The following is a 57343-nucleotide window of genomic DNA, read 5'->3' as shown; positions in this document are numbered from 1 at the left end:
CTGCGGCTGTACCTGACGCACCTGGATTCGGGCGGCGAGCGCCTGTGGGCAAGCCCGTTGTCGAATCTGCCTCCGAGTCGCGCGCCGTGATCTTCAGGCGTTGTGCGGTACGGCGAGTTCGGCCTGCAGCAGCGCTTGTCTTGCGTGTCCATACCCTGCCGAATCGACAAGCGCATTCCAGTCGGCCTGCGGCCCGCCCGGGAGCAGCGCCCGTCGCCGCGCTTCGCTCTGCGTATTCGGCTGCCAGCGCCCTGCCCTTGCCGCAACGCCGAAGCCGTCGAGCAACTCGTCGAGCGGCCGGCCATGGCCGATGCTCTGGTTGCACAACATCGCAAGATCGCACCCCGCATCGAGTGCAGCCAGAGCGGCATCGGTGTAGCTCAGCAATTCGCCATCGATATAGCGGCCTGCTTCCATGCTCAAGTCATCGCTGAAGATGGCACCATCGAATGCGAGTCGGTTGCGCAGGATGTCTCTCAACCACTTGGACGAAAAGCCCGCGGGCCGCTTGTCGACCTTCGGATAGATCACATGCGCCGGCATCACCGCCGTGAGCGTGCCTGCCAACCAGTCATAGGGCTGTGCATCGTCGGCCAGGATGGCCTTGAGGCCACGCCGGTCGATGGGAATTTCCACATGCGAATCGGCATTGACGAAACCATGTCCCGGAAAATGCTTGCCGCAATTGCGCATGCCCATTTGCAGCATGCCGTGCATCACGCTTTTTGCCAGCAAGGCCACCACGCGCGGGTCGCGGTGAAAACTGCGGTCGCCAATCACGCTGCTGCCGCCGTGGTCGAGATCGAGCACCGGTGCAAAGCTGAAGTCGACGCCGCAAGCACGCAGCTCGGCGGCAAGCACCTGGCCAGCGGCCGTGGCGGCCTTCGTGGCGCGCATCGCATCGCGCATCCACAACTCGCCCAGCGAGCGCATCGAGGGCAGGCGCGTGAAGCCGTCCGTGCGGAAGCGCTGCACGCGCCCGCCTTCGTGGTCGACGCAAATCAGCAAGTCGGGGCGGACCGCCTTGATCTCGGCATTGAGCGCGGTCATCTGCGCGCGGTCCTGCCAGTTGCGGGCGAAATGGATCACGCCGCCGACCAGGGGATTGGCGAGGCGCCTGCGGTCGGCATCGTTGAGTTCGGTGGCCGCCACGTCGATGATCAGCGGCGAATGGTTCGATTCGTTCATCTCAATCCGCCTGGGCGGTCATAGCTTCTCCACCACGACGAAGCTCGCGGCGTATTCGGTTTCATCGGTCACGGTCACGTGGGCGGTGAGGCCCTTGGCCTCGAACCAGTCCTTGAGCTCGCCATGCAACACGATCACGGGCTTGCCGCTGCGCAGGTTGGCGATCTCGCACGAACGCCAGGTCATCGGCATGCGCATGCCGAGGCCGATGGCCTTGCTGAAAGCCTCCTTGGCGGAGAAACGGGTGGCAAGGTAGCTCAGGCCGCGCTTGGGCCAGCGTTCGCTGCGCGTCTTCCAGACCGCGAACTCGGCGTCGCTCAGCACCTTGCGGGCGAAGCGTTCGCCCTGGCGCTCGAAGGTCGCGGCAATGCGACGCAAGTCGCAAATGTCGGTGCCGATGCCGTAGATCATGCAGGCAGTGCCTGTTGCGCCTCGGTGATGCAGCGCAGGTATTCCCGCGTGGTGGCGGCATAGCCCAACTCGAGCGCGTCGGCGACGAAGGCGTGGCCGATCGACACCTCGTGGACGCCGCGCACGGCGCTCAGGAACGCGGTCAGGTTGTCGCGGCTCAGGTCGTGCCCGGCGTTGACCCCGAGGCCTGCGGCCTGTGCCGCGCGCGCCGATGCCACATAGCGTGCGAGCACCGCCTGTTCGTCGGGAGTGCCGCGCGACGCGGCATAGCCTTCGGTATAGAGTTCGACGCGATCCGCCCCCGCGACTTTCACCGCGGCCATCATCTCCGGCACGGGGTCCATGAACAGGCTCACACGCACACCCAGGGCTCTGGTCTCGGCAATCAGCGGCCGCAGGCGCTCGGCATCTTCGGGAAAGCTCCAGCCGTGGTCGCTGGTCGACTGGGATTCGCTGTCGGGCACGAAGGTGGCCTGGTGCGGCCGCAACTCGCGGACGAAGTCCATCAGGTTGTGGAACGGATTGCCTTCGATGTTGAACTCGATGCCGGGCCAGTCCTTGGCGAGCAGCGCGGAAAGGTCGCTCACGTCGTGCGCACGGATGTGCCGCGCATCGGGCCGCGGATGCACGGTGATGCCCTGCGCGCCGGCAGCCAGGCATGCATTGGCCGCCGTCAGCACGCTCGGAATGCCCAGATGGCGGGTGTTGCGGACCAGGGCCACCTTGTTGAGGTTGACCGACAGCGAAGTGGCGATGCCGGTGTTGCCTGAAGTGCTCATAGTGCTTGCAGATCTCTCATCATTTGCCGCGTGCGCAGCGTGGACACGCCGCAATGGTAGTTGAGCAAGGCGCGCAGCTGGTTTCTCAGGGCGCTGTTGCTGCCGGCATTCAGGGTGGCGATCTCGCGGAGCGCCGCCGTGAAGGGGGCACGGTCATCGAGCACGGATTGCAGGGCCTGCCAGTCCGCGCCGGCCAGGCCGGCTTCTTCGTCGGTCGCCAGGCGCAAGCCGGCTTCCGGCACCAGGGTGTACCGCACGTCGGCGGCGAGCGGCTCCAGGGTGAGCGTCTGCCCGTCGAGCGAGGGCAACAGCCCGACCTCGCGCAGCAGGATCAGTTCGAATGCGCGCAACGCCGCAGCCTGGGTGGCCGCCTGGGCCCCGACGTGATCGCCCGCCAGCACCTGCACCACGCCGGCATAGGCGTCGAACAGGGCCTCGTGGGCGTCGTCCCGCGCCAGCAGGCGCAACAGCAATTCGTTGACGTAGTAGCCCGAGAGCAGGGCCTCGCCGGTCGGCATCACGTGGCCGCCCATCCACTCGGCGCCCTTCAGCGTGCGGATCTCGGCGTCGCCGCCATAGTTGAGCTGCAGCGGCTGCAGCGGCAGCAGCACGGGCCGGAAGTTGGAACTCGGCCGCTTCGCCCCCTTGGCCACCAGCGCGATGCGCCCGTGGTGGCGGGTGAAGACCTCGAGGATCAGGCTCGACTCGCTCCAGTCATAGCGATGKAGCACGTACGCCGGTTCGTGCGAAACGCGGTGGGCAGCGGCCACTTCATTCGTAGCCGAAGGAGCGCACGCGTGCTTCGTCGTCGGCCCAGCCCGAGCGCACCTTGACCCACAGTTCGAGGAATACCTTGGCGTCGGCCAGCTTCTCGAGTTCGACGCGCGTTTCCATGCCGATGCGCTTGATGCGCTCGCCCTTGTCGCCGATCACCATGGCCTTGTGGCCGTCGCGCTCGACCACGATGGTGGCGGCAATGCGCAGCAGGCGCTTCTGGCCCTTCTTCTGCGGCGGCTCTTCCTCGAACTTGTCGATGATCACGGTCGAGGTGTAGGGCAACTCGTCGCCAGTGAGGCGGAACAGCTTCTCGCGCACCAGTTCGCCGGCCAGGAATTTCTCGCTGCGGTCGGTCAGCTCGTCCTCGGCATAGAACCAGGGCTGTTCGGGCAGGTATTTCTCGCAGATGCCGAACAGGCGTTCGACATCCTTGGAATTCTTGGCCGACATCGGCACGAACTCGGCGAAGGCGTGCTTCTGCTGCATGGTCTGCAACCAGGGCGCGATGTCGCCGCGGCGGTGCACGTTGTCGAGCTTGTTGGCGAGCAGCACGGTCGGAATGCCCTTGCCCAGCAGCTTGAGCACCCGCTCGTCGGCTGGCGTGAAGCTGCCGGCCTCGACCACGAACAGGATCAGGTCCACGTCACCGACCGCGCCCTGCACGGTCTTGTTGAGCGACTTGTTCAGCGCGTTGGCGTGCAGGGTCTGGAAGCCCGGCGTATCGACGAACACGAACTGCGTCGCACCCAGCGTGCGCATGCCGGTGATGCGGTGCCGCGTGGTCTGCGCCTTGCGCGAGGTGATGCTGATCTTCTGGCCGACCAGCGCGTTGAGCAGTGTCGACTTGCCGACGTTGGGCTTGCCGACGATGGCGATGAGGCCGCAGTGTTGGGGTCCGCTTGGGCCCGTATCGCCTGCTGCGTCTTCGGGTTCCGCTACGGGATTGATAGCATCGTTCATTGTGATTTCACGCGGCGCCGCGTGCCTTGAGCCGGATCAACATGGCAGCCGCGGCAGCCTGCTCGCCGGCGCGGCGCGAGCCGCCGATGCCGCGTTCGCGAAGGCCCAACTCGGGCACCTCGCACTCGACATCGAAAGTCTGTTTGTGCGCTGCACCCAGCGTTGCCGCCACGCGGTACACGGGCAGCTTCATTTTGTGGCCCTGCAGCCATTCCTGCAATTCAGTCTTCGGGTCCTTGGCCGCCGCTTCCATGCGCGGGTTGATCTCGACCGATTCGTAGAGCCGGCGCACCAGCGCCTCGGCAGCCGTGAAGCCCGCGTCGAGATAGACCGCGCCGATCAGCGCTTCGAGCGCATCGGCCAGGATCGAAGGCCGGCTGGGCCCGCCCGACCGCGCCTCGCCTTCGCCAAGCCGCAGCAACGGTGACAGCTGCAATTCCAGCGCCAGACGATGCAGGGTGTCCTGCTTGACCAGGTTGGCCCGCACGCGCGACAGATCGCCTTCAGGCAGGGCCGAGAGACGGGTGTACAGCAGGTGCGATACCGCAAGGTTCAGCACCGAATCGCCGAGAAACTCGAGGCGTTCGTTGTGGTCGGCCGAGAAACTGCGGTGGGTGAGCGCAAGCTGGAGCAGCCGGGTGTCGGAGAACGAATGCTTGAGGCGCGCCTGCAGCGCGACGAGGCTGCCGTCCACCTTCTTGAGCGCCGCGTTCAGCGGGTCTCGCCCTTGTACTTGAGCGTCAGGTAGGCCGGCCCGAACAAGGGAATCTCGCGCTCGTAGGAATACGACACGACGACCTTCTCGCCGACCTTCCGGACCTCGAGGTCCCTGCCGCTGACCGACTTGAAATCGTCGATGGCCTGGGCGCGATCGAAGATGGCGCGCACTTCAGGCACGGTCGCGCCTTCCTTGGCCTTGTTGGCGGCTTTGTCGATGGCCTGGTATTCGATCAGCGTCGGGATGACCTGCGCGATGACCACGCCCAGCCCCCCCACCACGACTGCGACGAACAGCAGGCCGATGAACGAGATGCCGCGCTGGCGCGCGGCACTGCTGCGGACCGACCGATTATTTGCTCTCATGTCCTCTTACCCCTCGAACAGTGCTGACTGCTTATTGAAATGGACCGATACGACCAAAATCGCCGAAGTTCATCCAGACGAAGAATGCCCTGCCCACGATATTCTTGTCCGGCACGAAGCCCCAGAAGCGAGAGTCCGCCGAATTATCGCGGTTGTCGCCCATCATGAAATAGTTGCCAGCGGGCACCTTGCACACCACGCCTTCGACAGAGTAGCGGCAGTTCTCGCGAAACGGAAAGTCGCTGGCACCCGGCACGAAAGCGGGTGCACCGTCGTCGTTGAGGATCTTGTGCTGCTTGCCGGCGAGATTCTCGTCGAACTGCTTGAGCAGGCGCATCGATTCGCCGTCGAGGTAATCGGGCGCCGCGTCCTTGGACACCGGCTGGCCGTTGATCGTAAGCTTCTTGTTCAGGTAAGCCACTTCATCGCCCGGGATGCCGACCACGCGCTTGATGTAGTCCATGCTGGGCTTGGGCGGGTAGCGGAACACCACCACGTCGCCGCGCGCGAGCGGCGTGCCGTCGGTGATCTTGGTGTTGATGACCGGCAGGCGCAGGCCGTAGGTGAACTTGTTGACCAGGATCAGGTCGCCGGTTAGCAGCGTGGGCATCATCGAGCCCGACGGAATCTTGAAGGGCTCGTAGAGGAACGAGCGCAGCAGGAACACCACCAGGATCACCGGGAACAGGCCGGCCGTCCAGTCCAGCCACCAGGGCTGCATCAGCAGCCGGTCGCTCGCCTTGGCGTCGGCCGTGTCGACCTGCGTGATGCCCTGACCGGCCAGTCGCGCGTTGCGCTCGGCCAGCGAGGTTTCGAGCTTGGCGGCAGCTGCCTCGCGCCGCGGCAGGAAGTAGAACCGCTCGGCCAGCCAGTACAGGCCGGTGACGACCGTGGCCAGGAACAGCAGCAATGCGAAGTTGCCCTCGATCGTGCCGAAGTACCAGGCACCGACATAGCCGGCAAACGCCGCAAGGACCAGGGAAGTGATGAATGCCATTTTTTGATCAGTCTTCGACTTGCAGAATCGCGAGGAAGGCCTCTTGCGGGACCTCGACGGAGCCGATCTGCTTCATTCTTTTCTTGCCCGCCTTCTGCTTCTCGAGCAGCTTCTTCTTGCGGGTGATGTCGCCGCCGTAGCACTTGGCCAGCACGTTCTTGCGGAGGGCCTTGATTGTCTCACGCGCAATGATGTTGACCCCGATGGCGGCCTGGATCGCAACGTCGAACATCTGGCGCGAAATGATCTCGCGCATCTTCGACACCACCGCCCGGCCGCGGTACTGCGACTGGCTGCGGTGCACGATGATGGACAGCGCATCGACCTTCTCGCCGTTGAGCAGGATGTCGACCTTGACCACGTCCGAAGCGCGGTACTCCTTGAACTCGTAGTCCATGGAGGCATAGCCCCGGCTGACCGACTTCAGCTTGTCGAAGAAATCGAGCACGATCTCGCCCAGCGGCATCTCGTAGGTCAGCATGACCTGGCGGCCGTGGTAGGCCATGTTCATCTGCACGCCGCGCTTCTGGTTGGCCAGCGTCATGACGGCGCCGACGTACTCCTGCGGCATGTAGAGATGCACGGTAACGATCGGCTCGCGAATCTCGCTCATCTTGCCGACGTCGGGCATCTTGGACGGGTTCTCGACCATGATCACTTCGCCGTCGTTGCGCACCACCTGGTAGACCACGCTCGGCGCGGTCGTGATCAGGTCCTGGTCGAACTCGCGCTCCAGGCGCTCCTGCACGATCTCCATGTGCAGCAGGCCGAGGAAGCCGCAGCGGAAGCCGAAGCCGAGCGCCTGGCTCACTTCGGGTTCGTAGCGCAGCGACGAGTCGTTGAGCTTGAGCTTTTCCAGCGCATCGCGCAGCGAGTCGTACTCGCTGGCTTCGGTCGGGTACAGGCCGGCAAACACCTGCGGCTGGATTTCCTTGAAGCCCGGCAGCGCCTCGGTGGCGGTGGCGGCCGCGCCGCCCGTGCCCGGCTTGATCAGCGTCACGGTGTCGCCAACCTTGGCGGCCTGCAGTTCCTTGATGCCCGCGATGATGTAGCCCACCTCGCCCGCCTCGAGCGAAGCGCGCGGCTCGTTGGCCGGCGTGAAGACACCGACGTTGTCGGCGTTGTACATGGCGCCGGACGCCATCATCTTGATACGCTCGCCCTTCACCAGCCGGCCATCCACCACGCGCACCAGCATGACGACGCCGACGTAGGCGTCGAACCAGCTGTCGACGATCATCGCGCGCAGCGGGCCGTCGGGATTGCCGCGCGGCGCAGGCATCTTGTGAACGACGGCCTCGAGGATCTCGTCGATGCCCATGCCCGTCTTGGCGGAACACGGAATCGCGTCGGTCGCGTCGATGCCGATCACGTCTTCGATTTCTGTGCGTGCGTTGTCGGGATCCGCGTTCGGCAGATCCATCTTGTTGAGCACCGGCACCACTTCGACGCCGAGGTCGAGTGCGGTGTAGCAGTTGGCCACCGTCTGCGCTTCGACGCCCTGTGATGCATCGACGACGAGCAGCGCACCTTCGCACGCCGACAGCGAGCGACTCACTTCATAGGAGAAGTCGACGTGGCCCGGCGTGTCGATCAGATTGAGGTTGTAGACCTGTCCATCGAGTGCCTTGTAGTGCAGCGCGGCGGTCTGCGCCTTGATGGTTATCCCACGCTCTTTTTCGATGTCCATCGAGTCGAGCACCTGCGCTTCCATCTCGCGTTCTGCGAGGCCGCCGCAACGCTGGATCAAACGGTCTGCGAGCGTCGACTTGCCGTGATCGATGTGCGCAATGATCGAAAAATTTCTGATGTGATTCATCAACGGGAACGCTTAAGTACTTGAATTGGCTCGCGCGCAGAAGGCGACAGGCAAGAAAAAAGGGCGCGTCTTCTGGAGACGCGCCCTGAACCAACAAGCAATGGCAACTGCAGTAGTTGGAACTTCATTGTAGGCAAAAAGGGAAGCACGTACATCCGGGAACAGGGTCCAAAGGGCTCGTTGCGGGTCCACAACATCAAAGATATAAACAGGTTATCAACAGGATCGGTGGAGCAGTCAATGAACAACTTGTGGGCGATCTGTGGAGCACCGGTGGACTGCTGTCTGACATCTCGCATCGTGAAGGTCATTGCACTCCTTATGCGCTGACCGGCCGCCGAGAGTGTCCTATTCTACCGAAAACCGTCCTTAGCTCGTTAAAAAGTTAGTAACCACTGACAAGTTTCATCGTTTTCACGGCCCCGGATTTTTTTAGCGGCCGTCCCCCGAACGTCGTAAACACCTCAAAAAAACGGCCCCAAACCCGACTGCCGGGTGGGGCCACTTGACGGCAAGGCCAGATCAGCGTGCGGGACGGATCAGGGCGTATTGCGCCCAATCGCCGCGACGGAACAGCACGCTCAGCGCCTTGCTCTTGTCGGCCTTGCCGATCGCCGACTCGAATTCCCGGGTGTTGGCCACTTCGACATTGCCCACGGCCAGGATGATGTCCCCTTCGCGCAGGCCTGCGCGCTGAGCCGCATCGCTGGAGGTGTCGACCTTTACGCCGCCCTTGAGCTTGAGCTCCTTCTTCTGCGCATCGTTGAGGTCGCTGACAGCAAGACCGAGCGACTTGGCGGCGGCGGAAGCCGACGGCTTCGGCGCCGGCTCGTCACGATCGGTCGCGCGCTTGGCGGGCTTGTCGGGTTCGATCTCGGCGATGGTCACGCTCAGATCGCGCGAGCTGCCGCGACGGAACACCGTGAGCGTGCTCTTGGTGCCGGGCTTGGTGTTGCCCACGAGGCGCGGCAGGTCGCTCGGCTTCTCGATGGCCTTGCCGTCGAACTTGGTGATGACGTCGCCCGGCTCCACGCCGGCCTTTTCGCCCGGCGATCCGGCCTCGACACCGCGCACCAGCGCGCCCTGCGCCTTGCCGAGTCCGATCGCTTCGGCCACGTCCTTCGTGACCTGGTCGATCTGCACGCCGATGCGGCCGCGGGACACACGCCCCGAGGTGCGCAGCTGTTCGCTCACACGGATTGCCTCGTCGATCGGAATCGAAAACGAGATGCCCATGAAGCCGCCCGATCGCGAGTAGATCTGGCTGTTGATGCCCACCACTTCGCCCCGCATGTTGATCAGCGGGCCGCCCGAGTTGCCGGGGTTGATGGCCACGTCGGTCTGGATGAATGGCAGGTATTCGCCGGTGTCGCGCTGCTTGGCGCTCACGATGCCGGCCGTGACGGTGTTCTCGAGGCCGAAGGGCGAGCCGATGGCCATCACCCATTCGCCGACACGCAGCTTGGAGATGTCGCCCACTTTCACCGCAGGCAGGCCGGTGGCCTCGATCTTGACGACCGCGACGTCGGTGCGCTTGTCGGCTCCGATGATCTTGGCCTTGAACTCGCGCTTGTCGGTCAGCGTGACCAGCACCTCGGAGGCATCTTCCACCACGTGCGCATTGGTCATGACGTAGCCGTCGGCGGTCAGGATGAAGCCGGAGCCGACGCCGCGCGGACGCTCTCGTTCTTCCTCCTGCGGCTGCTGTGGACGGTTGGGACGCGGCCCCTGGCGCGGCACGCCCGGGGCCGGCTGGCCGAAGAAGCGGCGGAAGAACTCCTGCATCTCCTCGTCCATCTCGCCGCTGCCGCCGCGCTGCGCGACCTTCTCGACCGTACGGATGTTGACGACGGAGGGGCCGACCTGATCGACCAGGTCGGTGAAATCGGGCAGCGTGCGCGTCTGCGCATGGACGGGCTCGACAGGCAGGAAAGTGGCCCCGGCGGTCAGTGCCAGCGCGAAAGCCAGCACACCGGAACGAAGCTTGTGTCCCTCGACTTTGAACATCATCGGTTTTCTTTCAAAAGAACAGAGCGGCTAAAACAACAAGGGCTATGAGTCGGCGTTGCGTGCTTGGTTCAGCGCAACCTGCGCCTCGACGGCCAGTCAGCGTGTGCGTGCAAGGCTCTGGGCGAATGCGTTGAGCGTCTGCTGCGGCACCTCTCCGACCGCGGTCAGCCACCAGTCGCTCGCCGGTTCGGGCAACCGACGGCGAATGGCATTGGTGGCGCCGATGGTCAGCACGCCGTCTCGCGGCGCACGCGCGGCATCGTAGCGTTCAATGAAAAGCGACACGGACGCGAGGCCATCGGAGAAGGTCCACTGGACCGTCGTGGCGTCCTGCTTCGACTTCTCGCTGCTCGCAGTCGGGCGGCGAAAGAAGCTTCGGGGCTTGAAGCCGGCCACGGGCGCGCTGAGCGTCCAGCCTTCGTCCAGCGCCGTGGTTCGCTCGAGTTCGAGCTTCTCGATGCGATAGCCCGAGGTGTTGGCCATCATCTGCGCCAGGGCCTGCGCCTTCACCGGCGCATCGAGCTGCAGCTCGGAAAACGCCGACTGCTCCACCACGCGCGACTCGCTATCGACGGTCTGCAGCTTCACCACCAGGCCGGTGCGCCGCTCGCTCCAGATGCGATAGCCGAAGCGCAGGCCGTCGTGTGGCACCAGCTGCACCACGTCGGCATCGAAACCGGCCACGCGATCCTTGCCGATCGCACGCACGTCGTAGAAGTCGCCGATCGACGAATCGGTCTTGTCCGGAAGATTGGGAAAGAGATCGAGGTTCTCGCGCTTCTCGACCTTGACGACCTTCGCCTCGGGCAAGAAGGTCATGACGTTGCGATTGCGCCGGAAGGTCGAGCGCTGCGGCCCGGACAGGGCCTCGATGCGCTCGATCTGATGGTCGCCGTCGCGCACATGCCAGATGCGCGCGCTCGACAGGTCGCCGCCCGGTGCCGACACCACGAAAGTGCCGACGTAGTTGCGCTGCCGCGCGCCCGCGTGCATGCGCTGCAGCCAATCGGCCGCGCTCATTGCCGGCGGCTCGTCCGTCTGCGCCGAAGCCGCGCTTCGGGTGTTCGCCGGGCCCGACCGGTTTTGTGCGGTGGCAACCTGCACGAAGCAGAAGGCTGCAAACACAAGCACGAACGCGCGTGCGGAGATCGGCATCTGAACGGTCATTGCGAGCGGCTACGGACGCGCGATCAGCGCGTGGGTCCCTCGAAGGTGGCGTTGCGCAGGAAACTGGAAGGCATTTGCGACGCGCCGCCAGCCTGCTGGTGCGCTTCGAGCAGTTGATCGAGCCGCGGGTCGCGCAGCATGATTTGCGGATTGCCGTTGCCGACCGTCACGCGGGTCGGCGTCAGGGTGGCCCCGGCCGGCGGCGGGCTGTTGACGGCAGCTGCCGCCAGGACCGAATTCGCTGCGGGCTGCTGCTGCGCCGCGATCTGCGCCCCCGCCTGCGAACTGGACGTGCCGCTGCCGATCAGGGTCCAGCTGATGGCCGCCACGGCGACCATCGACGCGGCGCCGGCCACCAGTTTCCAACGGAAGACCGGCTCGTTGGCTGCGTCGGCCTTGCGCTGGACCTGAAGGGCAACCGGCGCGGCGACCGGTGTCAGGGCCGGCATTGCCACCACAGGCTCCKCGGCAAGCCGCTGCTGGAAGCGCGCCAGAAACGTCGAACTGTCGCTGCACGGCGCATGGGCGCCCGAACGCAGGACGTCGCCCACCACGTGGTAGGCATGCCAGGCCGCGCGCGAATCGTCCTCGGCGCAGACCGCGTCGATCGCCCGCGCGAACGCCTCGCCCTGCAAATGACCATCCGCAAGTGCGGACACCTGTTCTCGAACTGTCATCGTCTGATTCATTTCATTCACCTGCTTACTTACCAACGCTTGCCAGACTGGTTGTCCAGCAGCGGTTTGACCCTGGCCGAAATGGCCTCGCGCGCCCGGAAGATACGCGAGCGCACCGTGCCGATAGGGCAATCCATGACCTCGGCAATCTCTTCGTAACTCATCCCCTCGATCTCGCGCAGCGTGACAGCCTGGCGCAACTCGGCAGGGAGCGCTTCCATGGCTGCCTCGACGGCGCTGGCGATTTCATTCGCCGCCATGACCGATTCGGGGGTTTCGTCGCTGATTGGTTCGTTTCCTGGGCGGTAAGTTTCATCGTCCTCGTCAGAAGACGGCCGCAGGGCGCTTTCGGAGATGGTCGGATCGCGCTTCATGTCCACCAGCGCCTTCTTGGCGGTGTTGACCGCAATCCGGTAGAGCCAGGTGTAGAACTGGGCCTCGCCGCGAAACTGGTGCAGCGCGCGATAGGCCCGGATGAAGGTTTCCTGGGCAATGTCCTCGATCAGGTCGACATCGCGCACCATGCGGCCGATCAGTCGCTCGATGCGGCGCTGGTATTTGATGACCAGCAGCTCGAAAGCCTTCTGGTCGCCCGCGACCGTGCGCTGGACCAGCTGGAAATCGACCTCGCCCGGCCGCGGCGCCTCGGCCGGCGCGTCGGTCAGGCCGGAGTCCGGTGGCACAGGCGGGGGAGAAGTTGTCATCAGCGGGGATTCAGGGCGCGTCGGCGGGTGCCGTCGCGCGCCAGGGTTCGCCAGCGGGCTCTGCCGACGGTGCGCGCGAATAGACCGCCCGGCGCAGATCGCGCCAGCGCTCCGGCAGGGTCTGCTGCTCGAGCCAGATCCAGCGCTGGGGGCGACCCGGCTCGGCGAGCCTGACCAGCATCAGCGATTGGAAGTCGAGCGCCACAGTGACTCGGGCCGCACGGACGCCACGGCTTGGATCGGCCCCTGTGAGGGACCAGCAAAGGCCGTCGAAGTGCAGAACGGCCGCGCCATCGCGCCGCAAGCCGAAACCCGCGGCAACGCCCGAAAAAACGACACTGAGAACCAGCAGCAGCTGGCGCCATCCGGCGCTATCGAACAGATAGCAGGACGCGCCCGCGCAGCAGGCGCCCAGGGCCCACAGAACAACAAGAATCCGGGTTGCGCCACGTGAGCGCCCCACCGGATAGGTCACCGACGGCGCGCTGTGCATGAGAGAGCAATGCTCAAGCGCGCTTGAACACCAGCGTGCCGTTGGTGCCGCCGAAGCCGAAGTTGTTCTTGACCGCGACATCGATCTTGAGATCGCGCGCCTCGTTGGCGCAGTAGTCGAGATCGCACTCCGGATCCTGGTTGAAGATGTTGATGGTCGGCGGGCTCTTCTGCTCGTGCAGTGCGAGCACCGTGAACACCGATTCGATGCCGCCCGCGCCGCCCAGCAGGTGGCCGGTCATGGATTTGGTCGAATTCACGACGAGCTTCTTCGCGTGATCGCCGAAGGCGAGCTTGACCGCGTTGGTCTCGTTGACGTCGCCGATCTGCGTCGAGGTGCCGTGCGCGTTCAGGTACTGGACCTGGTCGGCATTGACACCGGCATTGGCCAGCGCCATGGCCATCGAGCGGCGGGGGCCGTCGACGTCGGGCGCCGTCATGTGATACGCGTCACCCGTGAGGCCGAAGCCCGCCACTTCCGCATAGATCTTGGCGCCGCGCGCCTTGGCGTGCTCGTACTCTTCGAGCACCAGCACGCCGGCGCCCTCGCCCAGCACGAAGCCGTCGCGATCCTTGTCCCACGGACGCGAGGCCGTTGCGGGATCGTCGTTGCGGGTGCTCAATGCGCGGGGCGCGGTGAAGCCACCGATGCCGAGCGGAGAAATGGTCGATTCAGCACCGCCCGCGATCATCACATCGGCATCGCCGTACTCGATCATGCGTGCCGACGTGCCGATGGCATGAAGGCCGGTGGTGCAGGCGGTCACGACGGCGATGTTCGGGCCCTTGAAGCCGTACTTGATCGACACATGGCCCGAGATCATGTTGATGATCGACGCCGGCACGAAGAACGGCGAAATGCGGCGCGGGCCGCGACTCGCGTATTCGCCATGCGTCTGTTCGATCATCGGCAGTCCGCCGATGCCCGAGCCGATGTTGCAGCCGATGCGCACGGCTTCTTCATAGGACAGCGCTTCGCCGGTCGGCAGTCCGCTGTCCTGCACCGCCTGGATGGCGGCGGCAAGCCCCAGATGAATGAAGCGGTCCATGTGGCGCGCTTCTTTCTCCGAGATGTATTGGGTGATGTCGAAACCCTTCACCTCACCGGCGAACTTGCAGGCAAAGGCGCTTGCATCGAACGCGGTGATGTTCGCAATACCCGACTTCCCGGCCAACAGGTTGGCCCAGGATTCGGCTGCGGTGTTTCCGACAGGAGCGATGCAACCGAGTCCGGTCACGACGACGCGGCGTTTGGTCATGCCGGCAAACCTTTCTGGAAGCGCTGAACAGTTGCTGGTCGGCGCGTGCGGTTCGAGAAAAAGCCGCCGGCCGCAGTCGCAGTGTCAGCTGGCCAATCAGGCCTTTTGATTCTTGGTGGCGTAGTCGACGGCGTTCTGCACCGTCGTGATCTTCTCGGCATCTTCATCGGGAATCTCGATGCCGAACTCGTCTTCGAGTGCCATCACGAGTTCGACCGTGTCGAGCGAGTCAGCGCCGAGGTCGGCCACGAAAGCCTTTTCGTTCGTCACTTGGGACTCTTCCACGCCGAGTTGCTCGGCGATGATTTTCTTGACACGTGCTTCGATATCGCTCATTTGGTTCCCTCTGAGGGTTGTAGGTAATCGGTGGATTTTAGCCGGGCGCATTGTGGCATTTGCCGTGCACCCGGTACGGGAAAAAGATTGCGCCTTGCGGCTACATGTGCATGCCGCCGTTGACGTGCAGCTCCTGCCCCGTCACGTAGGACGCCTGGGGCGATGCGAGGTAGGCCACCGCGTGCGCGATGTCGGCCGGCTTGCCGAGGTGGCCCAGCGGAATCTGCTGGAGCAGCGCCTGTTGCTGGGCTTCCGGCAGGCTGGCCGTCATGTCGGTTTCGATGAAACCGGGCGCGACGCAGTTGACCGTGATGTTGCGGCTGCCGAGTTCGCGGGCCAGCGCGCGAGTCATGCCCGCCACACCGGCCTTGGCAGCTGCATAGTTGGCCTGGCCGGCATTGCCGGAGGCGCCAACCACGCTCGTGATGCTGATGACGCGGCCATAGCGCTGCTTCATCATGGGCCGGATCACTGCACGCGACAGGCGGAAGACGGCCTTGAGATTGGTGTCGAGCACGGCATCCCAGTCGTCGTCCTTCATGCGCATGGCGAGCGTGTCGCGCGTGATGCCGGCGTTGTTGACCAGCACGTGGATCGCGCCGAAGGCCTTCACGATTTCATCGATCAGCGCTTCGACGGCAGCGCCGTCGTTCACATCGAGTGCGCGGCCGCGGCCGTCGAAGGCGCTGAGCGCCGAGGTGATCTTTGCGGCGCTGTCTTCGGTCGTACCGGTGCCGACCACCTTGAGGCCGCGCTGCGCCAGCTCGAGCGCAATCGCTGCGCCGATGCCGCGTGATGCGCCGGTGACCAGGGCGACTTGCCCTTCGAATTTGGGAATGCTCATAAAAGTATCGGGGCCTTGCGCCGTTCAGCCGGCGAGCGATTGTCGGATGTCCGCGAGCGTCGCCGGGTCGTACACCGACGCGGCTTCCAGCTCGGGGGCGATGCGCTTGACCATGCCGGCCAGCACCTTGCCCGGCCCGCACTCGATGATGGCGGCTACACCGCGCAGTTTCAAGGCCTGCACGCTCTCGACCCAGCGAACCGGACCGGCGGCCTGGCGCACCAGGGCGTCGCGGATGTGCTCGGGATCGGTTTCGACGGCCACGTCGATGTTGTTCAACACCGGAATCTGCGGCACGCCGAGCGTGATCGTGGCCAGCTTCTCGCGCAGCGCTTCAGCGGCGGGCTTCATCAGGCTCGAATGGAACGGAGCAGAAACAGGCAGCAGCAGCGCGCGCTTGGCACCGCCGGCCTTGAGCAGCTCGCAGGCCTTGTCGACGGCCGCCTTGCTGCCGGCGATCACGGTCTGCATCGGGTCGTTGAAATTCACGGCCTCGACGATTTCGGTGCTGCCCGCACCAAAGGTGGCGGTGGCTTCCGCACAGCCCGCCACGACCTTGCCGGACTCCATGCCCAGAATGGCCGCCATGGCGCCGACGCCGACCGGCACAGCCTGCTGCATCGCCTGTGCACGAAAGCGCACCAGCGGCGCGGCTTGCGCCAGCGTGAGCACACCGGATGCCACCAACGCCGAGTACTCGCCCAGCGAATGACCGGCCACGACGGAAGGCGTTGCACCGCCTTCGGCCAACCATGCGCGCCAGGCGGCGACACCCGCCACCAGCATCACGGGCTGAGTGTTGGTGGTGAGCGCCAGCGCTTCCTTGGGGCCGTTCTTGATCAGCCCACCGACGTCTTCGCCCAGCGCTTCAGAGGCTTCGCGCAGGGTTTCGGCCACGGCCGGATGGTCGCCCCAGGCGTCGAGCATGCCGACCGCCTGCGAGCCCTGACCCGGAAAAACAAAAGCAAAGGATTTCATTGTTCTATGCGTCATGTCGCATTGCGGCCCGGCAAGAGAGCCTGCAACACGCTACAGATTCAATAGCACGGCGCCCCAGGTGAAACCACCGCCCACGCCTTCGAGCATGAGGGTTTCACCTTTCTTCACCTTGCCGGAGCGCACCGCTTCGTCGAGCGCCAGCGGAATCGAGGCGGCCGAAGTGTTGCCATGCTCGTTGACGGTGACGATCAGCTTTTCGCGCGGCAGCTTCAGCTTCTTGGCCGTGCCTTCCATGATGCGGATGTTGGCCTGATGCGGGATCAGCCAGTCGATGTCGGCTTCGGTCTTGCCTGCCTTGGCCAAAGCGGTGCGCGCCGCCTCTTCGAGCACCCGGACCGCCAGCTTGAACACAGCCTGACCGTCCATGTGCAGCAACGGCTTGCCCAGCACATTGCCGCCGGACACATGGCCCGGGACGCAAAGAATGCCGACGTGCTTGCCGTCCGCATGCAGGTCGCTCGCCAAAATACCGGGCTCGTCGCTGGCTTCGAGCACCACCGCACCCGCGCCGTCGCCGAACAGCACGCAGGTGGTGCGATCGTTGAAATCGAGAATGCGGGAGAAGACTTCGGAGCCGATCACCAGTGCGCATCGCGCGGTGCCGGTACGGATCATGGCGTCAGCCACGGTCAGCGCATAGATGAAGCCGCTGCAGACCGCCTGGACGTCGAAGGCCGGGCAGCCGGCAATGCCGAGCTTGTTCTGGAGAATGGCAGCCGACGACGGGAACACCATGTCGGGCGTCGACGTCGCGACGATGATCAGGTCGATATCGCCGGGCTTGCGGCCTGCCGCCTCCAAAGCATGCTTGGCAGCCTCGAGAGCGAGATCGCTGCTGCCGACTTCCGGCGCGGCAAAGTGACGCGCGTGGATGCCGGTGCGCTCGACGATCCACTGATCGGAGGTTTCGATGCCGCGCGACGCCAGTTCCTTGGCGAGATCGTCATTGGTCACGCGGCGTGGGGGCAGGTAACTGCCGGTGCCGGTGATACGTGAATAAGGGGTCATCAAACGTGAAGGGCCGTCGCGTCGACCGGCGCCGCCGGTTCCTGCCGCGCGAGCAAAGGCGCGGCGTGGGCGATGCGGGCCCGCACGCGATCGAGCAGGTTGTTGCGAGCGGCATCATAAGCGCGATCCAGCGCATGTCCGAAAGCCACTTCGTCAGCCGAGCCATGGCTCTTGAAAACCAGGCCACGAAGGCCCAACAGCGCTGCGCCGTTGTACCTACGGTGATCCAAGCGGCTTTTGAACGCTTTTAGGACCGGATAAGCAACAATTGCCGCCATTTTCGTGAAGATGCTTCGCGAAAACTCGACGCGAATGAACTCGCCGATCATCGACGCAACGCCTTCGCTGGCCTTCAGCGCCACATTGCCAACGAAACCGTCGCAGACAACGATATCGGTCGTGCCCTTGAAAATGTCGTTGCCCTCTACGTTGCCGTAGAAGTTCAGATCCTTGGAATTGGCAGCCGTACGCAACAGTTGACTTGCCTTTTTAATCGTTTCGCTGCCCTTGATGGCCTCTTCGCCGATATTGAGCAGGCCGACCGAAGGCGCCTCGTTGCCGGTCAAGGCCGAAACAAGCGCCGAGCCCAGTACAGCAAACTGAAGCAGATCCTCGGCATCGCAATCGACGTTGGCACCCAGGTCGAGCACGGTGGTCGCACCGCCCTTGGCATTGGGAAGCTGCGGCGCGATCGCGGGGCGATCGATGCCGTCGAGCGTCTTGAGCAGGTAACGCGCAATCGCCATCAGGGCACCGGTGTTGCCGGCGGAAATGGCCGCCTGGGCGGCGCCATCCTTGACCTGCTGGATCGCGACGCGCATCGAAGAATCTTTCTTCTTGCGCAGCGCGATCTCGATGGGATCGTCCATGCCCACCACTTCGCTGGCAGCGACGATGCGGGCGCGCGGATGTGCGGCGAAACCCGCCAATGCGGCTGGCGCACCGACCAGCAGCAACGAGGCTTCGCTGTGCCGCTCGAGAAACGCGCGGCAGGCCGCGAGCGTGACACGCGGCCCATGGTCGCCTCCCATGCAATCCACGGCGAGCGTGATTGCAGAAGGCGCAGCAGTGGATTCGGGGGAAGAAGGCGTAGCCATCAAAACAAAGGCCCGACGCTACGGCAAAAGTAGCTTCGGGCCTTGGCCTTGGGATGCGAGATCAGGCTTCAGACTTGTTCTTGAGCACCTGACGGCCACGGTAGAAACCGTTCGGGCTGATGTGGTGGCGCAAGTGCGTTTCGCCAGTGGTCGGCTCCACGGCGATGCCGGGCACGACCAGTGCGTTGTGTGAACGGTGCATGCCGCGCTTGGAAGGCGACTTCTTGTTTTGCTGGACGGCCATGATGGCTCCTGGACTGTTAGGTGGGTGACTGGATGCGCTCTCTTGCGGTGGCAATGTAGCGGCATGCATGGAATGCCCTTGTCTACATTGCTGCTCACGGCGGCGCGCGCGAAGCCCATGATTATAGCCCAGCTGGCGGGAAAGGGCTACTTGCCCTCTTCCGGCTTGCGCGAACGCAACGCTCCGAGCACCGCGAACGGGTTCGGCTTGGCCTCTTCGGCCGCGTTGAAATCCTCGTCGCTGGACGAGAGGCGAACCGGCACGGGGCAGACATCATGGACAGGCATGACGGGAATTTCCATCAGGAGTTCGTCCTCGATCAGGGCATGCAGGTCGAAATCCCGGCTGACAACGAGCAGGTCTTCCTCGGATTCCTCGTCTTCGGCCTCCGCCGTGGCCTCGTCGGCCACGAAACGGAACCAGCGGTCCACCACCATCGGCGTCTCGACGGGTGACAGGCAACGCTGGCAGGTCAGCGGTAYGGTCGCTTCGGCTTCCAGGTGCAGCCAGGGCGTGGCCTGGCCGTCGGCGCCTGCGCGCTCCTCGCCGGTCGCCGTCCAGCGGACGACGGCATCGGGCGCCGGGTCTGCCAGTTCAGCGACAAGGCGCACATAGTTCGGGACCGGGTCGGCGGCATCCAGGGTTGCGGCTGCGGCGGCAAAGCCGGCCACGTCGAGCCGTTCGGGGGCAAATTCTCTCTTCATCCGCGCCAGTCTAGCGTGCCGGCCGCTTCACCGGCATGGTGCACGCCAGAAGGATTTGCGCCGCTCACGCACAATCATCCCCATGCAACGCCCCGTGATCCTCGCCTCGACCTCGCGCTATCGCCGCGAACTGCTCTCCCGCCTGCACCTGCCCTTCGATGTGCATGCCCCGGAAGTCGATGAAACCGCACTGGACGGCGAGACGCCGCACGCCCTGGCCGAGCGCCTGGCGCTCGAAAAGGCCAACGCCATCGCCGCCCGCTTCCCTGAAGCGGTGGTCATCGGCTCCGACCAGGTCGCCGACCTGGCCGGAGAAGCGCTCGGCAAGCCCGGCGACCACGCTCGCGCCACGGCCCAACTGCGCCGCATGCGCGGCCAGACGCTGATATTCCAGACCGCCGTGGCTGTTGTCTGCCATGCCACGGGCTTCGTTCAGCGCGACTTGGCCCCCGTTCGCGTCGTATTCCGCGAGTTGAGCGATGCCGCCATCGAGCGTTACCTTCAGGCCGAGCAGCCATACGACTGCGCCGGCAGTGCCAAGAGCGAAGGCCTCGGCATCGCGCTGCTGAGCGCCATCGACAGCGACGACCCGACGGCATTGGTCGGCCTGCCGCTGATCCGCACCTGCCAGATGCTGCGCGCCGCGGGGGTCGAACTCCTGTGACCCACGGCAAGCTCTACCTCGTCCCCGCGCCGCTCGATTTCGGCTGCGACGTCCAGGCCCCGCTGCAAGACGCCCTGCCGCTCGGCACGCTGCAGGTGGCCGCCGGCATCACGCACTGGATCTGCGAGAACGCGAAATCCGCGCGCGCCTACCTCAAGCGCATCGATGCCGTTGCACCGCTGGCCGCCCCGCTGCAGGCACAGAACATCCAGGAACTGCCGCGCGAAGTGCACAAAAAAGGCGATCACGCCGGCCAGTTCGACGCCAGGCCATTGCTGGCCGCGGCGCTCGAGGGCCACGACGTCGGGCTGCTCAGCGAAGCCGGCATGCCGGCGGTGGCCGACCCCGGCTCCTCGGTGGCACGGGCCGCACATGACCTGGGCATCACCGTGGTGCCGCTCACCGGCCCGGTCTCGCTGCTGCTGGCGCTGGCGGCGAGCGGCCTGAACGGCCAGAACTTCGCTTTCGTCGGCTACCTGCCGCAGGACGCGGGCGAACGCCAGGCCCGCATCCGCGAACTCGAAACGCTCGCACTCAAGACCGGCCAGACCCAGTTGTTCATCGAAACGCCCTACCGCAATGCCGTACTGCTGCAGGCGCTGGTGCAGACGCTGCAGCACAACACGCGCCTCGCCGTCGCCCGCGGCCTGACGCTTGCAACGTCCCATGTGCGCAGCGAGACGGTGAAGGCCTGGCGCGCCAGGCCGCAGACCGCAACGGACGAACGCCTCCCCGCCGTGTTCGCGATCGGGCGCTGACGATGGTGGTGGCCGCCGGCACACGCTGGGCCTCGCGCGCGCAGTTCTTTTCTTCGGGCTTCATCTTTGCGACCTGGGGCGTGCACGTCCCGACGGTCAAGGCGCACTACGGCATCGACGAAGCCCAGCTGGGGTTGGCGCTGCTCGCTGCCGGCGCCGGTGCGATGTTCGGCCTGACCAGCGCGGGCCGCTGGATCGGACGCCACGGTGCGCGCCGGATGGCCGCGATGTGCGGCTGCGTCTATGCGCTGCTGCTGGCCGGCCTGATCGCCATGCCGGGCTATGCCGCACTGCTGGGCCTGCTGGCAGCGTTCGGCCTCGTCACCAGCGTGTTCGACGTTGCCATCAACACCGAAGCGGCGCAGCTCGAACTGCACAGCGGCACGGCGCTGATGAGCGGCATGCACGGCATGTTCAGCCTGGGCGGCATGGCCGGCGCGGCGAGCGGCAGTGCCGTGCTTGCAGCAGGCCTCGGCGCACAGGCGCACCTGCTGCTGGTGGCGGCGCTGATGGTGTTGGTCGTCGCCGTGTCTTCGACGCGCATGCTGCCCCGGCCGGCCGCCACAAGCAACGCAGCCGGCGCCGACCATGGTTTTCGCCTGCCCCGCGGCCCGCTCGCGGTACTCGGCGTGCTGGCCGCACTGGGGCTGATCGCCGAAGGCGCGATCTACGACTGGAGCGTGCTCTATATGCAGCAGGAGCTCGGCAGCCCGCAGAAGCAGGCTGCGCTCGCCTATGCAGCCTTCTCCGCGGCCATGGCGGCGGCGCGCTTCGGCGGCGACGCCATGCGGGCCCGCTTCACGCCGGTGGCATTGCTGCGCGGCAGCGGCCTGATGGCGGCCGCCTCGATGACGCTGGTGCTGCTGACCGACCTGCCCTGGCTCGCCCTCATCGGCTTCGCGGGCGTCGGCGTCGGTTTTGCGAATGTGGTGCCGATCCTGTTTGGCGCATCGGCCCGCGTGCCCGGCGTCGGACCCGCAAGCGGCATTGCCGCCGTGTCGGCCGTGGCCTATCTGGGGTTCATGGCCGGACCTGCGGTGATCGGCCTGCTGGCGCGGGCCAGCTCGCTGACCGCCGCGCTCTATGCGGTCGTGTTCTTCGCCGCAGCCCTGGCCGCCTCGGCCCGCTTCACGGGCGGCGACCCCGCCTGAGGCCCCTTGGGTCTCAGCGCAGCGCGGGCGTCACGGTCTGCAGCGAGCGCACCGAGGCTTCGCCCATCGCGGCGCCGAATTTCTTGGCCAGCTTCTCGGCCACGTTGTCGCGGCGGGTGTAGTCGATGACTTCTTCGGCCTTGATCACTTCGCGCGCCACGAAGTCCACATTGCCCAGCTGGTCGGCCAGGCCGTATTCGACCGCCTGCTCGCCGCTCCAGAACAGGCCGCTGAAAAGGCCGGGGGTGTCGAGCTTCAGGCGGTCGCCGCGGCCGGTCTTCACCACATTGATGAACTGCGTGTGGATCTGGTTCAGCATCGTCTGGGCATGCGCGCGCTGCGCGTCGCTCATCGGGCTGAACGGATCGAGGAAGCCCTTGTTCTCGCCGGCCGTGAGCAGCCGGCGCTCGACGCCGACCTTGTCCATCACGCCAGTGAAGCCGAAGCCGTCCATCAGCACGCCGATGCTGCCGACAATGCTGGCCTTGTCGACGAAGATCTTGTCGGTACCGGCAGCAATGTAATAAGCCGCCGAAGCGCAGGTCTCCTCGACCACCGCGTAGACCGGCTTCTTGTACTTGGCCTTCAGGCGCCTGATCTCGTCGTTGATGATGCCGGCCTGCACCGGGCTGCCGCCCGGCGAGTTGATCAGCAGCACCACGCCCTTCGCGCCCTCGTCCTCGAAGGCCGTCTTCATGGCGGCCACGACGAACTCGGCGCTGGCGTCGCCGCCGTTGGCGATCTCGCCCTTGATCTCGACGACGGCCGTATGGGCCGTGGTCTTGGCAGTGCTTGGCGCACCGCGCGACAGCGCGAGCCAGGCCAGGAAGATGAAGAAAGCGAGCCACGAAAGACGCACGAAGGTCTTCCAGCGGCGGGTGGCCTTCTGCTCGCTCAGCGCAGCGAAAGCGAGCTTTTCAAGCGTTGCGCGCTCCCAGCCGGGGCGCTGTGTCGGGTCTTGGGCCATGTTCTTGGGGGTGTCTTGCTGAGGCGTGAGAGGAGCTACCGGCTCAAACGGATCGAAACCTTCAGGTTCCCTGCGATTCGGGTCGGTCATGTCAAAAGATGAGAGGTTGGAGGTTCCAGTCAGTATGCCAGTGCACCACACCGTCGCGTTCGCTCAGGGCGATCTTCACGAGGCCGCCGCGGCAAGGGCCGCCTGCGCATTCGCCGGTATCGGGCTTGTAGACCGCACCGTGGGTGGCACACAGCAGCCACTGGCCGGTGTCGTCGAAGAAGCGGTCGGGCTGGAAATCCAATTCCATGGCCACATGGCTGCACCGGTTGAGATAGGCGTGCGGCTGCCCCTCGAAACGCACCGCGAAGGCGCGGCAGGTTTCGCCGCCGTGGATCACGTCGAAAGGCACGGCCAGGCCACCTTCGACCAGATCCGAGGCATTGCACAGCGGGATGCTCTCTTCGCTCATGACGAGATTTTCAGGCGTTATCGAGGAGCCACGTTTCCAGTGCGGCCACCGAGTGGGCGACGAACAGCGGCTTGAACTCGTCGAAGCTCGCGGGCTCGTGCGCGCCGTAGCTCACGCCCACGCAGGCGCAGCCGGCATTCATCGCCAACTGCAGATCGTGCGTCGTGTCGCCGATCATCAGCGTGCGCTCCGCGGGAACGTCGAGTTCCTCCATCAGCTCCAGCAGCATGCGCGGGTGCGGCTTGCCGAAGGTTTCGTCGGCCGTGCGCGAGGCATCGAAACGGTCGCGCAGCGCGACCGACTTCAGCGCCTCGTTCAATCCGCGGCGCGACTTGCCGGTGGCCACAGCCAGCTTGTGATCGCGCGCGCGCAGGGCATCGAGCATCTGCAGCACGCCGTCGAACAGCACGAGGTCGTCCTGGTGCTGCAGGTAGTGGTAGCGGTAGCGCGCCCCGAGTTCGGCGTATTTCTCCTTCGGCACATCGGGCGCCGCGCGCGCGAGCGCCTCGGCCAGCCCCAGGCCGATCACCCATGCGGCGTCGTTCTCGCTGGGCTTGGCGCCGCCGACATCGATCACCGCCGCCTGGATACAGCGCACGATCAGGCGCGTGGAGTCGTAGAGCGTGCCGTCCCAGTCGAAGGCGATCAGGTCGAAGCGGGGAGGTCTGGAGGAATCAGTCATGGGCCGTGGGAGTGAGATGTTGGGCCAGCGCCTCGAGCGCGGGTGGTGGCATCAGCGCGTGCAGCTCGGGCGGCAGGTCGGCCTGCAGCGCAATGCGCTCGCCGCCCGCCGGGTGGTTGAACTGCAATCGCCACGCATGCAGAAACATGCGCTTGAGGCCGAGTTTCTGCAAGGTGCGCTGGCGCTCGAAGTCGCCATATTTGTCGTCGCCCGCGATCGCATGGCCGGCCGAAGCCAGGTGCACGCGGATCTGGTGGGTGCGTCCGGTCTTGATCGTCACTGCCAGCAATGACAGCGGCGTGGCGTCGCCCGGCAGCGTGAGCCGCGCGAGCACGCGCACGAGCGTCACGGCGCGCATCGCGTCCGGATGGTCCTTGGCAACCACGCGCACGCGGCGTTCGCCGGCGCCGGAACCATCGGGCAGCAAATACTTGGCGAGCGGCGCGTCGAGCACCTTCTTGTTGGCGGGCCAGTTGCCCTCGACCAGCGCCAGGTAGGTCTTGCCGGTCTCGCGCTCGCGGAATTGATCCTGCAGCGCCACCAGCGCGCTGCGCTTCTTGGCGACCAGCAGGATCCCGGAGGTCTCCCGGTCCAGCCGATGAACCAGTTCCAGGAATTTGGCGCCCGGTCGCGCCGTGCGCAACTGCTCGATCACGCCAAAGCTCACGCCGCTGCCGCCATGCACCGCCACGCCGGCGGGCTTGTCGATGGCCAGCACCGCGTCGTCTTCGAGCAACACCGGGAATTCGCGCGCGGGTGCGGGTGGCGTGGCGCCCTCTTCCGCGCGCGGCGAAATCCGCACCGGCGGCAGCCGCAGCACGTCGCCGGCCTCGATCCGGGTTTCGGCCTGCGCCCGCCCTTTGTTGATGCGCACCTCGCCCGAACGAATGATCCGGTAGACGTGCGTCTTGGGCACGCCTTTCAGATGGCGGAAAAGAAAATTGTCGAGCCGCTGCCCCGCGGACTCTGCGTCGACAGTGATGAATTTGATGGCCGCATGCGGCGCACCTGTTTCCGCGCCCGCATTTCGATCTGCGGGATTTGGAGCCCCCGCGGGGCTTTGCTTCGCACCTATAATGTTTTTCACCAGCGCGGTCGTGTAAGTGCTTGATTAGACAGAAGTTTAGAGCACTGACGATGGCGCTGTGAGGTCGATGCCGCTTTGGCGCCGAGCTGCAAACCCCGCGCAATTGCGCAAAGTGGCAGGCCAGGCACCAAAGTCAAGCCGACACCCACGAAACACCGATACGGAATACCCAGCCTGCAGCTTCCAAGCTGCAGGCGGATCGAAGCGAGTCCCTTGTGTTGATGCTGCTGATTCAAATGTGCCTGCGCTGGCCAACCTGGCTTCGGCCAGCGGCCTCAGGCATTGAATCGTCCGTAGCGCGCGCCACCCTTGCGCAACCGGCTATCAAAAAGATAGCTACTCAACACCGAATCTGGCTCGCGCCCATCCACGCGCCCCCACCCCGGCTGTCTTCTTGAGCTGACGCTCGAGAGGCCTGCTCGCGCCTGGCGCGGCAGTCACAGCATCCGGGGCCAAGCGGCAATTCCCTGGTTTCGCGGGCGTCGTCCGTGCATCGTTGGCTCGTCAAGAGCCGGTAGAACGATACATATAAGGACAACGCATCATGAAGCGGATGCTGATCAATGCCACGCAAGCCGAAGAGCGGCGCCTGGCCATCGTCGACGGGCAAAAGCTCCTCGACTACGAAATCGAGATCGAAGGGCGCGAACAGCGCAAGGGCAACATCTACAAGGCGGTCGTGACCCGCGTCGAGCCCAGCCTCGAAGCCTGTTTCGTCGACTACGGCGAAGACCGCCACGGCTTCCTGCCGTTCAAGGAAATCTCCAAGCAGTACTTCGCCGAAGGCGTGTCGGCCAGCCAGGCCCGCATCCAGGACGCGATCCGCGAAGGCCAGGAACTGACCGTCCAGGTCGAAAAGGAAGAACGCGGCAACAAGGGCGCAGCCCTCACCACCTTCATCTCGCTGGCCGGCCGCTATGTCGTGCTGATGCCCAACAACCCCCGTGGCGGTGGCGTTTCGCGCCGCATCGAGGGCGACGATCGCGCCGAACTCAAAGAGGCGATGGACCAGCTCGAGTACCCGAAGGGCATGAGCATCATCGCGCGCACCGCCGGCATCGGCCGCTCGGCGCCCGAACTCCAGTGGGACCTGAACTACCTGCTCAAGCTCTGGAGCGCCATCGACGGCGCGGCCAAGGGCGGCAAGGGCGCCTTCCTGATCTACCAGGAATCGTCGCTCGTCATCCGCGCCATCCGTGATTACTTCAATCACGACATCGGCGACATCCTGATCGACACCGACGACATCTACGACCAGGCGCAGCAGTTCATGGCGCACGTCATGCCCGAGCATGCCGCCCGCGTGAAGCGCTACCGCGACGATGCGGCCCTGTTCAGTCGCTTCCAGATCGAGCACCAGATCGAATCGGCCTACGCCCGCACCGTGCAGCTGCCCTCGGGCGGCGCCATCGTGATCGACCACACCGAGGCACTGGTCTCGGTCGACGTGAACTCGGCCCGTGCCATCAAGGGCGGCGACATCGAAGAAACCGCCACCCGCACCAACCTCGAAGCCGCCGACGAAGTGGCCCGCCAGATGCGCCTGCGCGACCTGGGCGGCCTGATCGTCATCGACTTCATCGACATGGACGAGTCGAAGAACCGCCGCGAAGTCGAAAGCCGCCTGCGCGACGCGCTGCGCCAGGACCGCGCCCGCGTGCAGTTCGGTTCGATCAGCAAGTTCGGCCTGATGGAAATGAGCCGCCAGCGCCTGAAGCCGGCGCTCAGCGAAGGCTCGTCGATCCCCTGCCCCCGCTGCGGCGGTTCGGGCCACATCCGCGACACCGAATCGAGCGCGCTGCAAATTCTGCGCATCATTCAGGAAGAGTGCCTGAAGGACAACACGGCCGCCGTGCACGTCCAGGTGCCGGTCGAGGTGGCGTCGTTCCTGCTGAACGAAAAGCGCCCCGAAATCGCCAAGATCGAGCTCAAGCAGCGCGTCACCGTGCTGATGGTGCCCAACAAGACGCTCGAAACGCCGAACTACAAGCTCGAACGCCTGAAGCACGACGATCCGCGCCTCGACCACATCGAAGCCAGCTACAAGATGGCTGACGAGATCGAAGACCCGACGGCCGTCACGCGCCGCTCGCAGGAGCCGACCAACAAGCAGACGCCGGTCATCAAGGGCGTGCTGCCCGACGCGCCGGCGCCGGTCGTTCCGCCCAAGCCCGAAGCGGTGCGCGCGCCTGTCGCAGCCCCCGCACCGGTCGCTCCGCCCGTCGTGAGCGCACCGGTCCCGGCACAAACCGGCTTCTTCGCCTGGATCAAGAACCTGTTCGGCGGCACGCCGGCAGTTGCCCCGGCGCCCGCGCCGTCCGCCATTCCGGTCGAGGCGCCGAAGCCCCGCCGCGATGGTCGTCCCGGCCGCGATGGCGAAGCACGCGGCGGCGCACGTGACGGCGAACAACGCCGTGGCGGTCGCGGTGGCGAGGGCCGTGGCGAAAGCGGTGGACGCTCGGGTGGTCGCGACGGCGAACGCCGTGGCGGCCGCGGTGGCGAACGCCGCGAAGGACGCGGCGAAGGTCGTGAAGGCCGCAGCAGCGAAGTGCGCAACGATGCCGCCGGCCAGCCGCGTGAACAACGCGAGCCGCGCGAGCAGCGTGAACCCCGCGAGGCACGCGCCCCGCGCGACGGCGAGCAACGCCGCGGTGGTCGCGGTGAGCGCCGCGAAGGCGAAGGCCGCAATGCACCGGCCGAGGCACTCGACGGCAACGTCAACCTCGAAGCTCAACAACTGGCGCCCGGTGCCGACGAAGGCAACGCAGCGGAACGCGCTCCGCGTGCCCGCGGCGAACGCCGTGAACGCGGCGAGCGCGGTGGTGAACGCAATGAGCGCGGCGAACGCAACGGCGACAGCAGCGCCGCACGCGAACGCAACGGCGACACGCAGCCGCGTGGCGAAGCAGCCGCTGGCGAAGGCACTGCCCAAGGCGAGCGCGCACCCCGCAATGGCCGCGACGAACAGCGCGCACCGCGTGGCGACCGCAACGACGGCCATCGCGAGCGCCGCAACGATGCACCGCCCGCCGGCGCCGAAGGCGAAGCACGCGTTGCCGAGGTGGCAGCAGCCGACTTCGAGCAAGGCGGCAGCGAAGCGGCCAACAGCGAGCAGGCACCGCGTCGCGAGGGCGAAGAGCGCCGCGGTCGTTCGCGTGACCGCTACGGCCGCGACCGCCGCGAACGTGGCCCGCGTGACGAAAGCGAAGCTGGCGCACCGGCCGCCGAAGGCGCAACGGCTGCAGCAGCGGAAGCGGCCGGCGCATCGTACGAAGCCCCGGTCACCCGCCAGCAGCAACTGCCGCTGGCGTCGGAAGCCGTTGCCGAGCGCCAGGTCGCCGCAGCTCCCGAAGCGCGCGAACCCGCACCGCAGCAACAGCAACCCCGCTTCGAGCGCCCCGCCGCGGCCCCGTTGCCGGCAGCAGCGCCCATCGTGGTCGAAAGCGCCAAGGCAGCGCCCACCGGCAATGGCCGCGCGCTGCCCAAGGTGCAGCCCTTCGAGCTGCCGCTGAACGAACTCGCGCAGATCGCCGAAAGCTCGGGCCTGCAGTGGGTTAACTCGGATGCCGAGCGCATTGCGCAAGCGCGTGCTGCCATCGCCGCCGAGCCGAAGCCGGTGCATGTGCCGCGCGAACGCCCGCCGGCGATCGTGCTCGACGAAGGTCCGCTGGTGCTGGTCGAAACCCGACGCGACCTCGGCTCGATGTCGCTGCCGTTCGAGAAGCCGGCGGCCGATACGCAGCAGCAGCCAAGCACGTACTGAGCACGAAGCTGGCTCGCAAATGAAAAACGGCGCCTTGGCGCCGTTTTTTTATGCCTCTCGGCGATTGGCGGAACGAAGATTCACGTCGCCCGGATGCGCTGCAATCGCCGCCGACGCGTGCCCCCGGATCAAGAGGCACCGCACCGATCCGCGGTGCTCAGGTATTCTGGGTCTGCGCCGCGCGCTTCCACGCAGCGGCGGCCTGTTCTGCATCGTCTCGCGCCTCGGCCAGCTCGGCCAGCGCAAGCCAGGCGCGGCGGTACAGGTCGGTGTCCTGCAGGCCGAGCCCGGCCTGGGTGAGCAGTTGCTGGGCCTTGCCCCAGAGCTGGCGCTTCATGCAGGCCATGCCTGCGAGGTATTGCAGGTTCGGGTCGCGCGGATTGTTGCGCTGCGCGCTTTCGATGCGGGCCAGCCAGTCGGCATCCACCGAATCGAGCCCCGCTTCGAGCGCGCGTGCCAGCTTGACGCGCAATGCGTCGCCCAGGCCGCGCGGGTTGGCCACCATGCGCTCCCAGGCCGGCAGCAGCCAGCCGCGCGCCAGCGACAGGTCGCCGTGCAACACCACCATGCGTTGGGCTGCGTGGATCGCCACTTCGGGCATTTCACGCTCGTTGGCGTCGAGCTCGGACCAGGCACGCATCAGCTGCGCCGGGTCGTGTGCACCCGACAGCAGTTCGGTGGCCAGGCCGCGCACGATGCTCTGCGCAGCCGCATCCGAGAAAGCGCGGTGCTTCGCCAGCAAGCGGGCGGTTTCGAGGGCTTCGAGGGTGCGCCGGTCCTGGCGAGCCGCCTTGAGTCGCAGGCGCAAGGCCAGCGTACGGCGCTGCGCACCCTGCGGCAGTTCTTCGAGCCGCGCGAGTGCAGCGGCGGCATCCCGGTCTTCGAGCGCCCAGCGTGCGGCGCGCAGCTGCACGCCTTCGCGCGTCTCGGGGCTGGCGAGCACCGTGCGGTCGACGCTTTCGTTGAGGGCCTGCTGCAGATGGGCATCGCGTGCCGGCTTGTCCTGCAAGGCCTGCGCGCTCTCGGCTGCGAGCAGATGCGACAGCACGCGCACCTGTTGCGCCTGCGGCAGGCTCGCGCCGAGCGCGGCCAGTGTTTTTTCCTGCGTCAGCGCGGCTTGCGCGGCCTTGCGTGCACGGGAGAAACGGCCCGCAATCAGCTGCACCATCGCATCGAGCAAGGCGGCGTGCAGGGTGCGCTCCTTCTGTTGAAGGCGCCATTGGCGGGCCTGCGTCGGCAGCGAGAACAGCGCAGCCAACGCGCGCAGCGCGACGTGCAGCAACACGAAGGTCGCCAGCAGGATCACGAGCACGAGGTTGAGCGACAGATCGACCCGCCAGGGCGGCCAGAACACGGTGATCGTGCCCTGGTTGTTGCCGGCGAACAGCGCCACCGCCGCAGCGACGGCGAACAGCGCGAGGAGCCAGAGTGCAGCGCGCATGACCGGGTCAGCGCCCTGCGGCCGCAGTGGCCAAGGCCGCGAGCGTGTCGTCGATGCGTGCCGACTCGGTGGTCTTCACCTGCGCCTGGAGCTGCTGCAACAGGGTTGCGGCAGCCTGCGTGCGGCGCGATGCAGGATCGAAATAGCGGTTGAGCGACGCAGCCACCTGGGCCAGCTCGCTGCGCGTGGCATCCACCTGTCGCGACAGCAGCGAGAGGCGTGCATTGAGCAGCTTGAGCTTGAGGTTCTCGCGCAGGAAGTAGGTTTGCTCGGGCGCCAGCAGGATCGCCTCGGGGCTCTGGATGCGCCCGACCCGGACCAGCGACCGGGCTTCGCCGCGCACCGTGAGCAGCACGCGGTGCCACCAGGGCGCATCGGCCGGAATCGGCTCGGTCTGCCAGGCATTGACGCCCGTGCCGCGCACCGCCACCGCATTGAGCGTGGGCAGGTCGTCCACGCTGCGCATCAGCTCGTCGAGTTTCTGCAGCGCTTCGGCGCTGTCGACGCTGGCGCTGCTGCGCAGGCGGTCGGCGTCGCGCTGCATGGCCCGCTGCAGGGGCGCGAGCCGCGGCTGTGCCGCGCGCGCGATGCGGAGGTCGCCGGCCTTGAGCGCTGCGAGCAATGGCTCCATGCTGCCGGTCACCTGGGCTTGCTGCAGCGCGAGGCGCACGGCCGACTCGATGTCGACCACGAGGTTTTCGTCCCGCGAGCGCGAGAGGCTCTGCATCAGCTCTTCGAGCTGGGAGCGCTGCAGCGCGACTTCGGCCACGCGGGTTTCGATCAGCGCCACGCGAGCCGCAGCGTCACGCACCGTGTCGCTCGCCTGGCGCGCCAGCGTGCGCGCCTCCATCGATTGCGTGGTGGCTTCGGCGCTCTGGCGCACCAGCTGCTCCTTCATGCCGCTGACCTTGTTCCACAGCGCGATGGTCGTCAGCAGGGCAACCACCGCCACCAGGGCCACCAGGCCGAATCCGATGCGGGACAGTGTGGTGGCCGCCGCGGCCATGGCGGCCGGCGTCTGATGCGGCGCCAGCGTGGCGGGCACCGGCGCCGGTGCGGCAGCGGAAGAAGAAGAAATGTCGTCGGACGGAGACGCGGCGCTCATGCCAGGGATTCTATCGACGCGATCAGCGCATCCCGCAAAGGTGTGCAGACGCGCAACGCGCCAAAACCCGCGGCCCGCGCGGCTTCGCCGATGCGTGCATGGGTTGCCACCGCGCTCGCGGCATGCCAGTCGGTACCGGGCATCGCGCGCTGCAGATTCGCAATTGCCTCCGAGCTGCTGAAGAGCCAGATCGCGCGGCCTTCCGCGCCGTCGACGGCCAGTTGACGTTGTCTGACATCCAGCGACGGAGGCAGGCGGCGGTAGGCCACGACGGTGTCGCGATGGCCGCCCGCGGCATCGATTTCATTGGCGAGCCAATCCCGGCCGGTGGGATGCCCCGCCTCATCGCCGCCGCGGACGATCAGCACGCGCACGCCGGCCGAAACCTGGGACTGCACGCGCTCCCACAGCGCTTCCGAATCGAAGCGCGTGGCCTCGGGCGGTGGCGCATCGATGGTTTCCGGCCGCACGCCGGCGCGCAGCAAAGCGCGCGTGGTGCCGGGCCCGGTGGCCCAGAAGCGCCGGCCGACCATCGTTTCATCGCTCGAATCCGCGTCCCTGTTCAGGAAGAAATGCTCGACGGCCGTCGCGCTGACGAACATCAGCGCCGCATAGTCCTCGAGCCGGCGCCAGGCCGCGCGCAGCGGCTCGGCATCGCGAACCGGCTCGATCACGATCAGCGGCAGCGCCACCGCATCGAGGCCGGCCGCACGCAGATCGTCGACCCATTGCGCCGCCTCGCGCGCGGGCCGCGTGACGATGACGGGCCGCGCAGTCATCTGACGACGATGGATTTCAGTGGGCACCGGCGTCGCGCAGCAACGCGGCGGCACGCTCGCCGAGCGCATCGGCCTGTGCGAAGTCGCCGGCTTCGGCCTGCGCATGGACCCGCACGAGCGCTTCGTTGCCTTCCGGGTCGCCCCAGGCGGCATCGATGCGCAATGCGCCGCCGGCCTGCCAGCGGGCATGCGCCGCGAGCGGCATCGAGCAGCTGCCGCCCATTGCACGGCTGACCGCGCGTTCGGCGGCGGTCGAGAGCCAGTCGCCCCGGTGGGCGAGCGGCGCGAGCAGCGCGATCAGGTCGGCGCGATCGGCGCGCACCTCGATGCCCAGTGCGCCCTGCCCTGCGGCCGGCAGCATGTCGTCGGGTTCGAAGGCCACGCGGATGCGGTCTTCGAGCCCCAGCCGCTTGAGGCCCGCCGCGGCGAGCACGATGGCGTCGTACTGCCCTTCGTCGAGCTTGCGCAGCCGGGTGTCGAGGTTGCCGCGCAGCGGTTCGATGCGCAGGTCGGGGCGCTTTGCACGCAGCAGCACCACGCGGCGCAGGCTCGAGGTGCCGACCACCGCACCCTGCGGCAGTTCGTCGAGCGAGGCGTAGCGGGGCGAGACCAGTGCATCGCGCGGGTCCTCGCGCTCCAGCACGCAGGCCAGCACGAAACCCTCGGGCAGATCCATCGGCACATCCTTGAGCGAATGCACCGCGATGTCGGCGCGCCCTTCTTCCAGCGCGAGTTCGAGTTCCTTGACGAAGAGGCCCTTGCCGCCGACCTTGCTCAACGTCCGGTCGAGGATCTGGTCGCCGCGGGTGGTCATGCCCAGCAGGCTGACCGCGTGGCCTCGTTCTTGCAAAAGCGCTTGCACGTGCTCGGCTTGCCACAGGGCCAGCCGGCTTTCGCGCGTCGCGATCACGATATTGCTCAAGACCGCTCCCAAAAAGTACATGTTTCCAGACCTCCGGAATGCTAGCATGTTGCGCCGCAGCAACGCAGGCGGCGCATCCATTCAAGTCCCCAGGAACAACATCGAATGAAAGCCAGCAAGACCCCTGCACGCCCCGCGCGCCGCCAGGCCGAAGACCAGCCATTGATCGACGACATCCGGCTCCTGGGCCGCATCCTCGGCGACGTGATCCGGGAACAGGAGGGCGACGAGACCTACGCGCTGGTCGAAAAGATTCGCACCCTGTCGGTGGCTTTCCGGCGCGATGCCGACCATGCGGCCGACCGCGCGCTCAAGAACCTGCTCAAGGGCCTGAGCGCGGTCGAAACGGTGCGGGTGATCCGCGCCTTCACCTACTTCAGCCACCTGGCCAACCTTGCGGAAGACCGCCACCAGATCCGCCGCCGCACCGAGGCCGATCGCGAAGGCGTTCATGCCGACGGCGACCTGCAGACGGCCCTGGCCCGCATCCGCAAGGCCGGCATCAAGCCCGACGAGATCGTGGCCTCGCTGGCCCACAGCTACGTGTCGCCCGTGCTCACCGCGCACCCGACCGAAGTGCAGCGCAAGAGCATCCTCGATGCCGAACGCGCCATTGCCCTGCTGCTCACCACGCGCGACGAAATCAAGCTGCGCCAGAACGCCTACGCGAGCGGAAAAGACGCGCTCTCGCCGATCGAACTCGCCGACAACGAAACACAGATGCGCACCCGCGTCACGCAGATCTGGCAGACGCGCATCCTGCGCTTCTCCAAGCTCACGGTGGCCGACGAGATCGAGAACGCGCTGAGCTATTACGAAGCGACCTTCCTGCGCGAGATTCCGCGCGTCTATGCCGACCTCGAGAAGGCATTGACCCACGGCGGCACCACGCCGTCGGTGGCGCCCTTCCTGCGCATGGGCCAGTGGATCGGCGGCGACCGCGACGGCAACCCCAACGTCACCGCCGAAACGCTCGAATACGCGCTGAGCCGCCAGTGCGAACTGGCGCTGCGCCACTACCTCACCGAGGTGCACTACCTCGGCGGCGAACTCTCGCTCTCGGCCACGCTGGTCGATGTGTCGGTCGAGATGCAGGCGCTGGCCGAACGCTCGCCCGACACCAACGAGCACCGCAAGGACGAGCCCTATCGCCGCGCGCTCACCGGCGTGTATGCGCGGCTGGCCGCCACGCTGCGCGAGCTCACCGGCGGCGAGGCCGCGCGCCATGCCGTCGCGCCGCAGAACCCGTACGCCAACGCCGAAGAATTCCTCGCCGACCTGCGCACCGTGGAAGAGTCGCTGGCCGAAAAGCACGGCAGCGTGTTCGTGGCGCAGCGCCTGCGCCCGCTGATCCGCGCGGTGGAAGTGTTCGGCTTCCATCTCGCCACGGTCGACCTGCGCCAGAGCTCCGACAAGCACGAGGCCGTGATCGCCGAGTTGCTCGCCACCGCGCGCATCGAGCCTTCGTACGCCTCGCTGGCCGAAGAAGCCAAGCAGACGCTGCTGCTCAAGCTGCTCGACGATGCCCGCCCGCTGCGCGTGCCCGACGCCGACTACTCGCCGCTCGCAAAAAGCGAACTGGCCATCTTCGCCGCGGCACGCACCGCGCGTGCGCGCTACGGCGCCGCGGCCATCCGCCACTACATCATCAGCCACACCGAAACGGTCAGCGACCTGCTCGAAGCGCTGCTGCTGCAAAAGGAAGTGGGCCTCTTGCGCGGTGCGATGGCCACCAACGCCGTGTGCGACCTGATCGTCGTGCCGCTGTTCGAAACCATCGAAGATTTGCGCAACGCCGCGCCCATCGTGCGTGCCTTCTATGCGCTGCCGAACATCCAGGCACTGGTCGAACGCTCGGGCGCCGAGCAGGACGTGATGCTCGGCTACAGCGACAGCAACAAGGACGGCGGCATCTTCACGAGCAACTGGGAGCTGTACCGCGCCGGCATCGCGCTGGTGTCGCTGTTCGACGAGCTCAACAAGAAAAAGGCCAACCCCATTCGCCTACGCATGTTCCATGGCCGCGGCGGCACGGTGGGACGCGGCGGCGGCCCGAGCTACCAGGCGATCCTCGCGCAGCCGCCAGGCACGGTGCGCGGCCAGATCCGCCTGACCGAACAGGGCGAAGTCATCGGCTCGAAATACGCCAACCGCGAGATCGGCCGGCGCAACCTCGAAACGCTGGTGGCCGCCACGCTCGAAGCCACGCTGCTGCCGCAGGGCAAGTCGGCACCCGCCGCCTTTCTCTCGGCCGCGGGTGAACTTTCGACCGCCAGCATGGCGGCGTACCGCAAGCTGGTCTACGAGACCCCCGGCTTCGGCGACTATTTCTTCGGCTCCACGCCGATCCGCGAAATTGCCGAACTCAACATCGGATCGCGCCCCGCTTCGCGCAACCCCAGCCACAAGATCGACGACCTGCGCGCGGTGCCGTGGAGCTTCAGCTGGGGCCAGTGCCGGCTCACGATTCCGGGCTGGTTCGGCTTCGGCTCGGGCGTGGAGCAGTTCCTGGCCGCTGCAGGCAACGCCGCGGGCAAGAAGGAACGCCAGGCGCTGCTGCAACGCATGTATGAACAGTGGCCCTTCTTCCGCACGCTGCTGTCGAACATGGACATGGTGCTCGCCAAGAGCGACCTCGCACTGGCTTCGCGCTACGCCGAGCTGGTGACCGACCGCAAGCTGCGGCAGAAAGTGTTCTCGATGATCGACGCCGAATGGCACCGCACCTCCGATGCGCTCACGCTCATCACCGGCGCGAAGCAGCGGCTCGAAGGCAATGCGGAGATGCAGCGCTCGGTGCGCCACCGCTTTCCGTACATCGACCCGCTGCATCACCTGCAGGTCGAACTGATGCGGCGCTACCGCGCGGGCGACGGCGGCGAGCGGCTGCAGCGCGGCATTCACATCTCGATCAACGGGGTGGCGGCGGGCTTGCGCAACACCGGCTGATTAGGTGCCGACCACCAAAGACGAAGGGCGCCTTGTGCGCCCTTTCCTACGTGGACAGTCGGCAAAACAGGCACCTGTAAGGTCAATTAAAAGAGTACGGTCGGAGACGTTCACAGTTCTCGCAATCGCGCGGCAGCTCGAGGTCGTATTTAGGAGCTCGTTGCAATGTCTACCCCGCAATCCCTGACCCATTCACAGGTCGATTTCGTCAACAACGATTTTGTGGCGCTGGCCTCTCACATGCGTCATTGTGCGCGGGCTCACGGGCGATGGTTCTCGGTGCGAAGCCACATGCAACGTGTGCGTGCACTCGCTGCGGGCCGGATTGTCACGATGGCCTGCGTCGCGGTCGTTCTCGGTATCGGGCTGTTCGCCGTCGCTTGAGGGTGACTGACCACAAACCGATACGGGCTGAGATTTCCCCTGCGAGGGGACGCACAGGCAACAAGCAACTCAGATTTCAGACAAAGGCGGCGCGATGAGTGCCGCCTTTGTCGTTGATCGCCTCGAAGGGCTCAGCCAGTACGCGCGCGCGCTGCTCCTGGGCCCCCACGATCCGGTCGCACTGCCGATCCGCGCCGAACTCTTCGGCGCCCAGCGCTTCGAGCAGCACGGCCACAGCCTCGCCCGCGCCCAGGTGGTGGAAAAGGATCGCCGTCGCGCGAGTGAGGGAGCGCCCTTCTTTCCGCGCGTGGACGAGAACCTCGAGTCGCTGCGCAACGCCTTCGACCACATCGCGCTGGTCTCGCAGAGCGGCCGCTATGTGTCTCCGGCGGCCGAATGGCTGCTCGACAACTTCCACTTGGTCGAGGCGCAGCTCCAGCAGATCCACGACGGCGTGCCGCGCAGCTACTACGCGCGGCTGCCCAAGCTCGCCACGCCGCCGCTCGCGGGATTGCCGCGCGTCTACGGCATTGCCTGGGCCTACGTGGCCCACACCGACAGCGTGCTCAACAAGACGCTGTTCACCGCGTTTCTCAATGCCTACCAGGACATCGACGAGCTGACCCTCGGCGAACTCTGGGCACTGCCCACCACCCTGCGCGTGGTGTTGCTCGAAAACCTGCGCCGCGTGGCCGAGAGCATTGCCGAGAACAAGGTCGCCCGCGAAATTGCGCATGCGGCCTGGGATGCGGCACCGCATCTTTCGGTGCAGGACCTCGACGTCCTTTACCGCGCACTGCAGAGCCACGGCCTGCAGGACAACTACCTCACGCAGCTCTGGCAGCGGCTGCCGGTCGAGCATGGCGAAAACATGCCCGCACTGGTGCGCTGGACCGAGCACCACTGTCCCAACGGCCCGGCGCTGATCGGCGATGCGCAGAACGCGCAGGCTGCCGCCAACCTCACCGTCGGCAACATCATCACCACGCTGCGCATGATCGGCCAGGTCGAGTGGAGCGACCTGATCGAACCGGTGAGTCGTTCGCTGCGGGTGCTGCGCCAGCTGCCGAGCTTCGCGCACGAGAGCGAGATCACGCGCCAGCAGATCACGCATGCGATGGAGCGGGTGGCTCGCGACACCGAACAGCCCGAGCGCGAAGTGGCGCAGGCCGTGGTGCGCCTGGCCGCCAGCGCGCCGGCCGATGACGCCGGCGCCGAAACCGACCGGGCCGACGGCACCGCCGGCTACTACCTCTTCGGCCAGGGCCGCCCCGCGCTGCTCGCGGCACTGCAACCCAGCGGACCGGCGGACCGCGCCGGCCGTCCGGTCCGCATCCGGCCAACCCGCAGCCACCTCGGCTGGCGCCTGCCTGTCTATGTGCTGGCCGTCACCCTCGGCACCGCGCTGCTGCTGGCTTCCGTGGTGCGCAGCCTGCCGCACCATGGCGACTGGACCACCGTGGCCGCGCTGGTGCTGCTGGCGTGGCCGCTCTCGGAAGCCCTGATCGCGCTGGCGCAGCGCGTCATGGCGGAGTCGGTGCGGGTGCAGGCGTTGCCGCGTCTCGACTTCGCGGCCGGCATCCCCGAACGCCACCGCCCGCTCGTCGTCATTCCCACGCTGCTGAGTTCGGCAGCAAACAACGCGCAGCTCGCCCACCGGCTGGAGCTGCACTGGCTCGCGAACCGCGAAGAACACGCACAGTTCGCTCTGCTGACCGACTGGGCCGATGCCCGGCAGGCCTCGCTGCCCGAGGATCAGCCGCTGCTGGACGATGCCCTGCAACGCATCGCCGCGCTCAATGCCAAGTACCCGGCACCCGGCGACGCGGCGCCGCGTTTCCTGCTGCTGCACCGCCCGCGCAGCTGGAGCGACACCGAAGAACGCTGGATGGGCTGGGAACGCAAGCGCGGCAAGCTCGAGATGCTGATGCGCCTGCTCGCGACCGGCGATGCCAGCGGCTTCCTGCCGCTCGCGCCGGGCCAGCGGCTGGCCGCGGGCCGCACGCCCTATGTGCTGACCCTCGACAGCGACACCGGCCTGCCGCCGGGTGCGCTGCGCGACCTGGTGTCGATTGCCGCGCACCCGCTCAACGCACCCGAAATCGATGCACAGGGCCGGCGCGTGGTCGCCGGCTTCGGCATCCTCCAGCCGCGCATCGTGACGCCGTTCCCGATGGAGCACGAGCGCTCGCTCTTCCACTGGATGTTCGCCGGCCAGTGCGGGCTCGATCCCTATGGCAGCGGCGCCTCCGACATCTACCAGGACGTGTTCGGCAGCGGCTCCTTCACCGGCAAGGGCCTGCTGAACGTGCGCGCGGTGCACGCCACGCTCGACAGGCGCCTGCCCGAAGGCGCGGTGCTGAGCCACGACCTGCTCGAAGGCGCGGTCGCACGCTGCGCCATGGTGAGCGACGTGGTGCTGATCGAAGACCACCCCCACCATGCCGGCGTGGCCGCCTCGCGGGTGCACCGCTGGTCGCGCGGCGACTGGCAACTGCTGCCGCTGATGTGGCGCGCCCGGCGCTTCGGCATCGACGCGCTGGGCCTCTGGAAGATGTGCGACAACCTGCGCCGCTCGTTGGTGGTGCCCGCTTCTTTCGCGCTGCTGGTGCTCGTGGTCTTCACGCAGGCCCTGCCGCTCGGATGGGCGCTTGCCGCGGTCGGCTCGGCACTCGTGCTCGGCCCCTTGCTCGGCGCCCTCGCCGGCCTGGTGCCGACACGGCGCGCGATCGAGCTGCGCCACTTCTTCGACGTGGGCGCCGTCGAGCTGTTGCGGGCCATGGCCGGCGCGACCTGGCAGTTCGTGCAGCTGGCAGCGCAGACACGCCTGCTGCTCGATGCGGCGTTCCGCGCGACATGGCGGCTGGTCGTCAGCCGCAGGCATCTGCTGCAATGGACCACGGCGGCACAGGCGCAGGCCCAGTCCAGCCAGCAGTTGCCGCCCTTCCTGCGCGGCGCGGCCATCAGCAGCGTGCTCTGCCTGGCGCTGGCGGTGATGGCGCACTGGAGCGCATACCCGATGATCGGGCCGCTTCTGTTCGTCGTCTGGGCGCTGGCGCCGTTCGCGGCGTGGTGGAGCAGCCGCGTCGATGCGGAGGTGCCCGACCCGCTCCGGCCGGAACAGCGCGCCTACCTCGAGAAACTGGCGCACGACACCTGGCGCTTCTTCGAGCACGTGGTGGGCCCGGAAGACAACCACCTGCCGCCCGACAACCTGCAGCTCGAACCGCAGCCGACCATTGCCCACCGCACCTCGCCGACCAACATCGGCATGTACCTGCTGGCGACCTGCTGCGCGCGCGAGTTCGGATGGATCGACACCGCGGCGCTGCTCGCACGCATCACCGCCACGCTCGACACCGTCGGCCGCATGCAGAAGCACCAGGGCCATCTCTTCAACTGGTACGACACGCAGACGCTGCGGCTGCTGCCGCCGGCCTATGTGTCCAGCGTGGACAGCGGCAACCTCGCGGGTCACCTGGTGGCCGTGGCCCAGGCCTGCCGCGCCTTCGCTGCGCAGGGCTGCCAAAGCCACGAAGAACCCGCACTGGAGGCGCTCGCGCAACGCTGCGACGCACTGCACGCCGGCATGGACTTCAGCGGCCTCTACGACCCCAAGCGCCACCTGTTCCACATCGGCCTGCGGGTCGAGGAGAACGTGCTCGACGCGAGCTACTACGACCTGCTGGCCTCCGAGTCGCGTCTGCTGAGCTTCCTGGCCATCGCCAAGGGCGACGTGCCGCGGCGCCACTGGATGGCGCTCGGCCGGCCGTTCCTGCTGGTGGGTTTCGAGCCCAGCCTCAAGTCGTGGTCGGGCTCGATGTTCGAGTACCTGATGCCGACGCTCGTGATGTCGGAGCCCGCCGATGGCCTGCTGCAGGTGGCCAACACCGCGGCCATCGCCGAGCAGCAGGCCTTCGGCCGCGCGCAGAACCTGCCGTGGGGCATTTCGGAGTCCGCCTACTTCGCGCAGGACCACTCGCTGGCCTACCAGTACTCGCCCTTCGGCGTGCCGCGCCTCGCGCTGCGTCGCACGCCGCCCGCCGACCGCGTGGTGGCGCCCTATGCGAGCGCGATGGCCGCCGTGCTCGCGCCGGTCGCGGCGGTGGCCAATCTCGAACTGCTCGAATCGCTCGGCGCGCGCGGCGAGTTCGGCTTTCACGACGCGGTGGACTTCACCACCTCGCGCCAGGCCGAGGGCCAGGACTTCACCGTGGTGCGCAACTTCATGGCGCACCACCAGGGCATGTCGCTGGTCGCGCTGTGCGATGTGCTGTGCACCAAGGCGCCGCGCCGCTGGTTCGGGAGTGCCGCGCTGGTGCAGGCGCACGAGTCGCTGCTGCACGAGCGCACGCCGCGGCAGATCATCGGCAGTGCCGACCCGCGCACACCGCCCGAGCCCAGCCAGACCGAGCTGGCACCGCTGTTCCAGCCCCGGATCGTCGACCCGATGGCGTCCGGCTTCCAGCCCACGCACCTGCTGTCGAACGGGCACTACACGGTGGCATTGCGCGCCAACGGTGCCGGCGTGAGCCGATGGCGCGCGTTCAACGTGACACGCTGGCGCGACGACCCCCTGCGCGACAGCCACGGCACCTTTTTCTACCTGCGAGAAGAAGGCCAGCGCGAGCTCACCTCGCTCACCGCGCTGCCCGCACCCGGCGCCGGCTGGAACTACCGCACCCGCTTCCTCGCCGACCAGGTGCAGTTCGACGCGGCGGGCCCCGGCCTGCAGGTGCGCACCACCGTGCTCATCAGCCCCGAGGACGACACCGAGCTGCGCAACATCACGCTGCACAACTCGGGCGAGGAAACGCGCACGCTCGAACTCATCTCCTACTTCGAACCGGTGCTGTCGAACCCCAAGGCCGACGAGGCGCATCCGGCTTTCGCCAACCTGTTCGTCGAATCGCGCTGGGAACCCGCGTGGCGCGCGCTGCTGATGTCGCGCAAGCCCCGCCTGCACGGCGACCCGGTGGTGGCCGCAGCGCACTTCGTCGCCTCGGTCGATGCGCATGTGCTGTCCATCGACTGCATGACCGACCGGCGCGCCTTCATCGGCCGCAACCGCTCGCTTGCGAGCCCCGCGCTCGACCCGCAGCCGCTGGCGGTCAACGGCACGCCGGTGAACGGCCTCGACCCCATCGCCTGCCTGCGCGTGCGCCTGTCGATCGAACCCGGCACCACTGCGCGCCTGAGCTTCGCAACCGCCGCCGACGAGAGCATCGAAGCGCTGATGCCCAGCATCGACCGCTATCTGCAGCCGATGCACGTCGAGCGTGCGACGCGCATGGCCGCCACGCTGGCACAGGTGCGGTTGCGCGACCTCAGCATCGCGCCCGCGCAGAACCTTGCGCTGCAGGACCTGACGACCATCCTCACCTACACCACGCCGCGCGTGATGAAGGACCGCGGACTCGTCGACCTGCGGCAGATCTGGCGCTTCGGCATCTCGGGCGACAAGCCCATCGTGCTGGTCTACATCCATTCGATGAACGGCATGGGCCTCATCAACGCGCTGCTGCGTGCGCAGCCGTGGTGGGGCTTCGGCGGCGTGGCCTGCGACCTGGTGGTGCTCAACAGCGAGCCAAATTCCTACCTGATGCCGCTGCAGCGCGAGATCGAGTTGCTGCGCTCTCGCGTGGCGCTGCAGACCCAGAACAGCTTTCCGCGCAACGACACGGCGGGCTTCTACCTGCTGCGCGACCACGAGGTGGCGCCCTCGGAAAAGGCCGCGCTCTCGAGCCTGGCGCGCGTGGTGTTCACGGCCGACGGCCGCGCCCTCGAAGTCCAGGTGGCCGCGCTGCATGAAGCACGCAGCCCCCTGATAGCCGACGACAGCAGCGCACCGGTGCCGCAGCGCACGCCCCTGCTGATGCGCCCCGCCGCGGCACAGTCGGCACAGGCCGCGACGACGCCGATGTCGGCGCCCGCAGGCCGCTTCGATGCCGAGAGCGGCGAGTTCCGCTTCGAGGTCGGCCTCGACAACCGCACGCCACGCCCCTGGATCAACGTGATCGCCAACGCCGGCTTCGGCTTCCAGGTGTCCGAATGGGGCACCGGCTTCACCTGGGCCGGCAACAGCCGCATGCACCAGGTCACGCCGTGGTCGAACGACCCGGTGCAGGACCCGGCCTTCGAGCACTACCTGCTGCAGGACCTCGCTTCGCGCGAGCTGCTGCCGCTCACGCCGGCCGGCCGGGGTGCCGACGGTGCGGACGATGTGCGCCACCGCGTGCGGCATGGCCAGGGCTACACGGTCTTCGAATGCCGGCAGCGCGACCTGGCCCTCGAAACCACCTTCTTTGCGGACCGCGACGATGCCGTCAAGCTGGTGCATGTGCGCGTGCGCAACGAGGGCTCCGGCCAGCGGCGCCTGCGCGCGCTCGGCATCGCCGAGTGGCAGCTCGGCGCCGCGCGCGGCGAACGGCGCACCATTCACTGCTGGAAGCCCGAAGACCAGCCCGCGGTGTTCGGCCAGCAGCGCGAATCGAGCGCGGGCTTCGGCGGCAGCACGGCCTTCCTGCTGCTTGCGGGTTTGCAGGGCGCGACGACCGGGGCCACGCAGTGGACCTGCGACCGCAACGAATTCTTCGCCGGGCACGGCATCGTCGAAGTGCCCGACACGCTGGCGCGGCGCGCCGGCAGCGGGCTCGATGCCTGCGCGGCCATCGGCGGCGAGTTCGTCGTCGGCGCCGGCGAGACCGCCGGCTTCACCTTCGTGCTGGGCCACGCCGACAACGCCGATGCGGCGCTCGAACTGGCACGCCGCTGGCGGCAGCGCGACGTGCCCGAAGCCCTGGCGCAGGCGCGCGGCTTCTGGGACGAGCTGCTGGGCCGCCTGCAGGTGCGCACGCCCGATCCGCTGTTCGATGCGATGGTCAACCGCTGGCTCATCTACCAGACGCTGGCCTGCCGCCTCTGGTCGAAGGCCGGCTTCTACCAGGCCGGCGGCGCCTTCGGCTTTCGCGACCAGCTGCAGGACGCGATGGCCTTCGCGCTCACCGATCCGCCGCGGCTGCGCGAGCAGATCCTCGTCAACGCGGCGAGGCAGTTCCCCGAAGGCGACGTGCAGCACTGGTGGCACATGCCCGGCGGCGCCGGCGTGCGCACGCATTTCTCGGACGACCTGCTGTGGCTGCCCTTCGCGACGGCGCACTACGTCGAGGTGACCGGCGACGCGTCGCTGCTCGACCAGGTGGTCGGCTTCATCGAAGGGCCCGCGATTCCCGACGGCGCCGAAGACGCCTACTACCCGCCGCATCACGGCGGCCGCACGGCCACCGTGTTCGAGCACGGCGCGCGCACCATCGACCGCAGCCTGAAGACCGGCGTGCACGGCCTGCCGCTGATGGGCACCGGCGACTGGAACGACGGCATGAACCGCGTCGGCAACGAAGGCCGCGGCGAATCGGTCTGGCTCGCGTGGTTCCTGTGCAGCGTGGTCGCGCAATACGCGCCCATCGCCGAAGCGCGCGGCGAGCACGAACGCGCCGTCCGCTGGACCGAGGCACGGCGCGGCTGGATCGCCGCATTGCACGACGCCGGCTGGGACGGCGCCTGGTTCCGCCGCGCCTTCTTCGACAACGGCGCGCCGCTCGGCTCGTCGACCAACGACGAGTGCCGCATCGACCTGATCGCGCAGGCCTGGTCGGTGCTCTCGGGCGCATCGGACGAGGCCCACACCGGCCCGGCCATGGCCGCCATCCAGAAGCACCTGCACGACGAGCCCGCCGGCCTGCTGCGGCTGCTGACGCCCCCCTTCGCCAACTCGACCAACAACCCCGGCTACATCCAGGCCTACCCGCCAGGCGTGCGCGAGAACGGCGGCCAGTACTCGCACGGCGCGGTGTGGGCGCTGATGGCGCAGGCATTGCAGGGCGACCATGAAGCGGCGTGGCGGAGCTTCGAGGGCCTGAGCCCTGCGCACCGCGCGAAGCATCCGAAGCGCGGACCCGCCTACGAACTGGAGCCCTACGTGATGGCCGGCGACATCTACGGCGCCGCGCCGTATGTGGGCCGCGGCGGGTGGAGCTGGTACACCGGCTCGGCCGCGTGGCTGCACCGCGCCGCGGTCGAAACGCTGCTGGGCCTGAGCGTGAAAGGCCGCAGGCTCTCGCTGACGCCGCATGTGCCCGCACACTGGCCCGGCTTCGAGATTGCGCTGCGGCTCGGCAAGCACAGCCTGACGCTGCAATGGGGCGCGCCCGAAGCGGCGGCCACGCCCACGCACCATGTGGCGGTGGGCGAATGGATCGACTGGCAGGCGCTGCCGGCGGATGCCGTGCTGCGGGTGAGTTAAGGTCCGCGGGCCGATTCCACCCGCAAGTTCATGACCACCATCCAGTTCCGCCGCAAGCTCATCGTCATCATCCTGCTGTGCGTGGCCGTCGCGGGCGCACTCATGCGGCACTATGCGGAGCGCGGCTCGACCACGCGCGACATCGGCACGCTGCTGATGGTGCTGTGGGTGCCGATCATCGGCAACGTCATTGCATGGCTCATCGGCAAGCGGCCGCGCCGCGCGCCGCCGGCCGAGCCTGCGACCTTCGATGCGGCGAGCACCTTCACGCCCCATCTGCGGGTCGAGCTGACGCTGCGTCCGCCGGCGCTGCGCTCGCACGACGTGCCGCTTTCCGCAGGGGAATACCGCTGCGCGCTGGTGGTCGACAACGAAGGCTTCTCGGCCCGGTGGTTCGTGCCGCAGGGCGATGTGCTCGAACGCGGGAAACCGCATGCGCTCGAGGTCGAGTTCCTGACACCGGACATCGCACGGCCCCGCTTTCCGCACGGTGCGGTCTTTCGTGTGCTGGTGGGCGATTCCTTCATCGCCGACGGCCGGGTGTTGCCGCCCGGATAGCGCAGGCCGTGGTGGCGATGGCCACCATCGGGGTGGCGCAAGCGGCCACCCGATTGCAAAAAGGACCGATTGTTCGCCCTGGGGAAACTGACTACTGCCGTCAGGCCTCTTTGTCGCAAGGGCGTCCGCTCCGACACTGGATTGCCTTCCGCAACAAGCATCGGCACACGCTTCGCCGATGCGCTCCAGGACCCCTTTCATGATGAATGCACCCAGCAGCAACCCCTGCGTCGACGATCTCGCGCCCGGGTTGGCCAGGTCGGCCCGCTCCGCCTGGCTCGCCGTCGGCTCGATCGCCGTCGGCACTTTCGCAATGGTCTCGACCGAGTTCATGCCCATCGGCCTCCTGACCGACATCGCCAGGGGCCTGAACGTGTCCGACGGCACGGCCGGCCTCATGATCACGATGCCCGGCGTGCTCGCCGCCTTTGCCGGGCCGGCGCTGATCGTCGCTTCCGGCCGCCTCGACCGGCGCACGGTGCTGATCGCGCTCACCACGCTCCTGATCGCTTCGAACCTGCTCGCCGCCTTCGCGCCCAACTTCGGCACGATGCTGGTCGCGCGCCTGCTGCTGGGCCTGTGCGTGGGCGGCTTCTGGACCTTTGCGCCGGCCGCCGCCACGCAGCTGGTGCCGCACGCTTCGCAGGCGCGGGCCATGTCGCTGGTGCTGGCGGGCGTGTCCGCGGCCACGGTGCTCGGTGTGCCTGCGGGCTCGTTCCTCGGCACGCTGTTCGGCTGGCGCGCTTCGTTCGCAGTGACCGGCGCGCTCGCGGCCGTGGTGCTGCTGGTGCAGCTGTGGCTGCTGCCCGCGATACCGCCGGTGCGCGCCATCGGCGCGCGCGACCTGCTGACGCCGTTGACACGCCGCATGGCGCAGGTCGGCCTGCTCGCGGTGCTGTTCTTCATTGCCGGCCACTTCGCGGCCTACACCTACCTGAAACCGCTGCTGCAGCAGGTGTTCGGCCTGGAACCGAACTCGGTCTCGACGCTGCTGCTGGTCTACGGCGCGGTCGGCTTCATCGGCACCTTCCTCGGCGGCAGCCTGGTGGCGCGCAGCGTGCGCGGCACCACCCTGCTGGCGGCGCAGATGCTTGCAACGGCACTGCTGCTGTCCACGCTGATCGGCAGCGGCTTCGCGGCCGGCGCGGTCGTGGTCTTCATCTGGGGCGTGGCCTTCGGCCTGATCCCGGTGGCGCTCACCGGCTGGATGATGGAAGCCGTGCCCGATGCACCCGAAGCCGGCCAGGCACTGCTCGTGAGCGGCTTCCAGGTGGCGATCGCCTCCGGCGCGCTGATCGGCGGCGTGACGGTCGACAACTTCGGCATCTCGAGCGCGATGGTGCTCAGCGGCGTGCTGGTGCTGATCGCCGCGCTCATCGTCGGCACGCTGGGCCGCGCACGCGGCGGCGCGGCGCTGGCTACTTCGGCCGAGTAACCGGCCCGGCCTTCTTTCCGGCCGCGACGACCGCATCGAGCACCACGCGCAGGGCCCTGCTCACCGGCTTGTCCCGCCGGATGACAAGGGCCAGCGTGCGGTGCATGCGGGGGTCGAGGCGGCTGATCTTCAGGTCGGGATGGGCGCCGCGGCCCGACATCGCCATGCGCGGCAAGATGCCGTAGCCCAGCCCCGCGGCGGCCATCTCCTTCATTGCCTCGACGCTGCCCAGCTCCATGACGGGCTGCGGCTGCAGCCCTTCGGCAGCGAACCAGCGGTCGACCAGCTTGCGCGTGTTGGCCGCGGGCTCGAACAGCACCAGCGGCAATGCGGCCAGGTCGCCGGGCGTCACCCGCGCCTTCAGGGGCGCGAGGTCGCGGCGGCCGATGGCGACGAATTCGTCGTCGAGCACCGGTATCACGCTCAGCGACCGGCCTGCCGCAGGCAACGTGACCAGCGCGAGGTCGATGCTGTTCTCCTCCACCTTGCGCACGTGGTCCTCGGTGTTGCCGGTGCTGACCACGATGCCGAGCGCCGGGAACTGCTCGCGCAGCCCGCGCAGCACGGCCGGCAGGAAATACAGGCAGGCCGTCGCACCGGTGCCCAGCCGGACCCGGCCCGTCACGCCGCTCGCGTGGTCGGCCAGTGCATCGATGGCATTCTCCACGGCGGTCTCGATGTGGTAGGTGTGCCGCAGCAGCTCCGCACCAGCCGGCGTGGCCTTCGCACGCTTGCCCACGCGCTCGATCAGGCGCACCGCCAGCCTGCGCTCCAGCTGGCGGATCTGCAGGCTCACCGCAGGCTGCGTGAGGCCGAGCCGGTCGGCCGCGGCGGAGAAGCTGCCGGTTTCGATCACCAGTCCGAAGGACTTGAGCTGGTCGAGGTTCAGTGTCTTTTCCAAAGTATTTCTTATGCTTTGCATAGGTTGACCAAGCTTCACTTATTGATGTCGGATCGTCAAGATTCGGGGCATGCCATCGCCAACCCTCGCTGCCATCACCCTTGAGATCCTCGACGCCGAGCCGCACCACATGCCCTCGGTGCAGGCCATCTACAGCCACTACGTGCTGCACGACCTGTGCTCCTTCGAGGAAGAAGTCCCCACCGTCGACCAGATGCAGGCGCGGCGCACCGAGGTGCTCCGGCACGGCCTACCCTACCTCGTTGCGGTGAAGGACGGCGAGGTGGTGGGCTATGCCTATGCGAGCCCCTACCGCGCCCGCTCCGCCTACCGCCGCACGGTGGAAGACTCGATCTACGTCGCGCAGGGCATGCATGGCCACGGCGTCGGCAAGGCGCTGCTGCAGGCGGTGATTGCGCACTGCACCGAAGGCGGCTTCATGCAGATGGTGGCGGTGGTCGGCAACAGCGCCAATGCCGGCTCCCAAGGCTTGCACGAGCGCCTCGGGTTCGAGAGCGTCGGCGTGCTGCGCAACGTCGGCTTCAAGTTCGGGCAGTGGGTCGACACCGTGCTCATGCAACGTGCGCTGCGCTGAGCCGGCCCCGAGGCTATTCCCCCAACAGCTCCCCGATCGGCTGCAGATCTTCGACCCGGTCGCAGATCGACTTGATCACCATCGTGATCGGAATCCCCAGCAACAGCCCCCAGACGCCCCAGAGCCAACCCCAGAAGATCACGCCGACGAACACGGCCACCGGGTTCATGCGGCTGGTGCGGCTGGTGAGCCAGGGCATCAGCAGGTTGCCGATCAGCGTGTGGATGGCGAGCGACACGCCGCCGACCAGAATGCCCATCTCCAGGCTGTTGAACTGCAGGAAGGCCACCAGCGCCGCAGCCACCAGCACGATCACCGCGCCGATGTAGGGAATGAGGTTGGTCACGCCCGCGATGATTCCCCACACGGCCGCGTTCTCGACCCCGATGAACCAGAAGGCGAAGCCCGTCGTCACGCCCACCAGCCCGCTGATCAATATCTGCACCAGCAGGTAGCGCTCGATGTTGCGGGTGATGTCGTCGAGCACATGCACCGTGACCTTCTTCTTCTGCAGGCTCGACCCGGTGATCTTGATCAGCTTGCGCCGGAAGGTGTCGCCGGAGCACAGCGCGAAGTAGGTCAGGAAGGCGACCAAGGTGAGCTGCCCCATCGCCGCGATCAGGCCGACGGTGCCGCTCAGCAGGTAGTCGCGCACATTGAAGGACGGCCGCTCGATGACGACACGCGCGACGCCCTTGCGCGCCGCGACGCGCGCGGAGTTTTCCTCGGCCGCCTTTTCAAGTTGCGCTGCCGCCTGCTGCACGCTTTCGAGCGGCGTGGCGCTGGCGCTCTTGTTCCTGCGCATGGCTTGCCCCAGTTTCTGGGCCGCGATGGGCAGCGAGTCGACCAGTTGCGTGGCGCTGCCCGAGAGCGAGTAGCCGGTCCAGCCCAGACCGCTGAACAGGCCGACGAGGATCAGCGCCGCGCCGATCCAGCGCGGCAGCTTCCAGCGGTGCAGCCGCTCAACCAGCGGCGACAGCGCGTAGGTCAGCAGCAGGCTCAGCATCAGCGGGATGAACACGGCCTGGCCCCATTGCAGCGCGAAGACGCTGGCCAGCACGGCGAGCACCACCAGCGAGGCGCTGCGCACGTCGACCGGCATGTGCAGCAGCAGGCGCTCGGGCTCCGGCGGAGCGGACTCCGCAGGCGGCTCCTCTGCCGCAGGGGCGGGCGGGGGCGGTTCCGAAGGCTCGGCGGCCGGTGGCTCGGGCGCGGGTTCCGGTGCTTCCGCGGCCGCGGGTTTCTCGGGTGGCGCGTTCTTTTCTTCGGTCATCGCGCCTCCTTGAGCACTTCGCGCACCGCGGCCAGTTGCCGCCGCGACACCGCGACAGGTTCGGGAATCGCGTCGAGCCGCAAGGCCCAACCCTCGGCGTCCTCGCCGTCGTCGTATTTCTCGAGCGCGCGGATGGCCGAGCGCGCCACCAGCGCGTTGCGATGCACCCGCAGGAAGCGGTTCGGATAGCGCTCCTCGAACTCGTTGAGCGAGCCGTCGAGGATGTGGCTGCGCGTGGCGGTGCGCACGGTGAGGTACTTGTATTCGGACTTCAGGTAGAGCACTTCCGACAGCGGCACCCGCTCGGCGCGGCCGCGGTCCTGGATCAGCACGGTTTCGGGCGCTGCATCGGCCCGCAGCGCGCGGCGCTCCTTCAGGAAGCGCTCGGCCTTCAGCAGGGCCTGCTGGAGGCGCTCGGCCCGCACCGGCTTGGTCAGGTAGTCGACCGCATCGAGCTCGAAGGCCGTGACCGCATGCGTCGCATGCGCCGTCACGAACACCACGGCCGGCGCGTCGGGGTTGCTGCGCAGCGCGCGCGCCACCTCGATGCCGTCGACACCGGGCATGTGCACATCGAGCAGCACCAGGTCGAGTTCCATCGTGGCCAGGTGCTGCTGCGCCTCCGCGCCCTGCGAGGCCTCGGCCACCACCTCGGCGGCGGGCGACCGGCAGTCGCGCAGCAGCGTGCGCAGCCGGGAACGCGCAAGGGCTTCGTCGTCAACGATCAGGGTCTTGAGGCTCATGATTCGGCGGGGATGGCAATGCGTACGCGGTAGTTCTTTTGATCCATGCCGGCGCTGAACTGCATCTGCATGTCGTGCAAGAGGCGCAGCCGGTCGCGCACATTGGCCAGCGCAATGCCGTGGCCGCGCGGCAGCGGTTCGTCGGCCCAGCGCAGCGGCGGCAGGCTGTTGACCACCTCGATCACCACCATGCTGCCGCGCCGCTCGGTGCGGATGCGCAGCCTGGCGCCCTCGGGGCTGGGCTCGACGCCGTGCTTGATGGCGTTCTCGACCAGCGGCTGCAGCAGCAGCGGCGGCAGGCGTGCATTGCTGGCAGCGGCATCGAGGTCCCAGCGGATGCGCAGCCGGTCGCCGAAGCGCACCTGCTCGATGGCCAGGTAGCGCTCGGCCAGCGCAATCTCGTCGGCCAGCGTGCCCGATTCGCCCGGGTCGGCCAGCGCCTGGCGGAACAGCTCGCTCAGGTCTTCGAGCATGGTCTCGGCCTTGGCCGGCTCCTCGCGCACCAGGGCAATGGCGCTGTTGAGCGTGTTGAACAGGAAATGGGGGCGGATGCGCGACTGCAGCTCCTCGAGCCGGGCCGTCATGGCGGCGGGCGTCTGGCCGCGCGCGCGCAGCACCATCGCCGCCATCATCAGCCCCGCGAACAGGGCCCCGGCCAGCCCACTGGCCAGCCACGGCGCGTTGGCGAGCACGCCCGTCAGGCGCAGCAGGCCGCAGCCGTAGAGCGACGCCAGAGCGCCAAGCGAGGCCCCGGCCGCGTACTGCCACTGCCGCGGCAGGCGCCCCAACGGCTTTTTCAGCCCGCAGGCCGCCACCAGCCACAGCAGGGTCGCCGGCAAGGCGCCGCCGGTGACCGTGGCGGTCTGCACCAGCCATTCGCCGGGCGTGGACACCACGAACAATGTGGCAATGGCGACCACCGCCTCGACGAACACCACGGTGCGCAGCACCACGCCGATCTGGCAGGCATCGAACGGCGAAGGCCCGCCGCGCAGGGGCGTGCGCGCCCTTTCCGACGACGTCGGGGACGTGGTTGCAGAGGTGGCCGATAAAATCGCCGGGTTGCGCATCGCAGACATCACAGATACATCGGGTGACCAACCCATTATTGCCTCCTGGACGGCTCCCATGACCCAAAACCAACTCGACAAGAAATCCGAAGCCTGGTCGGCCCTGTTCTCCGAACCGATGAGCGACCTGGTGAAGCGCTACACCTCCAGCGTCTTCTTCGACAAGCGCCTCTGGCAGGCCGACATCGAAGGCTCTCTCGCCCACGCCGGCATGCTGGCCGCCCAGGGCATCATCGGCAAGCAGGACCACGCCGAGATCGAGCGTGGGATGACGCAGATTCGCAGCGAGATCGAATCCGGCGCCTTCGAGTGGAAACTCGACCTCGAAGACGTTCACCTGAACATCGAAGCCCGCCTGACCCAGCTGGTGGGCGACGCCGGCAAGCGCCTGCACACCGGCCGCAGCCGCAACGACCAGGTCGCGACCGATGTGCGCCTCTGGCTGCGCGGCGAGATCGACCTGATCGGCGACCTGCTGGTGGACCTGCAGAAGGCCCTGGTGGACATCGCCGAGAAGAACGTCGACGTGATCCTGCCCGGCTTCACCCACCTGCAGGTGGCCCAGCCGGTGAGCTTCGGGCACCACATGCTGGCCTACGTCGAAATGTTCAGCCGCGATGCGGAACGCATGGGCGAGGTGCGCAAGCGCGTCAACCGCCTGCCGCTGGGTGCCGCCGCGCTGGCCGGCACCAGCTACCCGCTCGACCGCGAACTGGTTGCCAGGACGCTGAACATGGACGGCGTGTGCCAGAACAGCCTGGACGCCGTGAGCGACCGCGACTTCGCGATCGAGTTCACCGCCGCCGCCAGCCTGTGCATGGTGCACATCAGCCGCATGAGCGAGGAACTGATTCTCTGGATGAGCCAGAACTTCGGCTTCATCCAGATCGCCGACCGCTTCACGACCGGCTCGTCGATCATGCCGCAGAAGAAGAACCCCGACGTGCCCGAACTGGCCCGCGGCAAGACCGGCCGCGTGGTCGGCCACCTGATGGCGCTGATCACGCTCATGAAGGGCCAGCCGCTGGCCTACAACAAGGACAACCAGGAAGACAAGGAGCCGCTGTTCGACACCGTCGACACGCTCAAGGACACCCTGCGCATCTTTGCCGAGATGATCGGCGGCATCACCGTGAAGCCCGAGGCCATGGAAGCCGCCGCCCTGCGCGGCTACGCCACCGCCACCGACCTGGCCGACTACCTCGTGAAGAAGGGCCTGCCCTTCCGCGACGCGCACGAAACCGTGGCCCACGCCGTGAAGGCCGCCACCTCGCACAAGGTCGACCTCGCGGAGCTGCCGCTGTCGGTGCTGCAGCAGTTCAACCCCAACATCGAGAAGGACGTGTACGACGTGCTGAGCCTGCGCGGCTCGCTCAATGCGCGCAACATCCTGGGCGGCACCGCGCCGGCGCAGGTCAAGGCGCAAGTGGCACGCCACCGCAAGCGACTCGGCTGAGCGCGGCGAAGCAACAACCGGCAGCCGCATCGTGTTCTACGCCATCCCGCTCGAAAACAAACCGAGCTGGCGCAACCCGCCGTGGCTGACGGTGCTGTTGATCCTCGTGAACATGATCGTGTTCTGGGGGCCACAGCGCAGCGAGGAGAACGCGCGCGAGCGCGCCGCCCACTACTACACGCAGAGCGTGCTGCCCGAACTGGAGCTGCCGCCCTTCGTGGCCTGGTTGGAGAAAACCGACGCCAAGCGCGGCAAGCAGGCCAAGCGGATGCTGAACGCCGAGGCCTATGCCCCGCTGCTCGAAGGCATGCAGAACGAAAAGACCTTCCTGCAGAAGCTGAAGGCCGAAGAAGTCGTCACGCCCGCCAACCCGCAATACGCCGAGTGGAAGCGCGACCGCCAGCAGTACGAGGCCATGCTGCCCGCGCCCTTCACCGAGCGCTGGTCGCAGGACTACGGCAAGGACGCCGAGTCCAGGCCCTGGACCCTGATCACCGCCGCCTTCCTGCACGGCAGCACCGGCCACCTGCTGGGCAACATGCTGTTCCTGTTCCTGTTCGGCTTCTCGGTCGAGCTGGCGCTGGGCCGCAGCACCTACCTGACCTTCTACCTGCTGGGCGCCGTCGGCGCCTCGGCGCTGGCCGGCTGGGCCTATGCGGGCAAGGGCAGCTACGGGCTGGGCGCCTCGGGCGCGATCTCCGCGCTGATGGGCATGTACGCGGTGATGTACCGGCTGCGGCGCATCCGCTTCTTCTACCAGCTGTTCTTCTATTTCAACTACGTCACCGCGCCGGCGCTGCTGCTGCTGCCGGCGTGGATCATCAACGAGCTGATGCAGCACTGGCTGGGCGGCCAGGGCATTGCCTACATGGCCCACCTGGGCGGCCTGCTCACGGGCGCCGCGCTGATGGCCGGTGCCACGATGCTGGGCCGCGTGAAGGCGCCCGAGACCGTCAAGTCGGAAATGGCGGACGACGACGACCACTTCGAGCAGCATGTGGCCGCCGCACGCCGGCTGGCCGCCGCGATGAAGTTCGAGCCGGCGTGCGCCGAGTGGCGTGCCGCGGCCGCGCTGCGCCCCGGCGACACCGACACGCTGCGCGCCTGGTTCAACACCGCCCGGCTGCAGCCCGCGAGCGATGACTTCCACCAGGCTGCGCGCCGCATCTTCCGCCTCCCTGCCACCGACCCCGACACGCTGGCCCTGCAGCACGCCAGCTACAAGACCTACCTCGACCAGGCCAGGCCCGGCGCCCGCTTGAAGCCCGAGGACATGGCCCGGCTGGCGCGCCGCTTCACGCGGGCCCGCGAGTTCGGGGATGCCGACAAGCTGTGCCGCATCCTGCTGAAGACGGCGCCCGACCATCCCGAGCTGGCCGACACGCTCTCGGTCTGCGCCAACGGATTGCTGCACGCAGGGGAACGCGAGAAAGCCATCGGCTTCCTGCCGCACCTGCTGCGGCTGGCGCCCAACGACATGGTGACGCGCACCCTGCAGCGCGCCTGAACCCTAGGCCGCAGGCGCAGGCCGCAGCAGCCAGCGCACTTCCTGCGTCTGCTCGCTCTCGGGATAGCGCGACTCCAGCGTGGTCAGGATGGGCTGCGCCATGTCGGCGCGGCCCAGGCCCTGCACCAGCGCACGCGCTGCCAACTCGTAGGCCTGCGGAATCGCCTCGTTCCCGCGAAAGCGCCGGTCGAAACCCGACAGCAGGGCCAGCGTGGCATGCGCATCGCCGTTGCGCCATTCGGCCCGCGCCATCGCGATCACCACGGCCGCGTCGTCGAGCGCAAAGGCCTTGTCCTTCTCGCGGCAGGCCTTGAAGACCTTGAGCGCTTCCGATGCAAGGTCGCGCCGCATCAGCAGCGGGATGAAGCGCCGCGCCTGGTCGAGCATCGTGTCCTTCTTGTCCGGCATCATCAGCAGCACGCGGTGGTAGCGGCGCTGCGCGGCCAGGTCGTCGGACGCCGCGGTGCGCTGTGCCTCGTAGGCCGTGCCCAGCGCGGCGGCCAGGTCGCCCTCGGTGATCAGCTGCGCCACCTCGGCATCGGTGCGCTGCGCCGCGATCTGCTCCGGCGTGCGGCGGTCCACCGGGATGCCGTCGCCCACGCCGCCGCCGGGTGCCACGTCGATGCCGAAGGCGTCATGGTGCTGGTACATCACATAACCCAGCAGGCTCGCCATCACCCAGCCGAAGTAGATGAATGCGAAATTGACGATCGGCAGGATGATGCGGCCGTCGAACATCGGCACCACCATCGAGATCGCCACCTGCGCGCCCGTGCTCAGCAGGAACAGGAAGAAGCACAGCAGCGCATAGGGCCAGCCGATGGTGCGCATCGCATCCATGACATGCCCGGGATTCATCGCCTGGAAGAAGCTGCCCGACTGCACCAGCACGATCACCGCGGCCGGGAAGGTGAAGGACATGACGAACAACGCAACGGTGCCCAGCACCGGCTCGTACCAGGCGAGCCAGCCGACCAGAAAGCCCTGCACCAGCGAAATGGCGAAGAGCTTCCAGGGCAGGTAGGTCCACTCGTCGCTGGACTCGCGCGCAAACTCGGACGATTGCCAGATGCCGCGCGCGCCGAGCGCGATGACCTTGAAGCCGTAGCGGCTGGCCGCCAGCATGATGCCGATCTCGATGACGACGAGCGCAAGCGCATCGGGCAGGAAGAAGACGGCCTCGAAGAGCAGGCTGCAGAACGACAGCAGCAGGCCGTAGGTCAGCGGCCGCAGCTGGAACGGAAAGGCGAAGAAGCTGTTGAGGCGATGCCAGAACGGCGGCGGAGGCGGCAGCGAGTCCCGGACGATCATGGCGGCGCCTACTTGAAGAATTCGCTCTGGCTCATGGCGCCGCGGCCGCCCATGCGCACCACCGTGGCCTCGTCGGAATGCACCAGGCGCATCTGGCCGAGCTCGCGCTCCAGGCGCTGGGTGAAGCTGCTCTTGTACTGCAGCGCCGCCTCGCCCATCTTCAGCACGCTGGTGCCCTTGATGACGGCGCTCTTGCGGTCGGTGGCCACCTCGACGGCGTCGATCTGGTAGTCGTACTCGATGGTGAGGATGCCGCCCATCCGGTCGCCGACCATGCGGAACAGTTCGAAGGTCTTGCGCATCGACTCGCAGGCCTCGTCCCGGTCGTGGGTGGACTCCACCGTCTTGCCCATCATCGTGACCTTGCTCTCGATCACGACCTTGCGGCTGAGCTGCTTGCACAGCTTCTCGGCGTCGCGGGAGTAGATGGCATGGGCTTCGTTCTGGTAGTACTCGCGCACCAGCTTCTCGTCGAGCTTGCGGCCGCCGACAAGGAAGTACCACGCGCCCACGCAGAGCACGATCACGATCGCAATTTGCTTCATCCCGCCCCCGCGCGCACGCGGCCCCGCTCGATTTTGCGAGGAAGTATACGTTGCCGATTGTTTCCTGAGGTCGGCCAACGGGTCCAGGCCCAGGGACGATTGAATCCGCCGGTGTCGCGGGACCGTACCTTGTCCATGTGCATTGATGCCCGACAATTCGCGAATGACAGCACCCAGCCCCGATGCCGAACTGATGGCGCTGATCGATCGCATCGGCCGTCGCGACGAAGCCGCCCTGCGCCAGCTGTACGACCGCACCGCGCCCAAGCTCATGGGCCTGGCGATGCGCGTCGTGCGGCAGCGCGAGTGGGCCGAAGATGTGCTGCAGGAAGCCTTTCTCACGGTCTGGCGCGTGGCCGGGGACTACCGCGCCACGCTGAGTCCGCCGCTGGCCTGGCTGGGCCTGATCGTGCGCAGCCGCGCGCTCGACCTGCTGCGCCGCCGTACCGCCGACCGCGCCCAGCTCACGCAGGAGTTCGACGAGTTGATGGCCGACACCCTCGAATCCGACGCACCCAACCCTGCCGACACGGCCGATGCGAGCGAACAGGCCTGGGCGCTGCACCAGTGCCTGAGCCAGCTCGAGCGCCGCCAGCGCGAAGTGGTCAGCCTGGCCTACCTGCGCGAAATGAGCCACGGCGAGCTGGCCGAACAGCTCAAGCTGCCGCTCGGCACCGTCAAGACCTGGATCCGGCGCGGGCTCGAAAAATTACGCCTCTGCATGGGTCGCTTCGCATGACGGTGAAGAAAGCAGCCCTCCGATGAACCTCACCGCCCACCCCGAACTGCTCGAGCTGCTGGCCGCGAGCCATGCGCTCGGCACGCTGCGCGGCGGTGCCCGCCGCCGCTTCGAAACCCTGGCGCGCGAACAGGCGCCGGTGCGCGCCGCGGCGCTCGTCTGGCAGAGCCGGCTCGCAAGCATGACCGAGCTGCAGGCCCCGATCGTTCCCGATACCGCCGTCTGGACCCGCATCCGCAAC

The 57343-nt window shown here is 67.3% G+C and carries 50 protein-coding genes and 1 pseudogene (1 of these 51 cut by a window edge); 15 read left to right on the top strand and 36 right to left on the bottom strand.

The genetic code is table 11. The annotated features are described in order from the left end of the window. On the top strand, positions 1-90 hold the end of the coding sequence (locus AC1DXX_RS14015) for a YgjP-like metallopeptidase domain-containing protein (RefSeq protein ID WP_478134807.1). The gene continues 450 nt to the left of window position 1, outside the view; the window shows 90 of its 540 coding nt (coding positions 451-540); its start codon lies off the left edge, out of view; the stop codon is at positions 88-90. A gap of 3 nt (positions 91-93) precedes the next feature. Here the strand turns inward: AC1DXX_RS14015 and nagZ are convergent, their stop codons facing one another. The 22 genes from nagZ to AC1DXX_RS13905 form a co-directional block, all read right to left on the bottom strand. Further along, positions 94-1188: a beta-N-acetylhexosaminidase gene (nagZ, locus tag AC1DXX_RS14010; protein ID WP_478134806.1), complete on the bottom strand. Its 1095-nt coding sequence runs from the start codon at positions 1186-1188 to the stop codon at positions 94-96. Between the two features lie 18 nt (positions 1189-1206). Continuing rightward, positions 1207-1599, bottom strand: a complete 393-nt coding sequence (gene acpS / locus AC1DXX_RS14005; RefSeq protein ID WP_478134805.1) for a holo-ACP synthase — start codon at positions 1597-1599, stop codon at positions 1207-1209. After that, on the bottom strand, positions 1596-2378 hold the full coding sequence (locus tag AC1DXX_RS14000; protein WP_478134804.1) for a pyridoxine 5'-phosphate synthase: 783 nt from the start codon (positions 2376-2378) through the stop codon (positions 1596-1598). The genes acpS and AC1DXX_RS14000 overlap by 4 nt, the downstream gene beginning before the upstream one ends. Continuing rightward, positions 2375-3148 carry a DNA repair protein RecO gene (gene recO / locus AC1DXX_RS13995; RefSeq protein ID WP_478134803.1) on the bottom strand — a complete coding sequence of 258 codons (774 nt, stop codon included), beginning with the start codon at positions 3146-3148 and terminating at the stop codon, positions 2375-2377. Before recO ends, AC1DXX_RS14000 begins: the two co-directional genes overlap by 4 nt. Before the next feature lies 1 nt (position 3149). Next, positions 3150-4115, bottom strand: coding sequence for a GTPase Era (gene era / locus AC1DXX_RS13990; RefSeq protein WP_478134802.1), 966 nt, complete (start codon positions 4113-4115; stop codon positions 3150-3152). Between the two features lie 7 nt (positions 4116-4122). After that, positions 4123-4809: a ribonuclease III gene (gene rnc / locus AC1DXX_RS13985; protein ID WP_478134801.1), complete on the bottom strand. Its 687-nt coding sequence runs from the start codon at positions 4807-4809 to the stop codon at positions 4123-4125. Positions 4810-4826: 17 nt separating this feature from the next. Next, positions 4827-5198: a DUF4845 domain-containing protein gene (locus AC1DXX_RS13980; RefSeq protein ID WP_478134800.1), complete on the bottom strand. Its 372-nt coding sequence runs from the start codon at positions 5196-5198 to the stop codon at positions 4827-4829. A 31-nt stretch (positions 5199-5229) separates the two neighbouring features. After that, on the bottom strand, positions 5230-6195 hold the full coding sequence (gene lepB / locus AC1DXX_RS13975; RefSeq protein WP_478134799.1) for a signal peptidase I: 966 nt from the start codon (positions 6193-6195) through the stop codon (positions 5230-5232). Positions 6196-6202: 7 nt separating this feature from the next. Beyond that, positions 6203-8014: a translation elongation factor 4 gene (lepA, locus tag AC1DXX_RS13970; protein ID WP_434791636.1), complete on the bottom strand. Its 1812-nt coding sequence runs from the start codon at positions 8012-8014 to the stop codon at positions 6203-6205. A gap of 522 nt (positions 8015-8536) precedes the next feature. Next, positions 8537-10024 (bottom strand): DegQ family serine endoprotease, encoded by a 1488-nt coding sequence (locus tag AC1DXX_RS13965; RefSeq protein ID WP_478134798.1) that lies wholly within the window; start codon positions 10022-10024, stop codon positions 8537-8539. 96 nt (positions 10025-10120) lie between these two features. Next, a complete protein-coding gene (locus AC1DXX_RS13960) occupies positions 10121-11191 on the bottom strand; it encodes a MucB/RseB C-terminal domain-containing protein (RefSeq protein WP_478134797.1) in 1071 nt (356 codons plus the stop codon). A gap of 23 nt (positions 11192-11214) precedes the next feature. Further along, complete coding sequence (locus AC1DXX_RS13955; protein WP_478134796.1) at positions 11215-11880, bottom strand: sigma-E factor negative regulatory protein; 666 nt, start codon at positions 11878-11880, stop codon at positions 11215-11217. Positions 11881-11897: 17 nt separating this feature from the next. Continuing rightward, positions 11898-12572 carry an RNA polymerase sigma factor RpoE gene (rpoE, locus tag AC1DXX_RS13950; RefSeq protein ID WP_478134795.1) on the bottom strand — a complete coding sequence of 225 codons (675 nt, stop codon included), beginning with the start codon at positions 12570-12572 and terminating at the stop codon, positions 11898-11900. 10 nt (positions 12573-12582) lie between these two features. Continuing rightward, positions 12583-13065, bottom strand: coding sequence for a hypothetical protein (locus tag AC1DXX_RS13945; RefSeq protein WP_478134794.1), 483 nt, complete (start codon positions 13063-13065; stop codon positions 12583-12585). Between the two features lie 13 nt (positions 13066-13078). Continuing rightward, entirely contained in the window at positions 13079-14323 is a 1245-nt protein-coding gene (fabF, locus tag AC1DXX_RS13940) for a beta-ketoacyl-ACP synthase II (RefSeq protein WP_478134793.1), read from the bottom strand. 96 nt (positions 14324-14419) lie between these two features. Continuing rightward, entirely contained in the window at positions 14420-14659 is a 240-nt protein-coding gene (gene acpP / locus AC1DXX_RS13935; RefSeq protein WP_007830471.1) for an acyl carrier protein, read from the bottom strand. Between the two features lie 100 nt (positions 14660-14759). Next, positions 14760-15503 carry a 3-oxoacyl-ACP reductase FabG gene (gene fabG, locus AC1DXX_RS13930; protein ID WP_478134792.1) on the bottom strand — a complete coding sequence of 248 codons (744 nt, stop codon included), beginning with the start codon at positions 15501-15503 and terminating at the stop codon, positions 14760-14762. Between the two features lie 24 nt (positions 15504-15527). Next, positions 15528-16481 (bottom strand): ACP S-malonyltransferase, encoded by a 954-nt coding sequence (gene fabD / locus AC1DXX_RS13925; protein WP_478134791.1) that lies wholly within the window; start codon positions 16479-16481, stop codon positions 15528-15530. A 51-nt stretch (positions 16482-16532) separates the two neighbouring features. Then, positions 16533-17510: a beta-ketoacyl-ACP synthase III gene (locus tag AC1DXX_RS13920; protein ID WP_478134790.1), complete on the bottom strand. Its 978-nt coding sequence runs from the start codon at positions 17508-17510 to the stop codon at positions 16533-16535. After that, the gene (plsX, locus tag AC1DXX_RS13915) at positions 17510-18607 is read right to left on the bottom strand and encodes a phosphate acyltransferase PlsX (RefSeq protein WP_478134789.1); all 1098 of its coding nucleotides are present in this window, start codon (positions 18605-18607) and stop codon (positions 17510-17512) included. The genes AC1DXX_RS13920 and plsX overlap by 1 nt, the downstream gene beginning before the upstream one ends. Positions 18608-18668: 61 nt before the next feature. After that, positions 18669-18851 (bottom strand): 50S ribosomal protein L32, encoded by a 183-nt coding sequence (gene rpmF / locus AC1DXX_RS13910; protein WP_007830466.1) that lies wholly within the window; start codon positions 18849-18851, stop codon positions 18669-18671. Between the two features lie 146 nt (positions 18852-18997). Continuing rightward, a complete protein-coding gene (locus AC1DXX_RS13905; protein ID WP_478134788.1) occupies positions 18998-19555 on the bottom strand; it encodes a YceD family protein in 558 nt (185 codons plus the stop codon). 82 nt (positions 19556-19637) lie between these two features. Between AC1DXX_RS13905 and AC1DXX_RS13900 the strand changes: the two genes are divergently transcribed. Genes AC1DXX_RS13900 through AC1DXX_RS13890 form a run of 3 tightly spaced genes read left to right on the top strand, consistent with a single transcriptional unit; the run spans position 19638 to position 22128 of the window. Continuing rightward, the gene (locus AC1DXX_RS13900; RefSeq protein ID WP_478134787.1) at positions 19638-20219 is read left to right on the top strand and encodes a Maf family protein; all 582 of its coding nucleotides are present in this window, start codon (positions 19638-19640) and stop codon (positions 20217-20219) included. Continuing rightward, a complete protein-coding gene (locus AC1DXX_RS13895) occupies positions 20216-20977 on the top strand; it encodes an SAM-dependent methyltransferase (protein ID WP_478134786.1) in 762 nt (253 codons plus the stop codon). Before AC1DXX_RS13900 ends, AC1DXX_RS13895 begins: the two co-directional genes overlap by 4 nt. A 2-nt stretch (positions 20978-20979) precedes the next feature. Next, positions 20980-22128 carry an MFS transporter gene (locus AC1DXX_RS13890; protein WP_478134785.1) on the top strand — a complete coding sequence of 383 codons (1149 nt, stop codon included), beginning with the start codon at positions 20980-20982 and terminating at the stop codon, positions 22126-22128. A 13-nt stretch (positions 22129-22141) separates the two neighbouring features. Here AC1DXX_RS13890 and AC1DXX_RS13885 read toward each other — a convergent pair whose 3' ends face one another. Genes AC1DXX_RS13885 through AC1DXX_RS13870 form a run of 4 tightly spaced genes read right to left on the bottom strand, consistent with a single transcriptional unit; the run spans position 22142 to position 25324 of the window. Next, a complete protein-coding gene (locus AC1DXX_RS13885) occupies positions 22142-23185 on the bottom strand; it encodes a S49 family peptidase (protein WP_478134784.1) in 1044 nt (347 codons plus the stop codon). Position 23186: 1 nt separating this feature from the next. Next, a complete protein-coding gene (locus tag AC1DXX_RS13880) occupies positions 23187-23555 on the bottom strand; it encodes a Rieske (2Fe-2S) protein (protein ID WP_478134783.1) in 369 nt (122 codons plus the stop codon). Between the two features lie 10 nt (positions 23556-23565). Next, positions 23566-24237 (bottom strand): HAD family hydrolase, encoded by a 672-nt coding sequence (locus AC1DXX_RS13875; protein ID WP_478134782.1) that lies wholly within the window; start codon positions 24235-24237, stop codon positions 23566-23568. Continuing rightward, positions 24230-25324 (bottom strand): RluA family pseudouridine synthase, encoded by a 1095-nt coding sequence (locus AC1DXX_RS13870; RefSeq protein WP_478134781.1) that lies wholly within the window; start codon positions 25322-25324, stop codon positions 24230-24232. Before AC1DXX_RS13870 ends, AC1DXX_RS13875 begins: the two co-directional genes overlap by 8 nt. Positions 25325-25868: 544 nt before the next feature. Between AC1DXX_RS13870 and AC1DXX_RS13865 the strand changes: the two genes are divergently transcribed. After that, on the top strand, positions 25869-29087 hold the full coding sequence (locus tag AC1DXX_RS13865) for an Rne/Rng family ribonuclease (RefSeq protein ID WP_478134780.1): 3219 nt from the start codon (positions 25869-25871) through the stop codon (positions 29085-29087). A gap of 157 nt (positions 29088-29244) precedes the next feature. Here AC1DXX_RS13865 and AC1DXX_RS13860 read toward each other — a convergent pair whose 3' ends face one another. Genes AC1DXX_RS13860 through hemC form a run of 4 tightly spaced genes read right to left on the bottom strand, consistent with a single transcriptional unit; the run spans position 29245 to position 33355 of the window. Continuing rightward, entirely contained in the window at positions 29245-30528 is a 1284-nt protein-coding gene (locus AC1DXX_RS13860) for a heme biosynthesis HemY N-terminal domain-containing protein (RefSeq protein WP_478134779.1), read from the bottom strand. Between the two features lie 7 nt (positions 30529-30535). After that, positions 30536-31633 (bottom strand): uroporphyrinogen-III C-methyltransferase, encoded by a 1098-nt coding sequence (locus AC1DXX_RS13855; RefSeq protein WP_478134778.1) that lies wholly within the window; start codon positions 31631-31633, stop codon positions 30536-30538. Beyond that, positions 31630-32412 carry a uroporphyrinogen-III synthase gene (locus AC1DXX_RS13850; RefSeq protein WP_478134777.1) on the bottom strand — a complete coding sequence of 261 codons (783 nt, stop codon included), beginning with the start codon at positions 32410-32412 and terminating at the stop codon, positions 31630-31632. The genes AC1DXX_RS13855 and AC1DXX_RS13850 overlap by 4 nt, the downstream gene beginning before the upstream one ends. A 16-nt stretch (positions 32413-32428) precedes the next feature. Beyond that, on the bottom strand, positions 32429-33355 hold the full coding sequence (gene hemC, locus AC1DXX_RS13845; RefSeq protein ID WP_478134776.1) for a hydroxymethylbilane synthase: 927 nt from the start codon (positions 33353-33355) through the stop codon (positions 32429-32431). An 84-nt stretch (positions 33356-33439) separates the two neighbouring features. Here hemC and ppc point away from each other — a divergent pair, with 84 nt between their 5' ends. The 5 genes from ppc to AC1DXX_RS13820 all read left to right on the top strand — a co-directional run bounded on the left by ppc (position 33440) and on the right by AC1DXX_RS13820 (position 46962). Then, entirely contained in the window at positions 33440-36283 is a 2844-nt protein-coding gene (gene ppc / locus AC1DXX_RS13840; RefSeq protein ID WP_478134775.1) for a phosphoenolpyruvate carboxylase, read from the top strand. A 165-nt stretch (positions 36284-36448) separates the two neighbouring features. Beyond that, positions 36449-36667, top strand: a complete 219-nt coding sequence (locus tag AC1DXX_RS13835; RefSeq protein ID WP_478134774.1) for a hypothetical protein — start codon at positions 36449-36451, stop codon at positions 36665-36667. 94 nt (positions 36668-36761) lie between these two features. Then, positions 36762-44969: a glycoside hydrolase family 94 protein gene (locus tag AC1DXX_RS13830; protein ID WP_478134773.1), complete on the top strand. Its 8208-nt coding sequence runs from the start codon at positions 36762-36764 to the stop codon at positions 44967-44969. A gap of 30 nt (positions 44970-44999) precedes the next feature. Next, on the top strand, positions 45000-45527 hold the full coding sequence (locus tag AC1DXX_RS13825; RefSeq protein WP_478134772.1) for a hypothetical protein: 528 nt from the start codon (positions 45000-45002) through the stop codon (positions 45525-45527). Positions 45528-45726: 199 nt separating this feature from the next. Then, positions 45727-46962 carry an MFS transporter gene (locus AC1DXX_RS13820; protein WP_478134771.1) on the top strand — a complete coding sequence of 412 codons (1236 nt, stop codon included), beginning with the start codon at positions 45727-45729 and terminating at the stop codon, positions 46960-46962. Here AC1DXX_RS13820 and AC1DXX_RS13815 read toward each other — a convergent pair. Further along, positions 46946-47884: a LysR family transcriptional regulator gene (locus AC1DXX_RS13815; protein WP_478134770.1), complete on the bottom strand. Its 939-nt coding sequence runs from the start codon at positions 47882-47884 to the stop codon at positions 46946-46948. The genes AC1DXX_RS13820 and AC1DXX_RS13815 overlap by 17 nt on opposite strands. A gap of 49 nt (positions 47885-47933) precedes the next feature. On the opposite strand from AC1DXX_RS13815, the gene AC1DXX_RS13810 reads away from it, so the two are divergent. Further along, the gene (locus AC1DXX_RS13810) at positions 47934-48458 is read left to right on the top strand and encodes an N-acetyltransferase family protein (protein WP_478134769.1); all 525 of its coding nucleotides are present in this window, start codon (positions 47934-47936) and stop codon (positions 48456-48458) included. A 13-nt stretch (positions 48459-48471) separates the two neighbouring features. Here AC1DXX_RS13810 and AC1DXX_RS13805 read toward each other — a convergent pair whose 3' ends face one another. The 3 genes from AC1DXX_RS13805 to AC1DXX_RS13795 are packed head-to-tail and all read right to left on the bottom strand — an operon-like array spanning position 48472 to position 51544. Then, positions 48472-49731: an AI-2E family transporter gene (locus AC1DXX_RS13805; protein ID WP_478134768.1), complete on the bottom strand. Its 1260-nt coding sequence runs from the start codon at positions 49729-49731 to the stop codon at positions 48472-48474. After that, positions 49728-50474, bottom strand: coding sequence for a LytR/AlgR family response regulator transcription factor (locus AC1DXX_RS13800; RefSeq protein ID WP_478134767.1), 747 nt, complete (start codon positions 50472-50474; stop codon positions 49728-49730). Before AC1DXX_RS13800 ends, AC1DXX_RS13805 begins: the two co-directional genes overlap by 4 nt. Continuing rightward, a complete protein-coding gene (locus AC1DXX_RS13795) occupies positions 50471-51544 on the bottom strand; it encodes a sensor histidine kinase (protein ID WP_478134823.1) in 1074 nt (357 codons plus the stop codon). The genes AC1DXX_RS13800 and AC1DXX_RS13795 overlap by 4 nt, the downstream gene beginning before the upstream one ends. Before the next feature lie 58 nt (positions 51545-51602). On the opposite strand from AC1DXX_RS13795, the gene argH reads away from it, so the two are divergent. Next, entirely contained in the window at positions 51603-53000 is a 1398-nt protein-coding gene (argH, locus tag AC1DXX_RS13790; protein ID WP_478134766.1) for an argininosuccinate lyase, read from the top strand. Between the two features lie 31 nt (positions 53001-53031). Then, positions 53032-54507, top strand: coding sequence for a rhomboid family intramembrane serine protease (locus AC1DXX_RS13785; protein ID WP_478134765.1), 1476 nt, complete (start codon positions 53032-53034; stop codon positions 54505-54507). A gap of 3 nt (positions 54508-54510) precedes the next feature. Here AC1DXX_RS13785 and AC1DXX_RS13780 read toward each other — a convergent pair whose 3' ends face one another. After that, positions 54511-55818, bottom strand: coding sequence for a hypothetical protein (locus AC1DXX_RS13780; protein WP_478134764.1), 1308 nt, complete (start codon positions 55816-55818; stop codon positions 54511-54513). Between the two features lie 8 nt (positions 55819-55826). Further along, on the bottom strand, positions 55827-56363 hold the full coding sequence (locus AC1DXX_RS13775; protein WP_478134763.1) for a hypothetical protein: 537 nt from the start codon (positions 56361-56363) through the stop codon (positions 55827-55829). Between the two features lie 163 nt (positions 56364-56526). Between AC1DXX_RS13775 and AC1DXX_RS13770 the strand changes: the two genes are divergently transcribed. After that, positions 56527-57102: an RNA polymerase sigma factor gene (locus tag AC1DXX_RS13770; protein ID WP_478134762.1), complete on the top strand. Its 576-nt coding sequence runs from the start codon at positions 56527-56529 to the stop codon at positions 57100-57102. A 22-nt stretch (positions 57103-57124) separates the two neighbouring features. Next, positions 57125-57343 (top strand): annotated as a pseudogene (locus AC1DXX_RS13765) (anti-sigma factor); the annotation flags it as partial.

This window comes from Variovorax sp. P4_B10 (genome assembly GCF_056402375.1).
Note: the sequence above shows the minus strand (reverse complement) of the source record. Positions and strands in the feature narration are given on the sequence as shown.

What these genes read in the sequence shown, in the direction of transcription:
- hemC (WP_478134776.1), bottom strand. Translation starts at nt 33,355, where the DNA reads ATGTACTTTTTGGGAGCGGTCTTGAGCAATATCGTGATCGCGACGCGC.
- AC1DXX_RS13880 (WP_478134783.1), bottom strand. Translation starts at nt 23,555, where the DNA reads ATGAGCGAAGAGAGCATCCCGCTGTGCAATGCCTCGGATCTGGTCGAA.
- AC1DXX_RS13850 (WP_478134777.1), bottom strand. Translation starts at nt 32,412, where the DNA reads ATGACTGCGCGGCCCGTCATCGTCACGCGGCCCGCGCGCGAGGCGGCG.
- AC1DXX_RS13900 (WP_478134787.1), top strand. Translation starts at nt 19,638, where the DNA reads ATGCAACGCCCCGTGATCCTCGCCTCGACCTCGCGCTATCGCCGCGAA.
- AC1DXX_RS13875 (WP_478134782.1), bottom strand. Translation starts at nt 24,237, where the DNA reads ATGACTGATTCCTCCAGACCTCCCCGCTTCGACCTGATCGCCTTCGAC.
- lepA (WP_434791636.1), bottom strand. Translation starts at nt 8,014, where the DNA reads ATGAATCACATCAGAAATTTTTCGATCATTGCGCACATCGATCACGGC.
- AC1DXX_RS13890 (WP_478134785.1), top strand. Translation starts at nt 20,980, where the DNA reads ATGGTGGTGGCCGCCGGCACACGCTGGGCCTCGCGCGCGCAGTTCTTT.
- AC1DXX_RS13920 (WP_478134790.1), bottom strand. Translation starts at nt 17,510, where the DNA reads ATGACCCCTTATTCACGTATCACCGGCACCGGCAGTTACCTGCCCCCA.
- AC1DXX_RS13965 (WP_478134798.1), bottom strand. Translation starts at nt 10,024, where the DNA reads ATGATGTTCAAAGTCGAGGGACACAAGCTTCGTTCCGGTGTGCTGGCT.
- acpS (WP_478134805.1), bottom strand. Translation starts at nt 1,599, where the DNA reads ATGATCTACGGCATCGGCACCGACATTTGCGACTTGCGTCGCATTGCC.
- AC1DXX_RS13865 (WP_478134780.1), top strand. Translation starts at nt 25,869, where the DNA reads ATGAAGCGGATGCTGATCAATGCCACGCAAGCCGAAGAGCGGCGCCTG.
- AC1DXX_RS13775 (WP_478134763.1), bottom strand. Translation starts at nt 56,363, where the DNA reads ATGAAGCAAATTGCGATCGTGATCGTGCTCTGCGTGGGCGCGTGGTAC.
- AC1DXX_RS13820 (WP_478134771.1), top strand. Translation starts at nt 45,727, where the DNA reads ATGATGAATGCACCCAGCAGCAACCCCTGCGTCGACGATCTCGCGCCC.
- plsX (WP_478134789.1), bottom strand. Translation starts at nt 18,607, where the DNA reads ATGGCTACGCCTTCTTCCCCCGAATCCACTGCTGCGCCTTCTGCAATC.
- AC1DXX_RS13980 (WP_478134800.1), bottom strand. Translation starts at nt 5,198, where the DNA reads ATGAGAGCAAATAATCGGTCGGTCCGCAGCAGTGCCGCGCGCCAGCGC.
- era (WP_478134802.1), bottom strand. Translation starts at nt 4,115, where the DNA reads ATGAACGATGCTATCAATCCCGTAGCGGAACCCGAAGACGCAGCAGGC.
- fabD (WP_478134791.1), bottom strand. Translation starts at nt 16,481, where the DNA reads ATGAAATCCTTTGCTTTTGTTTTTCCGGGTCAGGGCTCGCAGGCGGTC.
- lepB (WP_478134799.1), bottom strand. Translation starts at nt 6,195, where the DNA reads ATGGCATTCATCACTTCCCTGGTCCTTGCGGCGTTTGCCGGCTATGTC.
- fabG (WP_478134792.1), bottom strand. Translation starts at nt 15,503, where the DNA reads ATGAGCATTCCCAAATTCGAAGGGCAAGTCGCCCTGGTCACCGGCGCA.
- AC1DXX_RS13780 (WP_478134764.1), bottom strand. Translation starts at nt 55,818, where the DNA reads ATGATCGTCCGGGACTCGCTGCCGCCTCCGCCGCCGTTCTGGCATCGC.
- AC1DXX_RS13830 (WP_478134773.1), top strand. Translation starts at nt 36,762, where the DNA reads ATGAGTGCCGCCTTTGTCGTTGATCGCCTCGAAGGGCTCAGCCAGTAC.
- argH (WP_478134766.1), top strand. Translation starts at nt 51,603, where the DNA reads ATGACCCAAAACCAACTCGACAAGAAATCCGAAGCCTGGTCGGCCCTG.
- rpoE (WP_478134795.1), bottom strand. Translation starts at nt 12,572, where the DNA reads ATGACAACTTCTCCCCCGCCTGTGCCACCGGACTCCGGCCTGACCGAC.
- AC1DXX_RS13835 (WP_478134774.1), top strand. Translation starts at nt 36,449, where the DNA reads ATGTCTACCCCGCAATCCCTGACCCATTCACAGGTCGATTTCGTCAAC.
- AC1DXX_RS13815 (WP_478134770.1), bottom strand. Translation starts at nt 47,884, where the DNA reads ATGCAAAGCATAAGAAATACTTTGGAAAAGACACTGAACCTCGACCAG.
- AC1DXX_RS13805 (WP_478134768.1), bottom strand. Translation starts at nt 49,731, where the DNA reads ATGACCGAAGAAAAGAACGCGCCACCCGAGAAACCCGCGGCCGCGGAA.
- AC1DXX_RS13860 (WP_478134779.1), bottom strand. Translation starts at nt 30,528, where the DNA reads ATGCGCGCTGCACTCTGGCTCCTCGCGCTGTTCGCCGTCGCTGCGGCG.
- AC1DXX_RS13810 (WP_478134769.1), top strand. Translation starts at nt 47,934, where the DNA reads ATGCCATCGCCAACCCTCGCTGCCATCACCCTTGAGATCCTCGACGCC.
- AC1DXX_RS13885 (WP_478134784.1), bottom strand. Translation starts at nt 23,185, where the DNA reads ATGACCGACCCGAATCGCAGGGAACCTGAAGGTTTCGATCCGTTTGAG.
- nagZ (WP_478134806.1), bottom strand. Translation starts at nt 1,188, where the DNA reads ATGAACGAATCGAACCATTCGCCGCTGATCATCGACGTGGCGGCCACC.
- AC1DXX_RS13800 (WP_478134767.1), bottom strand. Translation starts at nt 50,474, where the DNA reads ATGAGCCTCAAGACCCTGATCGTTGACGACGAAGCCCTTGCGCGTTCC.
- acpP (WP_007830471.1), bottom strand. Translation starts at nt 14,659, where the DNA reads ATGAGCGATATCGAAGCACGTGTCAAGAAAATCATCGCCGAGCAACTC.
- AC1DXX_RS14000 (WP_478134804.1), bottom strand. Translation starts at nt 2,378, where the DNA reads ATGAGCACTTCAGGCAACACCGGCATCGCCACTTCGCTGTCGGTCAAC.
- AC1DXX_RS13770 (WP_478134762.1), top strand. Translation starts at nt 56,527, where the DNA reads ATGACAGCACCCAGCCCCGATGCCGAACTGATGGCGCTGATCGATCGC.
- AC1DXX_RS13855 (WP_478134778.1), bottom strand. Translation starts at nt 31,633, where the DNA reads ATGAGCGCCGCGTCTCCGTCCGACGACATTTCTTCTTCTTCCGCTGCC.
- AC1DXX_RS13945 (WP_478134794.1), bottom strand. Translation starts at nt 13,065, where the DNA reads ATGCACAGCGCGCCGTCGGTGACCTATCCGGTGGGGCGCTCACGTGGC.
- rpmF (WP_007830466.1), bottom strand. Translation starts at nt 18,851, where the DNA reads ATGGCCGTCCAGCAAAACAAGAAGTCGCCTTCCAAGCGCGGCATGCAC.
- ppc (WP_478134775.1), top strand. Translation starts at nt 33,440, where the DNA reads ATGAAAGCCAGCAAGACCCCTGCACGCCCCGCGCGCCGCCAGGCCGAA.
- AC1DXX_RS13960 (WP_478134797.1), bottom strand. Translation starts at nt 11,191, where the DNA reads ATGACCGTTCAGATGCCGATCTCCGCACGCGCGTTCGTGCTTGTGTTT.
- fabF (WP_478134793.1), bottom strand. Translation starts at nt 14,323, where the DNA reads ATGACCAAACGCCGCGTCGTCGTGACCGGACTCGGTTGCATCGCTCCT.
- AC1DXX_RS13825 (WP_478134772.1), top strand. Translation starts at nt 45,000, where the DNA reads ATGACCACCATCCAGTTCCGCCGCAAGCTCATCGTCATCATCCTGCTG.
- AC1DXX_RS13795 (WP_478134823.1), bottom strand. Translation starts at nt 51,544, where the DNA reads ATGCGCAACCCGGCGATTTTATCGGCCACCTCTGCAACCACGTCCCCG.